Origin of the sequence: Micromonospora vulcania, assembly GCF_042658605.1 — a bacterium.
Classification (GTDB): Bacteria; Actinomycetota; Actinomycetes; order Mycobacteriales; family Micromonosporaceae; genus Micromonospora; species Micromonospora vulcania.
This window is the reverse complement of sequence record NZ_JBHSQS010000010.1, coordinates 228918-281267: the sequence shown is the minus strand read 5'-3', so window position 1 is coordinate 281267 and position 52350 is coordinate 228918. Positions and strand designations below refer to the sequence as shown.

Annotated in this window: 47 protein-coding genes, 1 pseudogene and 2 riboswitches (1 of these 50 cut by a window edge); of the genes and pseudogenes, 24 read left to right on the top strand and 24 right to left on the bottom strand. The window is 72.4% G+C overall.

All coding sequences use genetic code 11. From position 1 onward, the window contains the following. Positions 1-81: 81 nt before the first annotated feature. Positions 82-915, bottom strand: coding sequence for an NUDIX hydrolase (locus tag ACFQGL_RS19170; protein ID WP_377513541.1), 834 nt, complete (start codon positions 913-915; stop codon positions 82-84). 271 nt (positions 916-1186) lie between these two features. Here ACFQGL_RS19170 and ACFQGL_RS19165 point away from each other — a divergent pair, with 271 nt between their 5' ends. Beyond that, a complete protein-coding gene (locus tag ACFQGL_RS19165; protein WP_377513540.1) occupies positions 1187-2155 on the top strand; it encodes a Gfo/Idh/MocA family protein in 969 nt (322 codons plus the stop codon). A gap of 70 nt (positions 2156-2225) precedes the next feature. Here the strand turns inward: ACFQGL_RS19165 and ACFQGL_RS19160 are convergent, their stop codons facing one another. From ACFQGL_RS19160 to ACFQGL_RS19150, 3 genes are all read right to left on the bottom strand, one after another. Next, positions 2226-3233 (bottom strand): inorganic phosphate transporter, encoded by a 1008-nt coding sequence (locus tag ACFQGL_RS19160; RefSeq protein WP_377513552.1) that lies wholly within the window; start codon positions 3231-3233, stop codon positions 2226-2228. 10 nt (positions 3234-3243) lie between these two features. Continuing rightward, positions 3244-3870 (bottom strand): DUF47 domain-containing protein, encoded by a 627-nt coding sequence (locus ACFQGL_RS19155; RefSeq protein WP_377513539.1) that lies wholly within the window; start codon positions 3868-3870, stop codon positions 3244-3246. Positions 3871-3998: 128 nt separating this feature from the next. Continuing rightward, positions 3999-4940: a PPK2 family polyphosphate kinase gene (locus tag ACFQGL_RS19150; protein ID WP_377513538.1), complete on the bottom strand. Its 942-nt coding sequence runs from the start codon at positions 4938-4940 to the stop codon at positions 3999-4001. 148 nt (positions 4941-5088) lie between these two features. Between ACFQGL_RS19150 and sigJ the strand changes: the two genes are divergently transcribed. Continuing rightward, positions 5089-6048 (top strand): RNA polymerase sigma factor SigJ, encoded by a 960-nt coding sequence (gene sigJ, locus ACFQGL_RS19145; RefSeq protein WP_377513537.1) that lies wholly within the window; start codon positions 5089-5091, stop codon positions 6046-6048. Between the two features lie 28 nt (positions 6049-6076). Here the strand turns inward: sigJ and ACFQGL_RS19140 are convergent, their stop codons facing one another. Then, positions 6077-6583, bottom strand: coding sequence for a DUF402 domain-containing protein (locus ACFQGL_RS19140; protein ID WP_377513536.1), 507 nt, complete (start codon positions 6581-6583; stop codon positions 6077-6079). Between the two features lie 104 nt (positions 6584-6687). Between ACFQGL_RS19140 and ACFQGL_RS19135 the strand changes: the two genes are divergently transcribed. Continuing rightward, a complete protein-coding gene (locus ACFQGL_RS19135; RefSeq protein ID WP_377513535.1) occupies positions 6688-8892 on the top strand; it encodes an ATP-dependent DNA helicase in 2205 nt (734 codons plus the stop codon). A 5-nt stretch (positions 8893-8897) separates the two neighbouring features. Here ACFQGL_RS19135 and ACFQGL_RS19130 read toward each other — a convergent pair whose 3' ends face one another. Beyond that, on the bottom strand, positions 8898-10250 hold the full coding sequence (locus tag ACFQGL_RS19130) for an AI-2E family transporter (RefSeq protein ID WP_377513534.1): 1353 nt from the start codon (positions 10248-10250) through the stop codon (positions 8898-8900). A gap of 105 nt (positions 10251-10355) precedes the next feature. Here ACFQGL_RS19130 and ACFQGL_RS19125 point away from each other — a divergent pair, with 105 nt between their 5' ends. Beyond that, positions 10356-10694 carry a GroES family chaperonin gene (locus tag ACFQGL_RS19125; protein ID WP_377513533.1) on the top strand — a complete coding sequence of 113 codons (339 nt, stop codon included), beginning with the start codon at positions 10356-10358 and terminating at the stop codon, positions 10692-10694. A 134-nt stretch (positions 10695-10828) separates the two neighbouring features. After that, entirely contained in the window at positions 10829-10996 is a 168-nt protein-coding gene (locus ACFQGL_RS19120; protein ID WP_377513532.1) for a hypothetical protein, read from the top strand. A gap of 47 nt (positions 10997-11043) precedes the next feature. Here the strand turns inward: ACFQGL_RS19120 and ACFQGL_RS19115 are convergent, their stop codons facing one another. Continuing rightward, on the bottom strand, positions 11044-12525 hold the full coding sequence (locus ACFQGL_RS19115; protein ID WP_377513531.1) for a PrsW family intramembrane metalloprotease: 1482 nt from the start codon (positions 12523-12525) through the stop codon (positions 11044-11046). A 23-nt stretch (positions 12526-12548) separates the two neighbouring features. After that, a riboswitch (SAM riboswitch) is annotated at positions 12549-12669 on the top strand. A 45-nt stretch (positions 12670-12714) separates the two neighbouring features. On the opposite strand from ACFQGL_RS19115, the gene ACFQGL_RS19110 reads away from it, so the two are divergent. Next, positions 12715-13989, top strand: a complete 1275-nt coding sequence (locus ACFQGL_RS19110) for an aminotransferase class V-fold PLP-dependent enzyme (protein ID WP_377513530.1) — start codon at positions 12715-12717, stop codon at positions 13987-13989. Between the two features lie 180 nt (positions 13990-14169). Here ACFQGL_RS19110 and ACFQGL_RS19105 read toward each other — a convergent pair whose 3' ends face one another. Next, positions 14170-15402, bottom strand: a complete 1233-nt coding sequence (locus ACFQGL_RS19105) for an FUSC family protein (RefSeq protein WP_377513529.1) — start codon at positions 15400-15402, stop codon at positions 14170-14172. Between the two features lie 109 nt (positions 15403-15511). Here ACFQGL_RS19105 and ACFQGL_RS19100 point away from each other — a divergent pair, with 109 nt between their 5' ends. Further along, positions 15512-16156, top strand: coding sequence for an HD domain-containing protein (locus tag ACFQGL_RS19100; protein ID WP_377513528.1), 645 nt, complete (start codon positions 15512-15514; stop codon positions 16154-16156). Here ACFQGL_RS19100 and ACFQGL_RS19095 read toward each other — a convergent pair. Continuing rightward, positions 16140-16412, bottom strand: a complete 273-nt coding sequence (locus tag ACFQGL_RS19095; RefSeq protein ID WP_377513527.1) for a DUF4031 domain-containing protein — start codon at positions 16410-16412, stop codon at positions 16140-16142. The genes ACFQGL_RS19100 and ACFQGL_RS19095 overlap by 17 nt on opposite strands. Positions 16413-16480: 68 nt before the next feature. On the opposite strand from ACFQGL_RS19095, the gene ACFQGL_RS19090 reads away from it, so the two are divergent. Beyond that, positions 16481-17881: an FAD-binding oxidoreductase gene (locus ACFQGL_RS19090; protein ID WP_377513526.1), complete on the top strand. Its 1401-nt coding sequence runs from the start codon at positions 16481-16483 to the stop codon at positions 17879-17881. Between the two features lie 36 nt (positions 17882-17917). On the opposite strand, the gene ACFQGL_RS19085 is transcribed toward ACFQGL_RS19090, so the two are convergent. Continuing rightward, positions 17918-18454: a hypothetical protein gene (locus ACFQGL_RS19085; protein ID WP_377513525.1), complete on the bottom strand. Its 537-nt coding sequence runs from the start codon at positions 18452-18454 to the stop codon at positions 17918-17920. A gap of 85 nt (positions 18455-18539) precedes the next feature. Further along, the gene (locus ACFQGL_RS19080) at positions 18540-20354 is read right to left on the bottom strand and encodes a glycerol-3-phosphate dehydrogenase/oxidase (RefSeq protein ID WP_377513551.1); all 1815 of its coding nucleotides are present in this window, start codon (positions 20352-20354) and stop codon (positions 18540-18542) included. Positions 20355-20434: 80 nt separating this feature from the next. Between ACFQGL_RS19080 and ACFQGL_RS19075 the strand changes: the two genes are divergently transcribed. The 3 genes from ACFQGL_RS19075 to ACFQGL_RS19065 all read left to right on the top strand — a co-directional run bounded on the left by ACFQGL_RS19075 (position 20435) and on the right by ACFQGL_RS19065 (position 24289). Beyond that, positions 20435-22951 (top strand): S8 family serine peptidase, encoded by a 2517-nt coding sequence (locus tag ACFQGL_RS19075; RefSeq protein ID WP_377513524.1) that lies wholly within the window; start codon positions 20435-20437, stop codon positions 22949-22951. An 80-nt stretch (positions 22952-23031) separates the two neighbouring features. After that, the gene (locus ACFQGL_RS19070) at positions 23032-23967 is read left to right on the top strand and encodes a GNAT family N-acetyltransferase (RefSeq protein WP_377513523.1); all 936 of its coding nucleotides are present in this window, start codon (positions 23032-23034) and stop codon (positions 23965-23967) included. Between the two features lie 76 nt (positions 23968-24043). Next, positions 24044-24289, top strand: a complete 246-nt coding sequence (locus tag ACFQGL_RS19065) for a hypothetical protein (RefSeq protein ID WP_377513522.1) — start codon at positions 24044-24046, stop codon at positions 24287-24289. Between the two features lie 58 nt (positions 24290-24347). Here ACFQGL_RS19065 and groL read toward each other — a convergent pair whose 3' ends face one another. From groL to ACFQGL_RS19050, 3 genes are all read right to left on the bottom strand, one after another. After that, the gene (groL, locus tag ACFQGL_RS19060) at positions 24348-25970 is read right to left on the bottom strand and encodes a chaperonin GroEL (RefSeq protein ID WP_377513521.1); all 1623 of its coding nucleotides are present in this window, start codon (positions 25968-25970) and stop codon (positions 24348-24350) included. Between the two features lie 272 nt (positions 25971-26242). Further along, on the bottom strand, positions 26243-27520 hold the full coding sequence (locus ACFQGL_RS19055) for a hypothetical protein (RefSeq protein ID WP_377513520.1): 1278 nt from the start codon (positions 27518-27520) through the stop codon (positions 26243-26245). 103 nt (positions 27521-27623) lie between these two features. Then, entirely contained in the window at positions 27624-27827 is a 204-nt protein-coding gene (locus ACFQGL_RS19050; RefSeq protein ID WP_007073263.1) for a cold-shock protein, read from the bottom strand. A 320-nt stretch (positions 27828-28147) separates the two neighbouring features. Here ACFQGL_RS19050 and ACFQGL_RS19045 point away from each other — a divergent pair, with 320 nt between their 5' ends. Next, positions 28148-28678 carry a GNAT family N-acetyltransferase gene (locus ACFQGL_RS19045; RefSeq protein ID WP_377513519.1) on the top strand — a complete coding sequence of 177 codons (531 nt, stop codon included), beginning with the start codon at positions 28148-28150 and terminating at the stop codon, positions 28676-28678. Between the two features lie 124 nt (positions 28679-28802). Here the strand turns inward: ACFQGL_RS19045 and paaN are convergent, their stop codons facing one another. From paaN to ACFQGL_RS19025, 4 genes are all read right to left on the bottom strand, one after another. Then, positions 28803-30476, bottom strand: a complete 1674-nt coding sequence (gene paaN, locus ACFQGL_RS19040; protein WP_377513518.1) for a phenylacetic acid degradation protein PaaN — start codon at positions 30474-30476, stop codon at positions 28803-28805. 49 nt (positions 30477-30525) lie between these two features. After that, positions 30526-31545, bottom strand: a complete 1020-nt coding sequence (locus ACFQGL_RS19035; protein WP_377513517.1) for a GNAT family N-acetyltransferase — start codon at positions 31543-31545, stop codon at positions 30526-30528. A gap of 300 nt (positions 31546-31845) precedes the next feature. Next, positions 31846-33132: a threonine synthase gene (thrC, locus tag ACFQGL_RS19030; protein WP_377513516.1), complete on the bottom strand. Its 1287-nt coding sequence runs from the start codon at positions 33130-33132 to the stop codon at positions 31846-31848. A 10-nt stretch (positions 33133-33142) separates the two neighbouring features. Continuing rightward, positions 33143-33278: riboswitch (SAM riboswitch) on the bottom strand. Positions 33279-33298: 20 nt separating this feature from the next. Then, positions 33299-34282 (bottom strand): DMT family transporter, encoded by a 984-nt coding sequence (locus ACFQGL_RS19025; RefSeq protein ID WP_377513515.1) that lies wholly within the window; start codon positions 34280-34282, stop codon positions 33299-33301. 91 nt (positions 34283-34373) lie between these two features. Here ACFQGL_RS19025 and ACFQGL_RS19020 point away from each other — a divergent pair, with 91 nt between their 5' ends. After that, positions 34374-34682, top strand: coding sequence for an ArsR/SmtB family transcription factor (locus tag ACFQGL_RS19020; RefSeq protein ID WP_377513514.1), 309 nt, complete (start codon positions 34374-34376; stop codon positions 34680-34682). A gap of 292 nt (positions 34683-34974) precedes the next feature. Here ACFQGL_RS19020 and ACFQGL_RS19015 read toward each other — a convergent pair. Both ACFQGL_RS19015 and ACFQGL_RS19010 read right to left on the bottom strand, forming a co-directional pair. Continuing rightward, positions 34975-35609: pseudogene (locus tag ACFQGL_RS19015) on the bottom strand (IS5 family transposase); the annotation flags it as partial. 205 nt (positions 35610-35814) lie between these two features. After that, positions 35815-36054, bottom strand: coding sequence for a winged helix-turn-helix domain-containing protein (locus ACFQGL_RS19010; protein WP_377513513.1), 240 nt, complete (start codon positions 36052-36054; stop codon positions 35815-35817). Positions 36055-36306: 252 nt separating this feature from the next. Here ACFQGL_RS19010 and ACFQGL_RS19005 point away from each other — a divergent pair, with 252 nt between their 5' ends. Continuing rightward, entirely contained in the window at positions 36307-36837 is a 531-nt protein-coding gene (locus ACFQGL_RS19005; RefSeq protein WP_377513512.1) for a hypothetical protein, read from the top strand. Positions 36838-36949: 112 nt separating this feature from the next. After that, positions 36950-37213 carry a hypothetical protein gene (locus tag ACFQGL_RS19000; protein WP_377513511.1) on the top strand — a complete coding sequence of 88 codons (264 nt, stop codon included), beginning with the start codon at positions 36950-36952 and terminating at the stop codon, positions 37211-37213. A gap of 134 nt (positions 37214-37347) precedes the next feature. On the opposite strand, the gene ACFQGL_RS18995 is transcribed toward ACFQGL_RS19000, so the two are convergent. Both ACFQGL_RS18995 and ACFQGL_RS18990 read right to left on the bottom strand, forming a co-directional pair. Then, entirely contained in the window at positions 37348-37941 is a 594-nt protein-coding gene (locus tag ACFQGL_RS18995) for a hypothetical protein (RefSeq protein ID WP_377513510.1), read from the bottom strand. After that, a complete protein-coding gene (locus ACFQGL_RS18990; protein WP_377513509.1) occupies positions 37938-38324 on the bottom strand; it encodes a sigma factor-like helix-turn-helix DNA-binding protein in 387 nt (128 codons plus the stop codon). The genes ACFQGL_RS18995 and ACFQGL_RS18990 overlap by 4 nt, the downstream gene beginning before the upstream one ends. A gap of 189 nt (positions 38325-38513) precedes the next feature. On the opposite strand from ACFQGL_RS18990, the gene ACFQGL_RS18985 reads away from it, so the two are divergent. Both ACFQGL_RS18985 and ACFQGL_RS18980 read left to right on the top strand, forming a co-directional pair. Continuing rightward, positions 38514-39173 carry a DUF4232 domain-containing protein gene (locus ACFQGL_RS18985; protein ID WP_377513508.1) on the top strand — a complete coding sequence of 220 codons (660 nt, stop codon included), beginning with the start codon at positions 38514-38516 and terminating at the stop codon, positions 39171-39173. A gap of 199 nt (positions 39174-39372) precedes the next feature. Continuing rightward, positions 39373-40419, top strand: coding sequence for a virulence RhuM family protein (locus tag ACFQGL_RS18980; RefSeq protein ID WP_377513507.1), 1047 nt, complete (start codon positions 39373-39375; stop codon positions 40417-40419). Between the two features lie 84 nt (positions 40420-40503). Here ACFQGL_RS18980 and ACFQGL_RS18975 read toward each other — a convergent pair whose 3' ends face one another. Together ACFQGL_RS18975 and ACFQGL_RS18970 are read right to left on the bottom strand one after the other, a co-directional pair. Further along, positions 40504-41400, bottom strand: a complete 897-nt coding sequence (locus ACFQGL_RS18975) for an ABC transporter permease (RefSeq protein ID WP_377513506.1) — start codon at positions 41398-41400, stop codon at positions 40504-40506. Beyond that, positions 41400-44198, bottom strand: a complete 2799-nt coding sequence (locus ACFQGL_RS18970; protein WP_377513505.1) for an alpha/beta fold hydrolase — start codon at positions 44196-44198, stop codon at positions 41400-41402. Before ACFQGL_RS18970 ends, ACFQGL_RS18975 begins: the two co-directional genes overlap by 1 nt. A gap of 374 nt (positions 44199-44572) precedes the next feature. On the opposite strand from ACFQGL_RS18970, the gene ACFQGL_RS18965 reads away from it, so the two are divergent. The 7 genes in view from ACFQGL_RS18965 to ACFQGL_RS18935 are tightly spaced (at most 39 nt apart) and all read left to right on the top strand, a layout consistent with a single transcriptional unit that may run on beyond the window. Beyond that, the gene (locus ACFQGL_RS18965; RefSeq protein ID WP_377513504.1) at positions 44573-45751 is read left to right on the top strand and encodes a hypothetical protein; all 1179 of its coding nucleotides are present in this window, start codon (positions 44573-44575) and stop codon (positions 45749-45751) included. Continuing rightward, a complete protein-coding gene (locus ACFQGL_RS18960) occupies positions 45738-48449 on the top strand; it encodes a sensor histidine kinase (RefSeq protein ID WP_377513503.1) in 2712 nt (903 codons plus the stop codon). Before ACFQGL_RS18965 ends, ACFQGL_RS18960 begins: the two co-directional genes overlap by 14 nt. After that, positions 48446-48919, top strand: coding sequence for a roadblock/LC7 domain-containing protein (locus tag ACFQGL_RS18955; RefSeq protein ID WP_377513502.1), 474 nt, complete (start codon positions 48446-48448; stop codon positions 48917-48919). Before ACFQGL_RS18960 ends, ACFQGL_RS18955 begins: the two co-directional genes overlap by 4 nt. Continuing rightward, complete coding sequence (locus ACFQGL_RS18950) at positions 48916-49407, top strand: DUF742 domain-containing protein (protein ID WP_377513501.1); 492 nt, start codon at positions 48916-48918, stop codon at positions 49405-49407. The genes ACFQGL_RS18955 and ACFQGL_RS18950 overlap by 4 nt, the downstream gene beginning before the upstream one ends. After that, positions 49385-50152, top strand: a complete 768-nt coding sequence (locus ACFQGL_RS18945; RefSeq protein ID WP_377513500.1) for a GTP-binding protein — start codon at positions 49385-49387, stop codon at positions 50150-50152. The genes ACFQGL_RS18950 and ACFQGL_RS18945 overlap by 23 nt, the downstream gene beginning before the upstream one ends. Before the next feature lie 39 nt (positions 50153-50191). Beyond that, positions 50192-50725: a hypothetical protein gene (locus ACFQGL_RS18940; protein ID WP_377513499.1), complete on the top strand. Its 534-nt coding sequence runs from the start codon at positions 50192-50194 to the stop codon at positions 50723-50725. A 36-nt stretch (positions 50726-50761) separates the two neighbouring features. Next, positions 50762-52350, top strand: partial view of an AAA family ATPase gene (locus ACFQGL_RS18935; protein ID WP_377513498.1) — the 5' portion only. 658 nt of this gene lie beyond the right edge of the window; only the first 1589 of its 2247 coding nucleotides appear in the window; the start codon lies at positions 50762-50764; its stop codon lies beyond the right edge, outside the window.

The following is a 52350-nucleotide window of genomic DNA, read 5'->3' as shown; positions in this document are numbered from 1 at the left end:
GGGGGGGGGGGGGCGGGGGGGGGGGGCGGGGGGGGGGGGGGGGGGGCGGGGCGGGGGGGGGCGGGGCGGGGGGGGGGGCGGTTAGGTGAGGCGGAAGCGGGGTTGGCCGTTGGGCGGGAGGTCGAGGCGGGGGGTTACCGGGGTGGCGGCATCGCGATCGGCCGCCGCCTGTGCCACGCCGGCGAGGTCGCCGGCCGCCGCCACCTGGGCCAGGGTGACCAGGGTGGGCGGCAGCATGGTCAGCTCGCCCGCCTGGGCTCGGGCCAGCGCGTCCGCCGGGCGGATCCACATGGTGTGGTCGGCCTCGCCGGAGACGTCCCGGGTCCGCTGCCCGGCCGGCAGCAGAGCCACGAAGAAGTACGTGTCGAAGCGGCGCGGCTCGAACTCCGGGGTGATCCAGCGGCTCCACGGCAGTAGTAGGTCCGACCGGAGCGTCAGTCGCCGGTCGGCGAGCAGCGCCGCGAAGCCCACCCGCCGCCCCTCCAGGTCCTGCCGGGCGGCCTCCCAGTCGTCGCCGCTGACGTCGCCCACCACGGTCGCCTGGTCCGGGCCGGCGAGCAGTACGCCGGCCTCCTCGAAGACCTCCCGGGCGGCGGCGCAGACCACCGCCTGGGCCGCGGCCGGGGCCACCCCGAGACGCCCCGCCCAGTCGCTCGGTGTCGGCCCAGCCCAATCCGGGTGTGCCTCGGAGTCGGAGCGGTCCACCCCGCCGCCGGGGAAGGCGTACATCCCGCCGAAGGTCATCGCGGCGACCCGGCGGATGACGTACACCTCGAAGTCGGTGTCGGTCGGACGCAGCAGCAGCACGGTGGCCGCGACCCGGGGCACCGCCGGGGTGCCGCCCTCGGCCTGGAACCGGCGGGCGTGCTCGACCAGGGCGGCGGGGGCGGCGAAGCCGTCGCTGTCGATCGTCATGCCGCGAGCCTAGTTCCCCAGCCGGCCGACGCGGGCTGGCCCGGGCGCCGGCCGGCGCCGCCGGACCGCCGACCCTCCACACGCCCCCTTTGCTCTGCTTCAATCCAGGCAACAAGGACGTCCGGTCACTGTTGCGTCCGTTGAAGCAGTGCAAAGGGCGGAGAAGAGGTCCCCCGCCCTGCGGCGGTCGGGAGCACACCGGGGTCCCGACGGATGCATTGGGCGGCGACCGACCAGCGGGCGGTTCACCTGGCTGGGCTAGCGTGCCGGCATGACTCGTTGGGGCATCCTGGCCACCGGCCACATCGCCAGCCGTTTCGCCGAAGACCTCCGGCTGGTGCCGGACGCCGAGCTGGTCGCGGTCGGCTCGCGCGCCGTGGAGAGCGCGCAGCGCTTCGCCGACACGTACGGCGCGAAGCGCGCTTACGGCTCCTGGGTGGAGTTGGCCGCCGATCCCGAGGTCGACGCGATCTACGTGGCGACCCCGCATTCCGCGCACCACGAGGCGGCGATGACCTGCCTGACGGCTGGGCGGCCGGTGTTGCTGGAGAAGCCGTTCACCCTCGACCTGGCGAGCAGCACCGAACTGGTGGACACCGCCCGCGCCGCAGAGGTCTTCCTCATGGAGGCCATGTGGATGCGGACGAACCCGCTGATCCTGCGGGCCGCCGAGCTGGTCGCGCAGGGCGCCATCGGCACGGTGAGCAGCGTCCGCGCCGACTTCGGAGTGGCCGGGCCGTTCCCGCCGGAACACCGGATGCGCAACGCCGCTCTGGGTGGGGGTGCCCTGCTCGACCTGGGGGTGTACCCGATCAGCCTGGCCCATCTGCTGCTCGGCACGCCGCAGCACATCCGGTCCTGGGCACAGCTCGGCCCGGAGGGGACGGACGAGAACACCGGCATTCTGTTCGGCTACGACAACGGCGCGCTGGCCACCCTGAGCTGCGGCATGGTCGGGTCGAGCGGGGTGTCCGCCTCGATCACCGGCAGCACGGGCCGGATCGACCTGCCGGAGCCGTTCTTCCGCCCGGGTGCGCTGATCCTGCACCGGGATGGCGCCGAGCCGGAGACGATCGTCGACGAGGGTATCGGTGGCGGCTATCAGTACGAGGCGATCGAGGTGCAGCGCTGCCTGGCCGCCGGGCTGACCGAGAGCCCGCTGGTGCCGCACGCCACGACGCTTGAGGTGATGGCCCTGCTGGACACGATCCGCGAGCAGATCGGGGTGCGCTACGAGTGAAGGAGGGGTCCCTTACTAACGCTGGACGTTAGTAAGGGACCCCTCCTTCAACTTCTTCAACCACGACCGATCAGCCGAAGAGCGGCCGGACCAGTAGGTAGGCGACGCAGGCGATCAGCGCGGCGGCCGGGAACGTGATGATCCAGGCGAGCACGATGTTGCCGGCGACGTTCCAACGGACGGCGGAGAGCCGCTTGGTCGCGCCCACACCCATGATCGCCGAGGTGATGGTGTGGGTGGTGGAGATCGGTGCCTTGAGCACCAGGGCGTTGAAGTAGAGCACCGCGCTGGCGACCGTCTCGGCGGCGAAGCCCTCCGGCGGGCCGAGGTCGATGATCTTGCGACCAAGGGTACGGATGATCCGCCAACCGCCGGAGTAGGTGCCGAGCGCCAGCATCGTGGCGGAGGTCCAGAACACCCAGCCCGGGATGTGCGTCTTGCTCTCCTGGAATCCGCCGGTGTAGAGCGCCAGCACCACGATGCCCATGGTCTTCGCGGCGTCCTGCATACCGTGGCCGACCGACATGGCCGCCGCCGAGAGGGTCTGCGCCCAGCGGAAGCCCCGGTTGAGCTTGCCCGGCTGCCCCTTACGGAACAGCCAGAGGATGGCCAGCATCAGCAGGTAGCCGAGGGTGAGGCCGACGATCGGCGAGAGCACCATCGGCAGGATGACCTTCTCGCCGATGTTGCCCCACTGCACGATGCCGCCGCTGGCCAGCAGGGTCGCCCCGACCAGGCCGCCGAAGAGGGCGTGCGAGGAGGACGACGGCAGGCCGAAGTACCAGGTGATCAGGTTCCAGGCGATCGCCCCGAGCACCCCGGCGAAGACCACCCCCAGGCTGCCCACCCCGGTCGGCAGCGTGACCAGGCCATCGCCGACGGTCTTGGCCACCCCGGCGCCGAAGTGCGCGCCGATGAAGTTGCCGACCGCGGCCAGCAGCAGGGCGATCCTGGGTGTCAGTGCCCGGGTCGAGACGCTGGTGGCGATCGCGTTCGCAGCGTCATGGAAGCCGTTCGTATAGTCGAACGCCATGGCGGCGACGATCACCGCCAGCACGGCGATGAGTTCGGGAGTCAGAGTCACCGGCTCAGGACTCCTTGACGGCGATCGTCTCGACTGTGTTGGCCACGTGCTCGAAGGCGTCGCAGGCGGCCTCCAGCTCGTCGGCGACCTCCTTCATCTTCAGCACCGTCAACGCGTCGTACTCGCCGGAGAAGAGGCGGACGAGCAGCTGCCGGTTGATCCGGTCGCCCTCGTTCTCCAGCCGGTTGCACTCGATCCAGTAGTCCTCGAGGTCCTTCATCGACTGCAGGCGGGGCATCGCCTCGGCGGTCAGCTTGGCCTGCTGGTCGAGCACGTTCACCATCTCGTGCAGCTCGCGGGGCAGTGCCGGCAACTCGGTCAGGCCATAGAGGTAGAGCAGGTCGCCGACCGCTTCCAGGTGGTCCATCACGTCGTCCAGCAGCGAGCCGAGCCGGTAGATGTCCTCCCGGTCGAACGGCGTGATGAAGGTAGAGTTGATCTTCTTGTACAGCTCGTGGGTGATCTGGTCGCTGTCGTGCTCGACCTCGGTCAGCCGCTCGCTGACCGACTGCACGTCGACGCCGGGCAGGGCCAGTTCGTTCAGCAGCGTGGTGCCCCGGACCAGGTTCTGCGCGGCCCTGGTGAAGAGCTCGTAGAAGGCGCCCTCGGTGGGGCGGAAGGAAAACTTCACAGCACAGACCTCGTCGCGTCGGTGGAAGGGTGGCGACGCCCGTCGGACGCCCGCTCTGGGAATGCTAGGAAACGACAGATCCACGAATTCGCCGGCCCACCCCTGGCCAGGCCGCATTCACCGATCGTTCACCTGACGTTCATCTCGGAGGCCGCATCCGCCCCCGCTCCCCCAGCTCGCAACCGCTCCCGCTCGTGCGCCAGGTCGAAATCGGCAGGCGGATACCCGAGATCGAGCGTGTCGAACGTCTCCCGCAGCAGGTGGGAGACCGCCCAGTCCCGGTACCACTTGCGGTCCGCCGGCACCACGAACCAGGGCGCTTCATCCGGGCCGCACCGGCTCAGCGCCTCGGCGTACGCGGCCTGGTAGTCGTCCCACTGAGCCCGGGAGTCGACGTCCGAGGGGTTGTACTTCCAGTGCTTACGCGGATCGGTGAGCCGCTCCAGCAGCCGCTCGCCCTGCTCCGCGTACGAAATGTGCAGCATCACCTTGATCAGGGTCACCCCGTCGCCGGCCAACTCCCGCTCGAAGGAGTTGATCTCGTCGTAGCGGGCCCGCCAGGTGGCGTCGGGCACCAGCGAGCCGACCCGGGCGATCAGGACGTCCTCGTAGTGCGACCGGTTGAACACCCCGACGTACCCGGGCGGCGGCAGCGCCCGGCGGATCCGCCACAGGAAGTCGTGCCGCAGCTCCTGCGGGGTCGGCGGGCCGAACGAACGGATGTGCAGGCCCAGCGGGTTCATCGCGCCGGCCACCCGCTTGATCGTGCCGTCCTTGCCGCCACAGTCCATCGCCTGGAGCACCAGCAGTACCCGCTGCGCCGGCCGGTCCGAGTCGGCCTTGGCCATCGCGAAGAGCATCTCCTGCTGTCGGCCCAGCTCCGCGCCGACCGACTCCACCTGCGTACGGGCCCAGGCCTTGCGCTGCTCACCGGTCACCTTGCCGGACGGGAGGCCGGGCATGGACCGAGGATCGATCGCGCCGAGATCCACCGGGGCGGTGACCCGCAGCAATTCCCGCATGGAGCCGCCGTCCGGTGCCACGATCTGCGCTTCCTGGGGTGCGCTCATCCTCGGATCATCGCCCACCCGCAGTCCATCCGCCCGCCGAGCGCCACCCCGCGTACGGGCAGCCACCTCCGGGTCCGCCGGGACGGCCGGCTCGCGGGAGGATGTGTACGGGACACGGGTACCAACCGGTCGGGATGGGTGGTGGGTCATGCGGGACCTGGCGACGGAGTTCGAGGCCGAGCGGGGTCGACTGCTCGCGGTGGCCCACCGGATGCTGGGCAGCCGCAGCGAGGCTGAGGACGCGGTGCAGGAGACCTGGCTTCGTTACGCCGGGGCGCTCGCCGACCCGGCGGCCCGCGCCGAGATTCGCGAGCTGTCCGCCTGGCTGACCACCACCTGCGCCCGGATCTGCCTGGACGTGCTCCGCTCGGCCCGGGTCCGCCGGGAGGCGTACCCCGGTCAGTGGCTGCCGGAGCCGGTGGTGAGCCCGCTGGGCACGTCGAACGACGCGTACGCCCCCGACCCGGCCGAGCGGGCGGTGCGCACCGATCAGGTCGGCACGGCGCTGCTGGTGGTGCTGGAGCGGCTCGCGCCGGAGCAGCGGGTCGCCTTCGTGCTGCACGACGTGTTCGCGGTGCCGTTCGCCCGGGTCGCCGAGGTGCTCGGCACCACCGACGTGGCCGCCCGGCAGCTCGCCTCCCGGGCCCGGCGGGCGGTCTCCGCGCCGGACCTGCCCCGGCACACCGCCGACCCGGCCGAACAGCGCCGGGTGGTCGCCGCGTTCGTGGCCGCCACCGAGTCCGGCGAGCTGGATCAACTGCTCCAGGTGCTCGCCCCGGAGGTGGTCTTCGTGGGCGACTCCGGTGGGCATTTCCCGGCGGCCCGCCGGCCGGTGCTCGGCGCGCAGGCGGTGGGCCGCTTCGCGCTCGGCCTGTTCGGTCGGGCCGGCCGCTACACCAGCCGGGTGCTGGCCCGGCCGGTGCTGGTGGACGGCGTGCTCGGCCTTCAGATGGAGACCGTGTATTCCGATGGCCGGCCGCTGCGCCTGGTCACCGCGTTCGCCGTGGACCAGGGACGGATCACCGCGATCTTCAACCAGCTCAACCCGGAGAAGCTCACCACCCTGCCGCCGCTGGACGACGACGACCACTGGCCGCCGAGCTGGTGAGCCGACCGGCCCGAGCGCCCGCGCGGGCTCAGACCACCAGGGCCAACCATTTGCGGTACGAGGTGGCGAACGGCTCGGTGCCGTCACCGAGCGCGCCGAACAGGCGCTGGGCCGCCGCCTCGGCCTCGGCCACCACGTCGTCCGGGTAGCCGTACCGGACGCGGTGCTCGGCGAACTCGTCCTCGTCGAGCAGCTCGACCAGGCCGGTGGTGCGGCGCCGGACCACGTCCAGGTCCAGGTCGATCAGGTGGACCAGCTCGTCGGACTCCCAGCGGGCCGGGGTGGCGATGTCGCAGTAGACCTCGCTGGTCCGGGGCGGTGGGTTGAACATGCCCGTCCACCAGGCGTGGTGCGGCACCAGCAGGACGAACGGGATCTTCTCCACGGACGGACGGCCGTGGTAGACCGACTCGGTGCCGGCCGGCACGCCGAGCCAGATGCCGAGGTCGTCCTCGGCGAGCCGGCGGGCCGGGTAGTCGCGGTGGGCGCTGCCGTCGTACTTGCGGTAGATCACGCGGACCATGTCGCTCGGCATGATTCGCACCCTAACCGATACCGCCCACCCCGCGTAGCACGGCCATAAGCGGACGGCGACGACCGGAGTCGGCCGACCGGTGCGGTACCGCGCCACGCGGGCGGATGGGCGCAGTCGGTGTCGGCCGCGACAGGTACCGTCGCACGGTGACTCCGCCCCGCACCGCCACCGGTTCCGCCACCCCGTCGGCCCGTGGTGGAAGCCGGCGGCGGGGCGCCAAGCACAGCGGCACCGACCTGCTGGCGGCTGCGGTCGGCGCGGTGCCCGGTGGCGCGGCCCGCCCGGGCCAGCAGCAGATGACCACGGCGATCGAGGACTGCGTGACCAGCGGCGAGCACCTGCTCGTCCAGGCCGGCACCGGCACCGGCAAGTCGCTCGCATACCTGGCGCCGGCGCTCACCGTGGACGGCCCGGTGGTGGTCTCCACCGCCACCCTGGCGTTGCAGTCCCAACTGGTCGACCACGACCTGCCCCGGCTTGCCGACGCGGTCGAGCCGCTGCTCGGCCGCCGGCCCACCTTCGCGGTGCTCAAGGGCCGCCACCACTACCTCTGCCTGGCCCGACTGGACAACTCCAATGAGGAGGAGCCGGAGGACACCCTCTTCGACGCTCCGGCCGCGCGCCCCGGCGGCGGCACGAAGTGGCTCGGCGAGGCGGGCCGGATGGGCAAGCAGATCCAGCGGCTACGCGACTGGGCCGACAAGACCGCCACCGGCGACCGGGACGAGCTGGACCCAGGCGTCGACGACCAGGCCTGGCGGCTCGTCTCGATGCCGGCCCGGGAGTGCGTCGGTGCGACCCGGTGCCCGTTCGGCGCGGAGTGCTTCGCCGAGGCGTCCCGGGCGCGGGCTCGTGAGGCCGACATCGTGGTGACCAACCACAGCCTGCTCGCGGTCGACATGCTGGCCGACCGGCACATCGTGCCGCCGCACAAGCTGCTCATCGTCGACGAGGCGCACGAGTTGGCCGACCGGGTCTCCTCGGCGGCCCAGGCGGAGCTGGTGCCGGAGCTGATCGACCGGTCCACCCGGCGGGCCCGCCCGCTGCTGCGGCCGGAGACCGCCGAGGCCCTCACCGCGGCCGGCGACGCCCTCGCGGTCGGGCTGGCCGAGGCACCGGCCGGCCGGCTCACCGCCGGTCTGCCGACGCCGCTTCGCGAGGCGTGCACGCTGCTCGACTCGGCCACCCGCGCCGCGCTCGACGCGATCGGTGAGGTCAAGTCCGACGATCCCGACCCGGTCCGCAAGCAGCAGGCCAAGGCCGTGCTGGACGAGCTCTCCACCACCGCGCAGCGGCTGCTGGAGGAGGCCGACCACGACGTGGCCTGGGTGGAGAAGAACGACAGCGGCAGCCGGCGGGCACTGGTGGTCGCGCCGCTGTCGGTCGCCGGCACGCTCGCCACCCATCTGTACGACGAGCGCACCGTGGTCGCCACCTCGGCCACCCTCGCGCTCGGCGGCCGGTTCGACACGGTGGCCCGCGCCCTCGGGCTGGACGCGCCGCCGCCCACTCCGCCGTCCCCGGCCGCCGCCGCGCAGGCCGCCCGCACCGGCCCGGGTCGCCCGGCCGCCGAGGCTCCCGGCCGCCGGCTGGCCGGCGACGCGTCGGCGGGTGTCGCCGTGCCCGCGACCGAGGGTCCGGGTTGGCGCTCGTTGGACGTGGGTTCGCCGTTCGACTACGCACGCCAGGGCATCCTGTACGTCGCGTCGCACCTGCCCCGGCCCAGCGTCTCCGGGCTGCCCGAGGCGGCGGGTGAGGAGCTGCTCGGGCTGGTCGAGGCGCTCGGTGGTCGTACCCTCGGGCTCTTCTCCTCCCGACGGGCCGCGCAGCAGGCGGCGGAGCTGCTGCGCGCGCGGACCGACCTGCCGGTGCTGCTGCAGGGCGAGGAGGCACTGCCACTGCTGGTCCGCCGGTTCCGTGAGGAGCGCTCCAGCTGCCTCTTCGGGGTGATGTCGCTCTGGCAGGGCGTGGACGTGCCCGGTGACGCCTGCCAGCTCGTGGTCATCGACCGGTTGCCCTTTCCGCGGCCGGACGAGCCGCTGGCGGCGGCCCGCGCCGCGGCCGTGGACGCGGGCGGCGGCTCCGGCTTCGCGGCGGTCAGCGTGCCGATCGCGGCGGTCCGACTGGCCCAGGGCGTGGGTCGGCTGATCCGGGCGACCGGCGACCGGGGCGTGGTCGCGGTGCTCGACTCCCGGCTGGAGACCGCCCGCGGCTACGGGCCGTTCCTGCGTCGCTCGCTGCCGCCGTTCTGGTACACCACCCGCCCCGAGGTGGCCCGCGGCGCCCTGCAGCGCCTGGCCACCGCCTGACGCCGTCAGGGGGCGTGTGAGGCGACGACCACGGCGTCGGGTGGGGTGTCCGGGACGGTTCGGGCGACCAGTCGGCGGATTGCCGTGTTCAACACGGCGATCAGTGGCACGGAGACCAGCGCGCCGGTGATCCCGGCGAGCACCACCCCGGCGGCGATCCCGATGATCACCGCGAGCGGGTGGAGGGCCACCGCGCGTCCCATGATCAGCGGCTGGAGGATGTGACCCTCCACCTGCTGCACGCCGATCACCGCGCCCAGGATGACCAGTGCGGTGACCGGGCCGCTGTCGACCAGCGCCACCAGCACCGCCACGCCTCCGGAGAGCGCCGCACCGACGATCGGGATGAACGCCCCGAGGAAGACCAGCGCGGCCAGCGGGAAGGCGAACGGGACGTCGAAGATGACCAGGAAGATGCCGATGCCGACCGCGTCGATGAAGGCGACCAGCACGGTGGCCCGGACGTACGCGACCAGCGTCTGCCACGAGGCACGGCCGGCGTCGTCGACCTTCCAGCGAGCCGCCACCGGCAGCAGCCGGACCAGGAAGCGCCAGATCCGGCTGCCGTCCCGGAGGAAGAAGAACGTGGCGAAGAGCACCAGCAGCGTGCCGGTCAGCACCTCGGCCAGCGTGGCCGCGGTGCTCAGGGCGCCGCTGGTGAACTTCGAGGTGTTGCCGTTGATCCAGCTCTGCGCCTCGTCGATGTAGCCGTCGAGTTGGGTGTCGGAGAGGTGCAGCGGGCCAGTCTTGAGCCAGTTCTGGATCTGCCGGACGCCCTCCGAGGACTTCTCGCTCAGCTCCGGCACCCCCCGGATGAACTCGTTGACCACCAGGGTGAGCGTGCCGATCACCGCCGCCAGCCCGCCGACCAGTACGACCGCTGTCGCGAGTGACCGGGGCAGCCGGGCCCGCAGCAGCCAGCCCACCGCCGGCGCGAGCAGCGCCGAGAGCAGCAGTGCGATGGCCAGCGGAATGATCACGATCTTGACGGTGCTGACGATCCGGAGCAGCGCCCAGGCCACCAACCCAATCACGATCAGCCGCCAGCACCAGGCGGCGGCGATCCGCAGCCCGTGCGGCACATGGGCGTCGTCCCGGCTGGCGGTCGTGCTGTGCGCCTGCACCGGAGGCTCCGCGCCGACGACCTCGGCCGTCGGAGGCGCGACCGGCCCCGGCGCGTCCGGCGAGGCAACCCGGGCGGATTCCGGGACGTCGATCAAGTCGCTCCGGTCGGTGCTCACCGGCTCCCGTCGCGACTCGTAGGCGCGGCGGAGCCGCCCGCGTACCCGCTCGAAGCGACTCAAGCGCACCTCCTGGCAGAGAAACCGGTCCGCCCACGGCGACAGGTCGGACAGCATACGTCCGTTCCCGACACCGTAGGGCAGTTCCGCTACACAATGCCCCGGCCGTCCCGGGCGTAACCACCAGCGATCGGCCGTCGCCGACACGGTAGCGTCTGCCAGGTGACCGCCGACCAGGATCTCGACGCCGGCCTGCCGATCCGCCTGCTGCACGACCGGGTGCTGGTACGGATGGAGGGCAGCGAGGGCGAGCGCCGCTCCACCGCCGGCATCGTCATCCCCGCGACCGCCGCGGTCGGCAAGCGCCTCGCCTGGGCCACCGCCGTCGGGGTGGGGCCGAACGTCCGGGCCATCGTCTCCGGTGACCGGGTGCTCTTCGACCCGGACGACCGCTCCGAGGTCGAGTTGCACGGCCGTGGCTACGTGCTGCTGCGCGAGCGCGACGTACACGCCGTGGCCGCCGAGCGGGTCGACAACGACTCCACCGGCCTCTACCTCTGACGTACCTCCCCCGCCGGTTCCGGTGGCGCGACCCCCCAGCGCGGGGCCGGCCGTACGCCGAGCGGCGGCGGCCCGCCGTTTGCCTGGCCGCACGGCGGGAAGCCAGCCGGCGACCGTGGCCCTGGGGAGGGACGATGCCGATTTTCGTCAAGAAGCTGCTGACCTGGGGCAGCGTCGCGTTCCTGATCTACTTCATGGCCTTTCGGCCAGACGGTGCCGCGCAGTTGTTCAAGGGGATCGGGGCAGCGCTGATGGCGATGGCCCAGGGCCTCGGCGACTTCCTCACCACCCTGATGACCTGACCGAACGGCCTTCGGCAGACCTGACCCGCACGGCCGCCGGGCCGCCGTCAGTGCTGACCGGGCGACCAGGGCACGGCCGGTCGCGGGCCGTACCAGCCGGGTGGGGCGTAGCCCGGCGGCGGTGGTGGCGGGGCCAGCACCACGGGGATCGGCACCACCGGCTCGTCCGGAGCGGCCACCGCGCGCTGCGACCCGTCCGGGAACCGCAGGTGGTAGCGGCTGCCGTCCCAGACCCCGACCGGCGCCTGCGGGTCCCGACCGACGAAGAACGACCGGTACGCGGTGATCGCCTCCAGCAGCTCCCGCTCCTCCCGGGCAGTCCGTTCCAGGTCGGAGGGCTTGCGATCCAGGCCCCGCAGCGTCCCGTCCCGCAACAGGGCCAGCCGGGTGGCGGCGAACTGGTAGCCGCGCATCGCCCGCACACCGGCGTCCCCGGCCACCCGGCGGGCCCAACTGCGGGCCGCGTGCCGACGGCCGAGGCTGCTCAACGCAGCCACCTCGGGCGGGCTGAGCCAGCCGGCGCGTACGTAGTCCGGCAGCGTCCGCTCGGTGAGCCGCCCCTCCCACGCGCGCAGCCACACCGCCAGGCCCACCATGCCGAAGAAGATCGGGACCATCAGGCCGAGGAAGCCGTACAACATGATCACCGCCTCGCCGGTGGCCTGGGTCAGCGTCGGCAGCAGGTTCCAGGTGCCGTGCAGCATCATCGCCAGCAACAGGCCGGCGATCGGGGCGAACACCCGGACCCGTCGATCGGCCGCCCGCGCCGCGACACCCAGCCCCACACCGGTCATCGAGGTGAAGAGCGGATGGGCGAACCCGAACAGCAGGATCCGGACGATGAAGATGGCGATGACCTGCTGGGTCCCGGTCGCCGGCCCGTACCGGTCGGCACCGCTCGCGTAGCCGTACCCGCCCAGGTAGAGGATGTTCTCCACCATGGCGAAGCCGACCGCCGAGAGCCCGCAGTAGACTAGGCCGTCGGTGATCCCCGACCACTCCCGGCGGCGGAACACCAGCAGCAGGATCGGGCCGAGAGCCTTGGTCAGCTCCTCGATGAACGGCGCCACCAGCACCCCGGTCAGCGCGGCCGGCAACCCCCAGTCGTCGAACCGGGCGGCGGCGAACTCGTTCACGGTGAGCGAGGCGGCTGTGGAGACGAACGCTCCCCAGGCGAAGCAGAAGATCAGGTACTTGAGCGGCTCCGGCTCGTACCGGTCCAGCCACAGGAAGCAGGCGACCAGCACCGGCACCGGCAGGATCGCGGCGACGACCCCGATCAGCAGCGCCCGTACGCCGAGCGACTGGCCGAGCGTGAAGACCATGAACACGGCGCACGCGGCGATGAAGAGCACCACCCCGGCCAGCACCAGGAACCGCCGCCAGCCCAGCCGGCGCAACGGCATCCGGGGCGCCTCGCCGGCGGACGGCTCGATGGGCACGGGCGGCGACGGAGGCAGGGGTGCACCGGGCGGGGTGTCGGCCATGCGGTCAGCGTAGCCATCCGCCGCCGACTGGTCCGGCCGCATCGGCAGCCGCTATGCTGCCCGGAGGTCACGAGCGCCAGCGTCAAGCCCCGGCTTGCTGGCCGGCAACCCTCGTCGAGTTCGCGGTGGGGTGCCCCGGGTGATGACCGGGCCCAGCCCGATCGGCGTGCTGGGCAAGCGCGGACCCCGTCCCGACGTGCACCCGGGGTCCCTGACCCCGGAGGTTCCGGCGTGTCCGTCACTCTCGTACCCTCGCTGCCCACCCGCTCCGTCGCCGCGCCCGCGCCCGCCGCGCCGGCACCGCTCGACGTGCTCGGCGTACCGGGCGAGATCAACCTGGACTACGCGGCCACCGCGCCGTGCGCGCGGGCCGCCGCCGACGCGGTGACCGAACTGCTGCCCTGGTACGCCAGCGTGCACCGCGGCGCGGGAGCGCTGTCCCGGCGCAGCACGCTGGCCTACGAGCAGGCCCGCCAGACGATCGGCGACTTCTTCGGCGCCCGCGCCGAAGACCACGTGATCTTCACCCGCAACACCACCGACGCACTCAACCTGCTGGCCCGGGCGCTACCCGCCGGCACGACGGTGGTCACCTTCGCCGGGGAGCACCACGCCAACCTGCTGCCCTGGCCGCGCGGCTCGGTCCGGCTGCCGGTGCCCACCGACCCCGACGGGGCGGTACGCGCGCTCGCCGCCGCCCTCACCGAGCTGCGCCGGGACAGCAACCCGGCGCTGCCGGTGCTGGTCGCGGTGACCGGAGCGAGCAACGTGACCGGCGAGCGCTGGCCGGTCGCCGAGCTGGCCCGGGTGGCGCACCGGCACGGCGCCCGGATCGTCCTCGACGCCGCACAGCTCGCCCCGCATGCCCCGGTCGACCTGCTCGCGCTCGACGTGGACTACCTGGCGGTCTCCGGCCACAAGCTGTACGCGCCGTTCGGCGCGGGCGTGCTGATCGGCCGGGCGGACTGGCTGGACGCCGCCCCGCCGTACCTGGCCGGTGGCGGCGCGACCCGGCACGTCGGCCCGGCCACCCACGACGTGACCTGGGTGACCGGCCCGGCCCGGCACGAGGGTGGCACCCCGAACCTGCTCGGCGCGGTGGCGCTGGCCGCGGTGTGTACGGCGCTGACCGACGCGGACCGGGCCGCGCTGGCCGCCCGCGAGCAGGCGCTGCTGGCCCGGCTGCGGACCGGTATCGCCGCCCTGCCGCACGTGGTGGAGCTGCGCACCTTCGGCGCGGACGCGCCCCGGGTCGGCATCGTCTCGTTCGTGGTCGCCGGAAAGGACTCCGCTGAGGTGGCCGCCCGGCTGGCCGCCGAGCACCGGATCGGCGTACGGGACGGGCTGTTCTGTGCCCACCCGCTGGCCCGGCGGCTGCTCGCCGAGGCGGCGGGACGTACCGGCCTGCGGGACCTGCCGCCCACCGCGCTGCGCGCCAGCATCGGCCTGGGCAGCACCACCGCCCAGGTGGACCGGCTGCTAGCCGCCCTCGCCGCGCTGAGCTGAGCCCGGCCCGCCAAGCGTTAGCGCCGGCCTGCCACGCGTTACCGCCGGCCTGCCACGCGTTACCGCCGGCCTGCCACGCGTTAGCGCCGGCCTGCCACGCGTTAGCGCCGGCCTGCCACGCGTTAGGAAGGGCCCCTTCCTATACCTGAGACGTTAGGAGGGGGCCCTTCCTTGCACTTGTCAGCCGACCGGTGGTGCGGCGGGGGGTTTGGGGGGCTCGCCCGGCTCGGGTCCTCCGGCGGCCGGCCGCTCCTGCTCACCGAAGGCGTCACGGATGCACCGGTTCGCCTCCTCCTGCTCGATGCCCGAGGCCACCAGCAGGTCACTTGCCGTGGTCCGGACCTGGGCGATCACCACGCTGCCCGAGAAGCCGACCCCGGCACCGTACGCCCGGCCGGCCTCGCTGACCGCGCGCAGCGACCGTTCCCGGGCCTTCTGCGGGTCCTCGCCGACGGAGAACTCGTGCTTGAGCAGCCGGACCGACTCGGCGAGGTGCCTGATCGCGTCCGGCATCGGATCGGGGACCGGCTCGTCGTCCTCGATCAGCGTGACGGACCGACGGATCAGCGTGCCGGTGTTGCGCATCGCCCGGTCGATCGGGTCCGCCGCCGCCGCGTAGTGGACCAGTTCGCTGCGTCGGTGCCAGCGGGCCGGAGAGAGGGTAGCGGTCTCCTTCGCCCCCTCGATCGCCTCGGCGAACGTGGCCAGTTCCTCCTTGTTGTTGCGCAGCCGCTCCAGCGCCCGCTGGACGCTGGCGCGGTCCCGGTTGCGCAACCCGTCGGCGGTGGCGTCGAGCTGGGCGGCGAGCAGGTCCAGCGCCGGCCGGGCAGCACGGTTGATCACCCGTAGCGGGTTCAGCGGCAGTAGCACCGCCGTCACCAGCAGCGCGACCCCACCGCCGAGGAACGCGTCCACGAAGCGCGGGATCTCCAGGTTCTGGGTTGACGGGCTCAGCGTGACGATCAGGACCGCCGTGGCCGCCGCCTGGATGACGATGGCCACGCTGGCCCCGGCGAAGATGGTCAGCAGGATCGCCACCGTGACCACCACCCCGAGCTGCCACGCACCGGTGCCGACCAGATAGATCAGGAAGTCGCCGATGCCCACCCCGATCCCGACCCCGGCGATCAGCTCCACGGTCCGGCGGAACCGCTGGCCGACGGACGCGGCCAGGGTGCCGACCGCCGAGATCGGCGCGAAGACCGGCTGCGGGTTGCCGAGCACCTTGTGCGAGATCAGGTACGCCAGGCCGGCGGCCAACCCGGCCTGTACGGCCAGACCGCCGGCCATCCGTACCCGGTGCAGCCGATCGTGCAGGGTGGCCCGGCCGCGATGGCGCAGTTGCTCGGTGGCCTCGGCGATCCGCGCGCCGTCGATGTCCACCAGTCCCTCACGCAGCGCGGTACGTCGCATCAGCGGGGGGCGTTTGTCCCGGGCCACGGCCATGGGCGCGACTACCCGAGGCGCGCCCGCTGAATCCTCCCGTTCCGTGCGCTCCGGTCGGATACGGCAGACTCGGGCGGTGATCGATCTGTTGGACCGCTGGCGGGCAGCCGCCCGAGGTGCCGGAGCGCGGCCCGACGCGGGTGTGACCCGGGCCGGCGAGGAGTTGCTCGCCCGGTGGCGGGAGCCGCACCGGCGCTACCACACGGTGACCCACCTGACCGCCGTACTTGACGTGGTGGACCGGCACGCCGGGCCGGCCGATCGGGCCGACCTGGTCCGGCTGGCGGCCTGGTGCCACGACGCGATCTACGACCCGCGCGCGACGGGCGACGCCAACGAACGGGACAGCGCCACGCTGGCCACGGACCTGCTCACCGGGCTCGGGGTGCCGTCGCCCGCGGTGGCCGAGGTACGCCGACTGGTGCTGCTCACCGCCGGGCACGTGGTGGCGCTGGGCGACCGGGACGGCGCCCTGCTCTGCGACGCGGACCTCGCCGTGCTGGCGGCACCGCCGGCCGCGTACGACCGCTACGCGGCGGCGATCCGCCAGGAGTACGCGCACGTGCCGGAGCCAGCCTTCCGACTCGGACGGGCCGGGGTGCTCAACGGGCTGTTGGCGCTGCCCGCGCTCTTTCGCCTGCCGGCGCTGGCGCAGCGGTGGGAGCAGCCGGCCCGGGCCAACCTGCGCCGCGAGCTGACCACGCTCACCGCTGCCGACTGACCAGGTGCTTCGGGCGGCGCAGTCCAGCGTCGCGGAGCAGCCGGACCAGTTCCCGGCTCGGCACCTCCCGGGCACCGAGCCACACCGCCGCCGCGAACCGCTCGGCCGGGATGTCGTAGTGGTCCCGGTCGAAGCCGCGCCGGGGTGCGCCCAGCGCCTCCGCGAAGGCGTGCAGCTCGGCGTACGAGACGTCGCTGATCAGGTGCGACCAGAGGCGGCCACGCCACGGCCAGGCAGGCCGGTCCAGGTAGAGCATGGTGCCCAAGCTAGCCCGCGTAGTCGATCATGTTGATGATCGGCGGTCGGCGACCTAGCCTCAGCTGCATGGCCGCCACCCCACTCCTCGACGACCTGCGCGCGGCGCTGGGCGAGAACGCCGTGCTCACCGACCCGGACCTGCTGCGTACGCATCAACGGGACGAGGCCGACCTCTGCGCCGCCGGCACCCCGCTGGTGGTGACCCGCCCACGGGACACCGAGCAGGTGGTCGCGGTGGTCCGGGCGGCGGCACGGCACGGCGTACCCGTGGTGCCGCAGGGCGCGCGGACCGGGCTGGCCGGCGCGGCGAACGCGGTGGACGGCGCGGTGGTGTTGAGCACCGTCGCGATGGACGAGATTCGGGAGATCGACCCGGTGAGCCGGATCGCGGTGGTCCAGCCGGGTGTGGTCAACGCGACGCTGGCCGCCGCGGTGGCCAAGCAGGGGCTCTGGTACCCGCCGGACCCCGGCTCCTGGGAGTCGTCCACGATCGGCGGCAACGTGGCCACCAACGCCGGCGGCATGTGCTGCGTCAAGTACGGCGTGACCACCGAGTACGTGCTCGGCCTGGAGGTGGTGCTCGCCTCCGGCGAGGTGCTGCGCACCGGCCGGCGTACCGCCAAGGGGGTGGCCGGGTACGACCTCACCCGGCTCTTCGTCGGTTCGGAGGGCACCCTCGGGGTGATCACCGAGGTGACCGTCGCGCTGCGGCCCGCCCCGGCGGACTCGCTGACCCTGGTGGCCGTCTTCCCGTCCACCACGGCGGCCGGCACGGCGGTGGCCGAGATCGCCGCCCGGGGGCTCACTCCCAGCCTGCTGGAGCTGCTGGATCAGACCCACCTGCGCGCGATCGAGGCGTACCAGCCGATGGGGCTGCGTACCGACGCGCAGGCCCTGCTGCTGGCCGCCGCCGACACCGGGGCCCGGGCCGCCGACGACCTGGCCGACCTGGCCGAGGTGTGCGAGGCGGCCGGCGCCGACGAGGTCTACGCGGCCACCGATGCGGTCGAGGCGGCGGCACTCCTACAGGCCCGGCGGCTGGCTCATCCGGCGATGGAGAAGTTCGCGGCGGACGCGTACCCGGGTGGCAACGGTGGGCTGGTGATCGACGATGTGGCCGTACCGCGCGGCTCGCTCGCCGCGCTGCTGGACGGGGTAGCCCGGATCGCGGCGGACTGCGACGTGCCGATCGGTGTCGTGGGGCACGCCGGCGACGGCAACATGCACCCGAACATCGTGATCGACCGGGCCGATCCGGCGAGCTTGGAACGGGGCCGGCGGGCGTTCGACCTGATTATGCAGCTCGGCCTCGACCTGGGCGGCACCTGCACCGGCGAGCACGGGGTGGGACTACTCAAGCGGGACTGGCTGGCCCAGGAGATCGGGCCGATCGGCGTCCGGGTGCACCAGGCGATCAAGTCGGCGCTGGATCCGGCGGGCCTGCTCAACCCCGGCAAGGTGCTCTGACCTCGTCGGGGGCCCGAGCCGACGCTGCTGGCGGGGTCAGCCCTTGATCTCGGCCGGGGTCGCCTGGGTGAGCAGCAGCAGGATCTCCCCGGCGATCGGCGGGCGTTCCTCGCCCGGACAGTCCTGCGAGGTGATCAGGCCGGACGAGGTGAGCAGGCTGGAGGTCAGCGCGTCGATGCAGGTCGTCCGGTACAGCCGGACCTGGTCGGTCTCCTTGGCCAGCGCCGGGTCGGCGAGCAGCACCTGGAGGCGTTCGGTCTGCTCCGGCGCCAGCGTGCCCCGGGAGGTGACCCCGTCCCCGGCGCAGTCGACGCACTGCCACGCGCCGTCGCGCTGGACGCTCAGAGAGCGCAGCGGGGCATCGGCACCGAGCCGCTGGAGCAGGCTCACCTGCCCGGCGGCGATCGTCGTCGGGATCTCGGGCACCGAGCCTCCGGCGGCGGCGCCGGCCGAGGGTTGCCCCGCCGGTGTGTCACCGGAGCTCCGGTCGAGCAGCGAGCACCCGGTCAGGGCGCTGGCGAGCGCCGCGGCGAGAAGGGGGGTGAGCAGACGTCGGCGCGCGCGGGAAAGCACGCGCGGAAACCTACTACACCGTAGGTAGTGACCGAAACCACCATCCGGGCCGGTATCGATGGTTACTCTTCGGTAACGTTTTGGGTCATCGGGACGGAGTGGACAGCTCGGCCTGATCGTCGCCACCCCGGTCGGCCGCGTAGCCCCGTACGTCCGGAGCACCCAGCCGGGCCGCGTCCGCCGCGGCGTCGTCCGGCATCAGCTGAGACTGCCGTTCCGCCTCCACCCGTGCGCGGTAGTGCTCGACCTCGCGAGCCCGGGTCGCCGCGTCCCAACCGAGCACCGCGCCCATCAGCTCGGCGGTGTGCTCCGCCGACTCCAGCCCCCGATGGCTGGTCTCGAAGGAGATCCGGGTCCGGCGGGTCAGCACGTCCTCCAGGTGCAACGCGCCCTCGGCCCGCGCCGCGTAGGTGACCTCGGCAGCCAGGTACTCCGGGGCACCGGCCAGCGGGGAGGCCAGCAGCGGCTCGGCCTCGATCAGCGCCAGCAGGTCCAGGGTGAGCGTGCCGTACCGCTCCAGCAGGTGCTCCACCACGCCGACCGGCACGCCGTGGCGACGGGCCAGGTCGGCCCGGTCCCGCCACATGGCCGGGTACCCGTCGGCGCCGAGCAGCGGCAGGTCGGCGGTACGCGACGAGCGCGCGCCACCCAACCGGCGCGCGGCCCGGTCGACCACGTCGGAGGCCATCACCCGGTACGTCGTGTACTTACCGCCGGCGACCAGCAGCAGCCCGAGCATCGGCTCGAAGACCGCGTGCTCGCGGGAGAGCTTCGAGGTGGAATCCGCCTCGCCGGCCAGCAACGGCCGCAGCCCGGCGTAGACGCCCTCGATGTCGGCGGTGGTCAGCGGCCGGTCCAGGACGGAGTTGACCTGCTCCAACAGGTAGTCGATGTCGCGGGCCGAGGCGGCCGGATGGGACCGGTCCAGCCGCCAGTCGGTGTCCGTGGTGCCGATGATCCAGTGCCCGCCCCACGGGATGACGAAGAGCACCGAACTCGCCGTACGCAGGATGAGCCCGGTCTCTCCGGTGATCGCCGAGCGGGGCACCACCAGGTGCACCCCCTTGGAGGCGCGCACCCGGATGCCGGGCCGCAGGCCCACGTCGTTGAGCATCTGCGACATGTCGTCGCTCCACACGCCGGTGGCGGCGATGACGGTGCGGGCGCGTACCTCGAACTCCGCGTCCGGGGAGCCGGCCGGCACCTCCAGGTCACGAACCCGGACGCCGGTCACCTCCCGCGCCTCCCGGATCAGGCCGACCGCGCGGGTGCTGCTCACCACCGTGGCACCGAGGCTGGCCGCGGTGCGGGCCAGGGTGACCACCAGCCGGGCGTCGTCCACCTGACCGTCGTAGTAGCGGATCGCCCCGGCCAACGCGTCCGCCCGGAGGCTCGGGAAGATCCGCCGAGCTCCCTCGCGGGTCAGGTGCCGGTGCAGCGGCATGCCCCGGCCGCCACCGAAGACCCCGGCGAAGGCGTCGTAGGTGGCCACGCCGGCCCCGTAGTACGAGCGGCGGAAGGCCCGGCCGGCCAGACCCCGCAGGCCCCGACCCGCCGGCAGCGGCACCAGGAACGGCACCGGGCGGACCAGGTGCGGCGCGAGCCGGGTGGCCAGCAGGCCGCGCTCGGTGAGCGCCTCGTGGACCAGGTGGAACTCCAACTGCTCCAGATAGCGCAGGCCACCGTGGATCAGCTTGCTGGACCGGCTGGAGGTGCCCGACGCGAGGTCGCGCGCCTCGACCAGGGCCACCTTCAGGCCCCGGGACGCCGCGTCCAGGGCGGCACCGGCACCGGTCACCCCACCCCCGATGACCAGCACGTCGAAGCGTTCGGCGCGGAGTCGGCGCAGGTCGGCGACGCGGCGGACCGGCGAGAGCTGCCCGGCTACGGAGCGGGAGATGTTGGGGTCGCGCACCCGTCCACCGTAACCGCCGTCGCCAGCGTGTCGACATGCGCCGCCCGCCCCGTACTGTGCGAGTCATGCAGGTCGGCTCTCCGTCACCCGCTGGTCAACCGCCGCACCACCAGCCGTCACCCCCGGGCCGGGCAAACCCCTGGCCGGTGGTCGCCGCGGTGCTGGTCGGCGGCTGGACGGTGGCCGTCACCGTGGCCACCCAGGCCGGTGGCTGGCTCACCGACCAGGTGCTGCTGAGCTTCGGACGGGACCGGGTCGGCTGGCTCTGGCCGGTGCTGGGCCTGGCCACCGTCGTACTGGTGGGCACGCCCGCTCTGCTGCTGGCACTGCTGCCCCGGTCGGCGGCGGTCCGGGCCACCGGGCGGGCCTGGCTGGGCGCGACGCTCGCGCTCGGGGTGCTCACACTGTTGCGGATCGTGCCGCCGGTACACCACGAGGCGTACCTCGCCGTCCTGGCCAGCACGACGGCACTCACCGCGCTCGTTCTGCGCCGGTGGGCACGCCGGTCCGCGTCCACCGGCCCGTTCCGGGCCGCCGACGGTCCGGAGCCGGCCGGAGGCGTACGCGAGGTGCGCCGCCCGGGCCCGGTGCCGCTGCTCGCGATCGCCGCCGGCTTGGCGTTGCTGCTGCCCTGGGCCTGGCTGGGCGCGCTCGGCGGGCCGCTGGAGACCGCGCTCGCCCTGCTGGCGGCGGCCGCGCTCGGGGTGCTGGCCGCCACGCTGCTGGACCAGACCTTCTGGTCGACGTTCGCGGTCGGTCATCCGCCTCGACCGGCCCGACTGGTGCTGGTCGGTGGCCTGGTCGCCGGGGTGGCGCTGCTACTGCTCGCCGCCGGAACCGGCCAGTCCGGCGCGCAACTGCCCGCACTGCTGACCCTGCCACCGGTGGGTTTCGCGCTGGCCGCCCTGCGGGCCGCGACCTGGCGGCCCGCCCCCGCCGGGGCGCCGGACCCGGCGGACGCCGTACGTGCCGGCCGGTCCGCGATCGGCTGGCTGGTGGGCCTGACCGCGCTCGGCCCGCTCGCCTTCACCGACCCGGAAGAGATCACCCTGCTGCTGGTCGGCACCCGCGACGTGCCGTTCTGGGTGGCGACCGCCGCCGTCGCCGGGCTCGCCGTCGCGGTCCTGGTCGCCATCGGGTACGCGGTGCTGCTGGCCCGGCCGACGGCCCGTACCCCGAGTCGTCGCGTTGCCGCGCTGGCCGCGGTGGTGCTGCTGGCGACGGTGGGCGTGGTCGACGTCGGGCCCGGTCAACCCGGCCTGTACGGCGAACGCCTGCTGGTGGTGTTGCGGGAGCAGGCCGACCTGACCGGGCTGCCGGCCGGCGCTCCGGGCCGGGCCGGGCGGGACGCCCGGGCGGCGGAGGTCTACCGGCGGCTGGTGACCACCGCCGACCGAAGCCAGGCCGACCTGCGCGGGACGCTGACCCGGCTGCGGCTCGACCCGGTGCCGTACTACCTGGTGAACGCGATCGAGGTGGACGGCGGACCGGCGGTACGGGCCTGGCTCTCGCGTCGACCGGAGGTGGCCCGGGTGCTGGTCAGCCAGCGCCTCCGCCCGCTGCCGGCACCCGCCGGACAGACCCGGGGCACCGCGCCCACGCCCACCGGCCCGGAGTGGAACATCCGCCAACTCGGCGCGGACCGGGTCTGGTCGCAGCTCGGGGTGACCGGTACGGGCATCGTGGTGGGCAGCTCGGACTCCGGCGTGGACGGCACCCACCCGGCGCTGCGGGCCGGGTTCCGCGGCGGGGACGACTCCTGGTACGACCCGTGGGACGGCACCCGGGCCCCTACCGACCAGGGCGGGCACGGCACACACACGGTGGGCAGCGCGGTGGGTCGGGGCGGCATCGGGGTCGCACCGGACGCCCAGTGGGTGGGCTGCGTCAACCTGGACCGCAACCTGGGCAGCCCGGCGCACTACCTGGACTGCCTCCAGTTCATGCTGGCGCCCTTCCCGGCCGGCGGGAACGCGTTCACCGACGGCCGGCCGGAGCGCGCACCGCAGGTGCTGACCAACTCGTGGGGCTGCCCGGCGATCGAGGGCTGCGACCCGGGTGCGCTGCGGCCGGCCACCGCGGCGCTGGACGCCGCCGGGATCTTCGTGGTCGCCGCCGCCGGCAACACCGGCCCGTGGTGCGCGTCGATCGACGACCCGCCGGCGCCGTACCCGGACGTGCTGACCGTGGGCGCGGTGGACGCGCAGCGCCGGGTGGCCGAGTTCTCCTCCCGAGGGCCGGTTGCTGGTGGGCCGAACAAGCCGGACGTGCTGGCACCGGGCGTGAACGTGGTGTCGGCCATGCCGGGCGGCGGATACTCCGCACTCGACGGCACCTCGATGGCGACCCCGCAGGTGGCCGGGGTGGTCGCGCTGATGTGGTCGGCGAACCCGGCGCTGGTCGGTGACCTGGCCCGGACCCGGCAGATCCTGCGGGACACCGCGACTCCGGCCGAGCCGACCTACCGCACCCGCAACCCGTCGGACGCCTGCGGCGGTCCGGCGAACGTCACCGGAGCCGGCCAGGTCGACGCCTACGCCGCCGTGCAAGCCGCCCAGCGGCAAGGAAGGGCACCTTATTAACGCCTGCGGTTGTACAGGGGGCCCTTCCTAACACGATGGGGGATCCTGGACCGACACCCGGTCATCTAGGGTCGGCGACCATGGATGCCGAGATCACCATCACCGAGCTGACCCTCGACCAGGCACCCGCCGTGGTGCGGCTCTGCGAACGAGCACTCGACCTGCCGGAGGACGCCGCCGAGGCGGGAGCCGTGGTGGACACGCTCTGGCCCCGGGCCGCCTCCGACCGGCCGGTGGTCGCGCTGGGCGCGTACCGGGGGACGGACCTGGTGGGGGTGCTGCTCTGCTCGGTGCCGTCGTCCGACCCCGGCCTCGGGCACGTGGACCTGGTCGCGGTGCTGCCGGATCAGCGCCGCCGGGGCGTCGGCCGGGTGCTGGTGGAGCGGGCCGAGCGGGTGCTCGCCGAGCGCGGCGCGACCGAGGTGCTGCTGGCCGGGAACCCGCCCTACTACGCCTGGCCGGGCATCGACGTGCGCTACACGCCAGCGGTGTGCGCCGCACTGGCGCTCGGCTACCAGCAGGACCGGACCGCCTGGAACATGACGGCCGACCTGTCGTACGACGGGTCGAAGGCACTGCGGTCCACCGAGGCGACGGAACGGCGGCTCGCCGAGCAGGGCATCGCCGTACGCCGGGCCGAGCCGGCGGACCTGCCGGCGCTGGTCGCGTTCGCCCGATCCACCTTCGGTGGCACATGGGACGGCGAGCTGTCCGAATCGGTGGGCCGCGACGGCGCCGGTTGCCACCTGGCGGAGCGGGACGGTGAGGTGCTCGGCTTCGCCGCGTACGGGTCGTCCCGGCCGAGCTGGTTCGGGCCGATGGGCACCGCGCCGGCCGCCGAGGGGTCGGGCATCGGCGGGGTGCTGCTGCGTCGCTGCCTGCAGGATCAGCGGGCGGCGGGGTTGGACCGGGCACAGATCGGCTGGGTCGGGCCGGTGCCGTTCTATTCGGGCAGCGCGGGTGCCCGGATCGAGCGGGTCTTCTTTCTGTACCGACGGACCGTGTCGACACTATAACCGGCAAATGGGACATTGATCCATTCGCCCCCGAGGGCCATCGATGCCCCCTACCGTTTTGGTAGAGGAGGCAGCCATGACCACGGATGACGACCAGACCGAGGACGGCCCGCCCGTCACCTGGAAACCGGTCGGCGAACTCCCCGGCCAACTGCCGTTCGACCGGCTCGACTACGGCGACGCCGAACAGTTGGCCGAAATGACCGCCGACGGCGAGGCGGTGGTCGAGGAGTCGCAGGAGATGGTGGACGCGCCGATCCAACTCCCGCCGCCGTACGGCCGGGCGCACAAGCGGCGTAACCAGCGCCCGCTACCTACCTGACGAAAAACGGGGCGGACCGCGAAAGCGGCCCGCCCCGTTCCGTATCGGAAATCTGGACTCAGAAGTCCATGTCCCCGCCACCCGGACCAGCCGGGGCGGCCGGGGTCTTCTCCGGCTTGTCCGCCACGACGGCCTCGGTGGTGAGGAAGAGCGCCGCGATGGAAGCGGCGTTCTGCAGCGCCGACCGGGTCACCTTGGCCGGGTCGATGATGCCCGCGGCCAGCAGGTCGACGTACTCGCCGTTGGCGGCGTTGAGGCCGTGACCCGCTTCGAGGTTACGGACCTTCTCCACCACGACGCCGCCCTCGAGGCCGGCGTTGACGGCGATCTGCCGCAGCGGGGCGTCCAGCGCCACCTTGACGATGTTGGCACCGGTCGCCTCGTCGCCGACCAGGTCCAGCTTGTCGAAGGCGGTCTTGCCGGCCTGCACCAGCGCGACGCCACCACCCGGGACGATGCCCTCCTCGACGGCAGCCTTCGCGTTGCGAACGGCGTCCTCGATGCGGTGCTTGCGCTCCTTCAGCTCGACCTCGGTGGCCGCGCCGACCTTGATCACCGCAACGCCGCCGGCCAGCTTGGCCAGCCGCTCCTGCAGCTTCTCCCGGTCGTAGTCGGAGTCGCTCTTGTCGATCTCGGCCCGGATCTGGTTGACCCGACCCTGGATCTGCTCGGCGTCGCCGGCACCGTCGACGATGGTGGTCTCGTCCTTGGTCACCACGACCTTGCGGGCGTGGCCCAGCATGTCGACGCCGACGGCGTCGAGCTTGAGGCCGACCTCCTCGCTGATGACCTGGCCACCGGTGAGGATGGCGATGTCGGTCAGCATGGCCTTGCGGCGGTCACCGAAGCCCGGCGCCTTGACGGCGACCGACTTGAAGGTGCCCCGAACCTTGTTGACCACCAGGGTGGCCAGGGCCTCGCCCTCCAGGTCCTCGGCGATGATCAGCAGCGGCTTGCCCGACTGCATGACCTTCTCCAGGATCGGGAGCAGGTCCTTCACCGACGAGATCTTGCTGTTGACGATCAGGATGTACGGGTCGTCGAAGACGGCCTCCATACGCTCCGGGTCGGTCATGAAGTAGGCCGAGATGTAGCCCTTGTCGAAGCGCATACCCTCGGTGAGCTCCAGCTCCAGCCCGAAGGTGTTGCTCTCCTCGACGGTGATGACGCCTTCCTTGCCGACCTTGTCCATCGCCTCGGCGATGATCTCGCCGACGGTGCTGTCGCCAGCGGAGATGGAGGCGGTGGAGGCGATCTGCTCCTTGGTCTCGATGTCCTTGGCGAGCTTGGACAGCTCCTCCGAGACACTCGCGACCGCAGCCTCGATGCCCCGCTTCAGGGCCATCGGGTTGGCGCCAGCGGCCACGTTGCGCAGGCCCTCGCGAACCAGGGCCTGGGCCAGGACGGTCGCCGTCGTCGTGCCGTCACCGGCAACGTCGTCGGTCTTCTTGGCGACCTCCTTGACCAGCTCAGCGCCGATCTTCTCGTACGGGTCCTCGAGCTCGATCTCCTTGGCGATGCTCACACCATCGTTGGTGATGGTGGGGGCACCCCACTTCTTCTCGAGCACGACGTTGCGGCCCTTGGGGCCGAGGGTCACCTTAACGGCGTCGGCGAGCTGGTTCATGCCCCGCTCGAGGCCGCGGCGCGCCTCTTCGTCGAACGCGATCATCTTGGCCATACGGCGTTGTCCTCCTGGACACTCACGGGCCACCCGAGTGTGTGTCCCGGATGGGCCGCCTGGTGTACGCACCTTGGGACGTCGCCACCTGGCGACGACGACGTCCTTCGGCCGGGCCGGATAGCCCGCGACGACCGGCCATGTGTCACCCCGGCGTCTCCACGCCGGTGCGACCCTGGCCCCACCGTCCCGACCATTGGCACTCACGGTATGCGAGTGCCAATGACTTGTTTAGCACTCTCCCCTGCCGAGTGCAAGCACGATGGAGCCGCTCAGCCGAGTTCGGCGGCCAGCCCGGCGCTGTTCACCGGTGCCTCATGAGCCCGCTGCTCGGCGTACGTCACCAGCAGACCGATCAACTGGGCGAGGTGAGCCGGCAGGGCCAGCACCGCGGTGATCGCGATCACCACCACCACACCGGCCGCGGCTCCCGGCGACGCGAGCGGGTCCTCACCGAACGGAGCGGCGCCCACCGACTCCAGCACCGACGGGACCAGGGTGCCGATGATCACGGCCGCGGCCACCAGCGCCACCCGGCCGAGCAGCAGACCCAGCCGGTCGTGGAACATCCGGAACGACCGGCCGATCGGGTTCTGCCGTTCGAAGAGGTAGACCGGCCCGGCCATGCTCAGCGCGAAGGCCAGATAGATGCCCGGCAGGATGCAGAAGCAGGCGCCCACACCGATGATCACGCTGATCAGCAGGGTCCAGCCCCACAGCCCGAGCGCCCGCCGCACGCCGTAGCGCAGCGCCGTGCCGAGGTCGACCTGCTCGCCGGTCGCCTGCCGGGTGATCACCCAACTGCCGGCGGCCCAACCCACCGCCTGCACGAGTCCGAGCAGCAGGCTGCCACCGAACGCCACGGCGAAGACGGTCGCCAGCCCGGCGACGAAGTTGTCCGGCAGCCCGGCCGTCGCCGGATCAGGCCCGGCCTGGGCCGCCCACTCGGCCGACGGATCCACGCCCAGGGAGATCACCGAGAGCACCGCCGCCGGCAGCACCTGGGTGAGCAGCGCGATGGGCACCAGCAGGCGCCAGCCCCGACGTAGTGCGCCACCGCAGCGGGCGAACCAGCCACCAATCCCGGCGCCGGGCGGAGTGACCAGGGCGTCGTTCGGGTCGAACCCGTGGCCGGGTGGATACCAGCCGACCTGCGCCCCCGGGTACCACGGCTGGCCACCGTAGGGACCGGCCCCGGGCGGGTAGCCGCCGGTGGGCGGGTACGCCCAGCCCTGCGGCGGTGAACCAGCCGTACCCCAGCCGCCCTGGGCAGGGTCCCAAGCCGGCGGCGGACCGCCCTGGCCGCCCTGGCCCCAGCCCGGCGGCGGGCCATAGCCGGGCGCGCCGGAACCCGGCGGCGGGCCCCAGCCGGGCGCGCCAGAGCCGGGCGGCGGGCCATAACCGGGCGCGCCAGAGCCGGGCGGCGGGCCATAACCGGGCTCGCCAGAGCCGGGCGGCGGGCCATAGCTGGCACCGGCCTGGTTCGGGTCGGAGGGGCCTGGTTCCCCCGGCCCGGGAGACGGCGGGGGCGGGGGTGGCTGGTCGGTCATGAACCCTCCTCAGCATCGGCTGGAACGGCTCACGATCTTCCCGGGTGTGTGCCCTCAGCGCAGCCCCGACGCGCGGGCGACCGGAGCAGGCGAGGGGGACGCCTCAGGCGACGACGCGGACCCGCTCCGCCTGCGGGCCCTTCTGGCCCTGAGCGATCTCGAACTCCACCCGCTGACCGTCGTCCAGCGCCTTGTAGCCGTCCATCTCGATCGCGGAGAAGTGGACGAACACGTCCTGGCCGCCGTCGACGGCGATGAAGCCGTAGCCCTTTTCGGCGTTGAACCACTTCACGGTGCCCTGTGCCACGGTGCACTTCCTCACTCTGCGCGGCGTTCCCTGCCGGACGCACGGCACGGGCCGGCGCCCTCGGACCACCGGTCCAGCGATCGATGACAGCCGCTGAAATGGGTGACCGAAATCGCACGCTACACGAGGAGTGACGGTCGCGCACGACCACAAATCGGGCATATTCCGATGCACCCCGAGACCATTTCCGACAGCAGTGGTCGGCACGGTTTTCGATCTCATGAATTTACGTGCGTGATTGCCGGTGGGGCGTTGGAAGCGACCCGCCGCGATCGAGTACGGCCGGAGACGTCGCGTACCTCTGTGGTAGGCATGCGGGCATGAGCACCGATCCGGGCGGCACCGCCCTACGGCAGGCGGAGATCCGTCGGATCCGGCCGGAGGACGCGGCCCGGATGCGGGCGCTGCGGCTGGAGATGCTGGCCGACGCGCCGCTGGCCTTCCTGGAGACGATCGCCGACGCCGCGGCCCGGCCACACGCCGAGTACGCCGCCCGGGTGGCGTACACCTCGCGGGGTGCGGACACCGCGCAGTTCGTGGCGGATACCGGCGGACGGTTCGCCGGGCACGCCGGTGGCACGGTCATGCCGCGCGAGCCGGGGGTGACCGTGATCTACGCCGTGTACGTCACGCCCGCCTGGCGCGGCAGCGGGCTGCTCGGCGAGTTGATCGACGGGGTGGCCGCCTGGTCGCGGGCCTGCGGCCGGCCGGAGTTGCTGCTGGAGGTGGTGGTGGGCAACGACCGCGCCTACCGGGCGTACCAGCGGCTGGGCTTCACCGACACCGGGGTACGCGTCCCGCACCCGACCATCCCCGCGCTGACCGAACTCCACATGCGCCGCCAAGCCTGACCTGCTGCGACACCGTACGCAGAAGGGTTTCCGGGGCAGCCCGCCCCGCGCAGGGATCAAGCCTGACCGCCCGGAGCGGGGCGGGCTGCCCCGGAAACCCAACCGCAACCAAAGATCAAAGACCTCAGACGGGACGCCGCGACTGCACGATCCGGAACCGGTTCGAGACGTAAGCCCCGTCGGTCAGCGCGGAGTTGGCCGCCGCGTTGGCACCGCTGCCGTGGAAGTCGGAGAACGCCGCCGACTGGTTCACGAAGACGCCGCCGGTCAGGTTGCAGGACAGGTGCACCCCGACCTCGACCGCCACCGCCTCGGTCTCGTCCAGCACCGCCTCGTCGGTGGAGTACACCCCGGCGGTCAGCGCGCCCTTCTCCCCCACCGTCCGGCGCAGCAGTTCCAGGCTGTGCGCGGTGGAGTCGGTGGCGATGGCGAACGAGATCGGCCCGAACCACTCGCGGCCGTACGTCTCGGCGTCGTCCGCGGCCAGCTTCACGATGGTCGGGGTACGCACCACCGCGTCGGCGTACGCCGGGTGGGTCACGGTCCGCGACTCCAGCACCGGCTCACCGACCTTGGTCACCTCGGCCAGCCGCTCTAGCACCCCGTCGTTGACGATGGCGCCGGTCAGCTCCACGCCCCGGGCCGGGTCGGCGGTCAGCTTGCCGACCGCCGCGGCGATCCCGCCGGCCACCTCGTCGAAGCTCTTGTGCCCCTGGTCGGTCTCGATGCCGCCGGCCGGGATGAGGATGTTCTGCGAGGTGGTGCACATCTGGCCGCTGTAGAGGGTCAGCGTGAAGCCGAGGTTGCGGCACATGCCGGCGAAGTCGTCGGTGGAGTCGATGACCACCGTGTTCAGCCCGGCCTTCTCCGTGTAGACCGCGGCCTGCCGGGCGTGCGTCTCCAGCCAGTCGCCGTACTCGGTGGAGCCGGTGAAGTCGACGATCTTCACGGACCGGTGCAGGGCCAGGTCGCTGGCGAGCTTCTCGCCGGGCGCCTCGGCGGCCAGCATGATCAGGTTCGGGTCGAAGCCGGCCTCGGCGAGCACCTCCCGGGCGTACTTCACCGTGATCGCCAGCGGCAGCACCGCGCGGGGGTGCGGCTTGACGATCACCGGGTTGCCGGTGACCAGCGAGGCGAACAGCCCGGGGTACGAGTTCCAGGTCGGGAAGGTGTTGCACCCGATCACCAGCGCCACCCCGCGCGGCACCACGTGGAACGTCTTGATCATCCGAAGCGGGTCACCCTTGCCGGCGGACTTCTCCCAGCCGGCCGTCCCCGGGTGCCGGGTCATCTCGGCGTACGCGTACGCCAGCGCCTCCAACGCCCGGTCCAGCGCGTGCGCGCCGCCGGCCTGGAAGGCCATCACGAACGCCTGCCCGCTGGTGAACTGCACCGCGTTGGCCAGCTCGAAGATGTTCTTGTGCAGCCGGTCGAGAATCTCCAGGCAGACCCCCACCCGGGCCTGCGGGCCAGCGTCCCGCCACGCGGGCAGCGCGACGGTGCCGGCGGCGACCAGCTCGTCCGCGCCGGCGTGCGGGTAACGCACCGCCAGGTCCACCCCGAAAGGGCTGGTCTCGGTGGCCACCCGGTCGCCGATGCCCGGCTGGTCGAGCGGGAAGTCGCCACCCAGGTACGCCTCGAAGGCGGCCTTGCCGTCGGCGGCGGCGCTCTCGCCGTACACCCGGGGGCTGGGTGACTCGGGATAGGCGGACCAGTAGCCCCGCTCCGTGATCGCGGTCAGCGCACGGTTGAGGGTGTCGGCGTGCCTGTCGTACAGGGGATGCGGGGTCTCCGTCATGCCGCCATCATGCCTGAGCCTGGTCGGCGAGCAGTAGCGCCAATACCCGTCAGAGGATGAGCTGCCAGTTGTCCCAGGAGTCCACCGGACGGAAGCCGAGCCGTTCGTTGATCGCCACCATGTGACTGTTGCTGGCCGCGTTCCAGGTGTCGATCACGCGTACCGCCGGCTCGTGAGTGAGCAGGTGGTGCAGGTTCTCCGCCTTGGCGATCAGGCCGAGCCGGTGCCCACGGTGGGCCGGGTCGACCAGGGTGATCTGCTGGAAGGCGTGCCAGTCGGCAGAGGCGCCGACATCCAGCAGGGTCCAGGCGACCAGCCGTCCGGACTCCTCGTGCCGCATCCCGAGGTGGTAGAGCCGACGGCCCCGGGCGGCCAGTGCCCGTTCGTTGCCACGGATGCGCTCGGCGTCCACCTGCTCCGGTTCCCACTGCACGTCTCCCATGGGCGCGTCCATGTGCAGGCGGCCGTCCAGGTAGGCGATGTCCGCCACGTACTCCTGCGGGGTGGCGTCCCGCCAGCAGACCGACTGGTAGCCCTCGGCCCGCGGGCGGGCCTCGGCCAGCGCCGCCCTCAGCGCGATCCGGTCGATCTCGGCGATGTGGAGCCGACGGCGTACCTCGGCCAGCGCGGGCTGCGCGCCCATCGCGGCGGCGAACGCGCCACCCACCGCCGGGCGGGCCGGCCCGTCGGGCAGCGCGGCGACGGCCATCCCGAGCACCCGCTTTCGACCCCGCTCGCGCAGCAGGCGCACCCCGTACTCGTGCAGCGCCCGACCGACGCCCCGCCGCCGCAGCTCGGGATGCACCACCAGTTCGGCGGTGGCGTTGTCGGTGTTGTCGAGCTGCGGCAGGTCCAGTTGGAGATAGCCGGCCGGCACACCGTCCAGCCGGGCCAACGCCCAGAGCTCGTCGCTGCCCGGCATCGGCGTGTGGAACTGCGCGTCGAAGCGTCGCCGACAGAACGGCGGGAAGTCCGGCAGATCGACGTCGTTGGCCGCCGCTCCGATCCGGTACGCCTCGTCGACCGCAACGCGGTCGGCCCCGTCGAACGACGCGATGGTGATGCTCATGCCCTGAGCGTGCACCCCGAAAAAGCGATCGGGCCAGCGATTTAATCGCTGGCCCGATCGGACGTGGTCGGGAGGGACACTCGCACAACGCCTCCGGCGTTGGGTCGCAAGAACTTCAAAAGTCTTCGGCGATTGCCCTCCCGCACGGAGCATCTTGCGCCGTCCGGTTCCTGCCGTCAAGTCCAGAGCGGCGGGTTTTCCACACTCACAGCGAAAACCCAGTTACCCGGCGGATCGCACCCCTCCCCCATCCACCCGATCCCCCATCCTCCACCCAGCCCTTGGCAAGGCCCCCGGCGGTCAGCCGAGGAGGCCGGCGTCGCGGGCGGCGCGCAGGGAGGGCTTGATCTGGTGGGTCGGGCCGACCTGGCCGGCCACCGCGTCGATGGTCTTCAGGCCCTCGCCGGTGTTGAACACGACGGTCTCGGCCGTCGGGTCCAGCCGGCCGGACTCGACCAGCTTGCGCAGCACCGCCACGGTCACTCCGCCGGCGGTCTCGGCGAACACGCCGGTGGTACGGGCCAGCAGCCGGATGCCGGCGCGGATCTCGTCGTCGTCGGCGTACTCCATCCAGCCGTCCGTGCGGCGGACCGCCTCCAGGGCGTAGAGGCCGGCGGCCGGGTCGCCGATGTTGAGCGACTTGGCGATGCCGGTGGGCTTGACCGGGGTGATGGTGTCGGTGTCGGCGTGCAGGGCGGTGGCGATCGGGTTGCAGCCGGCGGACTGGGCGCCGAAGACCTTCCAACCTCCGGCCGGCGCCTCTACCAGGCCGATCTCGACCAGCTCGGAGAACGCCTTGTCAATCTTGGTGAGCAGCTCGCCACTGGCCATCGGGATGACCACCTGGGCCGGGATCCGCCAGCCGAGCTGCTCGGCGACCTCGTAGCCGAGGGTCTTGGAGCCCTCCGCGTAGTACGGCCGGACGTTGACGTTGACGAACGCGGTGTCCTCGAACTCGTCGGTCTCCACCAGCTCACCGCAGAGCCGGTTCACGTCGTCGTACGAGCCGTCGATGGCGACCAGCTCGCCGCCGTAGACCGCCGTCGTGATCACCTTGCCCTGCTCCAGGTCGCTGGGAATGAAGACCACCGAGGGCACCCCGGCGCGGGCGGCGTGTGCGGCCACCGAGTTGGCCAGGTTGCCGGTCGAGGCGCACGCGAACCGCCGGAAACCGAGCGCCCGGGCGGCGGTGAGAGCCACCGAGACGACCCGGTCCTTGAACGAGTGGGTCGGGTTGGCGCTGTCGTCCTTGACCCAGAGCGGTGCGGTGATGCCCAGCTCGGCGGCGAGGTGCGGGGCCGCCACCAGCGGGGTGAGCCCCGGGTCGAGGGTCACCCGGGTGGCCGGGTCCTGGCCGGCGGGGAGCAGCGCGGCGTACCGCCAGATGTTCTTCGGGCCGGCCTCGATCTGCTCGCGGGTGACGGTGGCCAGGGCGGCGGTGTCGTAGTCGACCTCGAGCGGGCCGAAACACTCGTAGCAGGCGTGCTGGGCGGCGAGCGGGTAGCGAGCCGAACAGGCGCGGCAGACCAGGGCGCGGGCGGGGCTGGCGGTGGTGTCGATACCGGGGGCGGCGAGCGTCGACGTCATGTCGAGAGTCCTCTCATCTTTCCCCGCATCGCACGGTGCGGCGGGGACGGAATTGGCACCTGCCCCGCAGGTCGCTCAGCGGTGAGCGCGCGGGGTGGTTGCCGGGGCGTCGTCGGGCCGTATCCCTCAGCCCCTCTGGATGAGGTATTCAGTTGTGCCGTCGAGTCTAGGCAACGTCGCGCGCCGCGGCCACCGCGACCGGGTCGACCACGGCGATCGGGTCCACCACGGCGGTCGACGGGGGCAGCGCCGGAGCCCGGCTCGTCCGCCCCCGGGTCACCAGGTTCGCGGCGATCAGGGCGGCGATGGTGAGGGCGGCCCCGGCCAGCTCGATCAGCTCCGGCCGGTAGCCACGGGCGATCTGCACGACGAAGGTGGTCACCGGGACCAGGTTCATGAACAGGGCCGCGTTGGCGGCACCGAGCCGCTGCACCCCGGTGTTCCAGGCCAGCACCGCGATCACGGCGCCCAGGATCACGGCGTACGCCAATTGCGGGGCGACCGCCACGAGGTCGGCGGCGCCCGGCGCGTGCTGCCACCCGGCGGCGTCGGCGCCGATGCTCGCGGCCAGCAGGGCGGCCGTGCCGGCGAGCGCGGTCAGTGTCGTGTAGCGCAGCGGTGACCAGGCGCCGAACCGGCTGGCGCCGTGGGTGTAGATCGCCCAGCCGAGCACCGCGCCGATCATCATCAGCCCACCGAGACCGAACTGCCCGAGCCCGTCGAGGCTCCCGCGGGTGATCACCAGGCCGACGCCGAGGAGCGCCACCAGGGAGAGGGCCAGCAAGAGCGGCTTCGGGCGTACGCCGTCACGGGCCCAACGGACCAGTTGGGTGATCACCGGCGTGGTGGCCACGAAGAGGGAGACCTGTTGCGGGGCGGCATGTTCGAGCGCCAGGTTGGTGAGCAGATTGAAGCCGGCGAAGCCGACCACACCGAGCACCGCCACCTCGACCGCCCGGCCGCCGGTCCGCAGCGCAGCGGTGCCCTCGCGGAGCAGCAGCAGGGCGACCAGGATGACGGCGGCCAGCAGATAGCGGGCGGTGGTCAGGTTGAGCGGGTCGACCCAGTTCAGCGCGCTGGCCAGGACCGGGAACATCACCCCCCAACTGAGCACGGCGAGCAGCGGAAATGCGGCGGCGCGAGATCGCATCGTCAGCTCCAATGTTCGAGTATCTTCGAACCAACGACACTGACCCTAGGGTTATGTTCGATGATTGTCGAACAAGGGTTACACTGCTCACATGGAGCTGCACGAACCCGACCTACCCGACGTTCCGGTCACGGCTGTGCTGGCCGCCCTGGCCGACGACGTGCGGCTACAGATCGTGCGGGCACTCGCCGAGGGCGGCGAGTTCGCCTGCGGCAACTTCGAGTTCGGCGTCTCCAAGGCGACCCGCAGCCACCACCTCAAGGTGCTGCGCGAGGCCGGCCTGACCCGCACCCGGGCCGCCGGCACCACCCGCTACGTCCGGCTCCGCCGGGACGAGTTGGACAAGCTCTACCCGGGCCTGCTGAACGCGGTCCTCACCGCCCGCATCCCTGCCGTGTAGACCGGGCGGGCTGACCGCGGTCTTCCGGAGACGCCCTGGCCAGGACGTCGGACCGGCGTGTCGCGCACGGGAACGACCTTCCTGGCGAGCGATATGACTCACAGGTATAAATATGCCTCTGCGTCATAACGCTCGTCGTGGCGTCCGCCGCCCCCGGCTCTCGCGCTGCGCGGGTGACGCCTTCCCTCGCGCGGGCTCGGGCTGAATCGTTTACGACATCACCGAGGTCCGGAGACGATCACGACTCGTTACGCCGCCCCGTGCCGGGAAGGCGTTGTTCTTGATCAGGCAAAGTCCGAGACCATGTGATCTGCATCGATATACCCGTACGCCGACACTTGGCTCGTAACTCACGGCGGTACTTGTCGAAGTCGTAGCCGCGGTCGGCGTAGATCCGCTGGGGTCGTTGCCGGGGTCGGCCTCGGATGCCTTTGATCGGTGGGATCTTGTCGATCAGGGGCAGGAGTTGAGTGACGTCGTGGCGGTTGCCGCCGGTCAGGCTGACGGCGAGGGGGATGCCGCCCGCATCGGTGATGACGTGGTGTTTCGAGCCTGGCTTGCGGCGGTCGACCGGGCTCGGCCCGGTTTTGGGCCGCCTTTGAGCGCCCGGATGTGGGAGCCGTCGATCACCGCCCGGGACATGTCGAGTTGGTCGGCGGCTCTGAGCTTGCCGAGTAGGACTTCGTGCAGTTGTTGCCACACGCCGGCGTCGTTCCAGTCCCGTAACCGGCGCCAGCAGGTCATCCCCGACCCGAACCCGAGCTCTTGGGGTAGGTACTCCCACGGGATCGCGGTGTAGAGCACGAACAGGATCCCGCACAGCACCTTGCGGTCATCGAGGGGCTTACGGCCCGGGAACCGGTACCGGCGAGGCGGTCGAGGTGGCAGCAGCGGTTCGATCTCGGCCCACAGGTCGTCCGAGACGATCCACGGCGGTTGCTCACCCCTCCTCACGTTCAGACAGAACGACCCTCACGTCCCGGGGTTACGCCCAACATCATTTCGTTAGGAGTTCTAAGGCGCTTCTGCAACAGGTCAACGGCCAACTGACCGGTGCGCGCGGGGCGGTAGAAGAAGCCTGCACCATGCTGCGGCGATCCAAGGACAACCTGCGGACCTACGTCCGGATGATCTAGCTGTTGCCGCCGACCTGACGATCCCGAACGAAGACTCCTCGGCCTGGCGCACCAACAACGACACCCCGGTCACGGAGCAGAGCCACCGCTCGCGCTGCGGTGGAGAACGACACCGAGTAGAGATCGCCAATCTGGGCGTAAGACGGCAGCTTGGCACCAGGCTGGTACTCGCCGGACTCGATGCGGGCGGTGATGTCCGCAGCGATGTCGGCATAGCTCAGTGGGATCGCGGGCATAGCTGGTCCTCCCGGGTTGGCAGCCACATCCGATCACGCCAGAGGCGTCCTCCTCAAGAACATGGTTGACCTATGTCACTAGGTGAAATAGCATTTCTGCGAGCCGCCCGGGTTGGCACCAGGGTCGGTTCACACACCGGGTGTACGCCCGGATTTGCCGAGGCAGCGCTCAAGGTGGCTCAGACACCCCCGTCTGTGCTGGTTGCGGCGCTGCCTCGGCACCCCGACCCACTCCCTCGACGAGGAGGTCCAATGACGAATTCCACGGTGCCTGCGGCGAGCGCGCTCTGGGCGGTCGAGCAGGTGACCGCCGAGCTGCGCGAGACGTACCTGGCGGTCGCTGCCGCCCGCGTACTCCTGGAACGCACCAGCGTGGGCTGCGCCCACCCGGCGGTCCGGCAGGCTCGGCGCAGTGGCGAGGACGCGCTCGACCTGGCCGGCGACGCGGAACGACAGCTCAGTGACGGGGTTCAGATGCTTCGCGCCGAGGCTGGGCACGAGACGTCCGCGACGATCGCCGACCTGGTCGAGACCCTCGACACGGTCCGCGAGCAGTTGACCGCGACGGCCACGCGGATCGGGCAGTACCCGGCCCAGGTCACCGCAGCCGCGCAGCAACTCCGCGACACGGCGGACAACGGCCCGGTCGCCGAAACGGCGAGCAGTCAGTGGTTTCGGGCGGCCGAGCAGCTCGACCTGATGGCGCAGAGCCTGACGTCGGCGGCGAGCGCGCTCGGGTCGTACACCGCGGGGTTGTCCGGAGCCGAAGCCCCAACCACTTGAAACCACCAGCAGGCCCGGGGCGGGTGCCGGGCTCCGGTCGGCCGCTACCCGGGAGGCCGCCGGCCGACCCCGCCCGCCTCGGCGCCGCCTCAGCCATCCCCGAAGGAGGAAAATGACGGAGTACGAAACGCAGCCCCGCTGGATCGTGCACCTGCCGACCACCCTGACCAGCTTGGACGGCGCACGAGTACTGGCCGAGGCGCTCCGCGACTCGCTCGGCCACGTGGCCGTCATCGACTTCGGCGAGACGACGCTCAGCGAGGAGGACCAGCAGTTCCTGCGTACTCGTGTCTGGTGCGACCACCGGCTACCCGGCGGCTCCCGCTGCGGCCAGCGGGTCGACCACCCCCCGCCCTGCTCCCCGGGCCGCATTTAGGCCCAGTCCAGGGCGATCATGGAGTTGTGGCGCCTCTTTTGAGTTGTAGCAGCCGATTTATCACCCACCAAAACTCCATGATCGACGGGGCGAGGGGGCGACGGAGCGGGACAGGAGCCACGGTTGGCGGACGATCAGTTCTTGTTGCAGACCAGCCGATCCTTCCAGGCGAGACCGAATTTGATCGGACCGTTGGTCGCGGGGTCGTGGTATCCGATGCTCACCACCGCGCCCTTCGGGATCGCCGACGGCTTGATCACCAGGGCCGCGCTCGCGCTGGGGAGGAAGACCTTGTCCAGGCCGGGCGGGGACGGCAGGGAGTAGCAGTGCGACTCGACCCTGACCTCCGCCGGTACGCCGGCTTCGGCGAGCGCCCTGCGGACCTCGCCCGGGTCGGCGAGCTGCTTGTCGGACAGCGTGAGGGTCACCGTGCCGTTGGGGTTGCTGACGACGGTGAAGCCGACCAGCTGCGTCGGGGGCAGACTCGCCGGCACCGGGGCGGCGCTGGTCGGCCGCTGCGCGGTCGGCGAGGTGGCGGGCTTCGGACTCATCAGCGCCGGTACGCCGACAGCCAGACCGGCGGCGAGCGCCACCGCGGCCACGGTCGCCGTGGCCATCCGCCGACGGCGGCGCGAAGTGCCCTCAGCGATGATCTCCTCGGCCGGCTTCGCCAGGTCCAGGCCGGAGAGGCCGTCCGACACCGCGCGAAGTACGTCCTGCTCTCTCACTGCGTGACCTCCTGGGATTCGGCGGATACGAGTTGGCCGCGCAGCGCCGCGACGGCCCGGGACAGGTGAGCGGTGACAGTTCCCGCCGCAATGCCGAGCACCTGAGCGGTGGTCTGGGTGTCCAGGTCCAGGAACGCCCGCAGCGCGATCACCTCGCGTTGGCGGGCGGGGAGCCGCCGGAGCGCTGCCATCAGCGTGGCGTCCACGCCTGCGCTGTCCGGGCCGACCACCACGTCGTGTCCGTCGAGGGCGACCTCGCGGCGACGCCGCCGCCACGCCGACACCCGCAGGTTCAGAGCGGTACGCACCACCCAGGCATGCGGGGCGGGGTGTCGACTGACCTTCCGCCAGGACATCCAGGCCCTGGTGAACGCCTCGGCCACCAGGTCTTCGGCACCCTGACGATCGCCCGGCCGGCCACCACAGCCTTTACGCAGGCCGCGCGGTGGACCCGGTAGAACTCTGCGAACTGTGCTTGCTCATGTCCCACGTCCCGTACACGCCTGAGCCCGCCGGGCCACTTACCCACGGCCCAGATTCGCATGGAGAAAACCAGGTGTGAAGATCGTCGGATGGTTTCTCGGCGATCTGGGACGGTCGGCTCGGCACTCGCGGTCGTGGTGGTGCTCGCCACGGGATGCGAGGCGGCGCGGGACGACGACGGCCCGCCGGACGGGGTCAGCCCGGTGCCGTCCACGTCGGTCAGCCAGCCGGCCGCGTGCCCGGAGTCGGGCGTACGGATCACGTCGACCGGGTCGGACGCCGCCATGGGCCTACGCGCCCTGGGCCTGGAGCTGGTCAACTGCGGCGAACGCCCGTACCAGCTCAACGGTTACCCGGCGCTGCGCGTGCTGGACGAGCAGCGCGAGCCGATCATGCTGCGGGTGGTGAACGGGGCGAAGGAGATCACCTCGGGCTTCGACCAGCCGCCTCGGCCAGTCACGCTGCAGACGGGTGAGCGGGCGACCGCCGCGGTGCTCTGGCGCAACCTGGTCACCGAAGCGACCGCGCCGGCCAGCAACGGGGAGTTCCTGCTGGTCGCCCCCGTCGCCGGGCAACCGGCCACCGAGGTCGACCCGGACGGCCCGATCGACCTGGGCACCACCGGCCGGATCGGCGTCAGTGCCTGGCAGAAGGCCGACCCGGCCGCGCCGGTGCCGACGCAGCCCGCCCCGCCTCCGGTGCCGAGCGCGCCACCGTCGACGACCAGCCCGCCCGACGGTCGGCTATGAGGTCACGCCCTTGCGGGTGAAGCGCCAGAACGCGCCAGCCCCCAGAACATTGGCCGTCCATCTCGCCCAACACGCGACGCGAGGACAGCTCAGTGCTGGAACCGGGGCAGCCGGCCAGAAACAATGCCGTACGGCGGGCGGCGGTGAGCCGGTCGGGTTGCCGAGAAATGTCCCGGCAGCAACAGCATGAGGGAGCGCGGTGACTGATCCTGCTGCCGAACTGATCCTCTACCGCGCCGACGACGGCGGTTCGGTAGTCCAACTGCGGGCAACCAAGGGGACGATCTGGCTGACACAGGCACAGATGGCGGAGTTGTACGGCACCTCCGTGCAGAACATCGGGCAGATCGTGTTCCGGGTGCTGGCCGACGAAGAGGTGACCGAGGCAACTATCAACTCTGAGTTGATGGTTCGCACCGAGGGCACGCGACAGGTGCGACGCGAAGTCAAGGTCTACAACCTGGACATGGTCTTGGCCGTCGGCTATCGGGTAACCACTCCCCGCGCGGTGCAGTTTCGTCAGTGGGCAACGACCGTACTGGCGGAGTACCTGGTCAAGGGCTTCGCCATGCAGGATGAGCGACTGAAGGATGTCGCGGCTGCGGACTACTTCGATGAGCTACTCGAACGCATCCGCGACATCCGCGCATCGGAGAAGCGCTTCTACCAGAAGGTCCGCGACATCTTCGCCACCACCAGCGCCGACTACTCCGGCACCAGCGACACCGCCAAGACGTTCTTCGCCACCATTCAGAACAAGCTGCTCTACGCGGTCACGGGCCAAACCGCTGGCGAGCTGATGGTGAAGCGGGCCGACGCGGGATCGCCGACCATGGGTTTGACCAGTTGGCGCGGCCCGCAGGTACGCAAGGCGGACGTCACCATCTCCAAGAACTACCTGACCGCAGACGAGATCAGCGAGCTGAACCGCCTGACGACGATGTTCCTCGACTTCGCCGAAGATCGGGCACGCCGCCGTCAGCAGATCCTCATGGCGGAGTGGGTCCAGCGTGCCGACGCGTTCCTGACCTTCAACGAACGGCAGGTGTTGGGCGGCCCCGGTGGGGTCTCGGCCACTGCCGCCGAGGCGCGGGTCGGGCAGGTGTACGCCGACTACGACCAGCGGCGACGTGTGAAGCAGGCGCAGGAGGCGCGTCATCAGGAGGAGCAGGACCTGACTGACCTCCTGGAGATCGAGCGCCGCGACCGCCGACTCGGCGAAGGATCGCCAGACGGTGCCACGTAGGCCCTGGCAGCCATCGTGCGACGGTAGCGCCACCGACATTGTCCCGGCCGAAGCGCGATGGGGCGGCACCGAGGTGCCCGTCCTTCAGCTGGTGACGTCCTTGCGGGTGAAGCGCCAGAAGGCCAGTCCCCAGAACAGCGTGGCGTAGCTGATCGCCGAGATGCAGCCGCGTACCACGTCGTCGGTCTGCACCGGAGTGGAGAGCAGCCCCAGCCAGGCGGTGCTGAAATGGGTCGGCAGGAAGTCGCGCAGCGCGCCGAGGGCGGTGATCTGGTCCAGGATGCTGGACAGGATCCACAGCAACACCGCGCCGCCGACCGCGCCCAGCGCGGCGTCCGTGGTCACCGACAACAGGAACGCCAGCCCGGCCACCACCAGGAGTACGACCGCCAGGTAGCCGAGCACGGCCAGCAGTCGGAGCAGCCCCTCGGTCGGCTCCAGCTCGGCGGCGACCGTGCTGCGCAGCGGCGACCAGCCGTACCGCAGGGTGCCGGCGGCCAGTGCGGTGCCGGCGAGCAACACCAGGGCCAGCCCCGAGTACGCGAGCGCGACCACCAGTTTCACGGTGAGCAGCCGGGCCCGGGGCACCGGGATCGCCAACAGGTAGCGCAGGCTGCCCCAGCTCGCCTCGCTGGCCACCGTGTCGCCGCAGAACAGCGCGACGACCACGACCAGCAGGAACGACGCCGACACGAAGATGGCGAACAGCGTGAAGTTGAGCCCGCCGGAGGTGGCCAGGTCGACCAGGCTGGCGAACTCGTTGTTGCCGTTGTCGTCGTCGCCACCGGAGTTGAACTGGAAGGCGATCAGGATGATCAGCGGCAGCAGCACCATGAACCCGAGCGCCAGCTGGGTCCGCCGCCGGGACGCCTGCCGCCGGAACTCCGCGCCGAACGGCATGGTCGCTGACGGTCGGTAGCCCCGGGCCGCGCCGGCCGGGTCGGTGACGCCCATCGGCGTCTCGACAGAAGAGCCAGCCATCAGCGGTCACCGCTTCCCCGAGAGTTGTCGCCCACCAGGGCGAGGAACGCGTCCTCCAGACGCCGCCGGGGCACCACCCGGTCCACCCCGATGCCGGCGCGTACCAGCTCGGCCACCACCTCGCTGCGGGCCGTGCCGTTGGTGTCGACCACCAACTGCCCGTCGCTCTCCGGCAGCACCCGGACGCCGTGCAGCCGGTCCAGCACCGCCCGCGCGGCCACCGGGTCGGTGACGTCGAAGAGCACGCTCGGCGACTCGCCCACGATCTCCTCCACCGGCCCGGACGCCACGATCCGGCCCTTGTTGACCACCACCGCGTGCGTGCAGGTCTGCTCCACCTCGGCCAGCAGGTGGCTGGAGACCAGCACCGCCCGTCCGTCCGTGGCGTACCGCTGGAGCACCCGGCGCATCTCGGCGATCTGCGGCGGGTCGAGCCCGTCGGTCGGTTCGTCCAGCACCAGCAGCTCCGGCAGGCCGAGCATGGCCTGGGCGATGGCCAGCCGCTGGCGCATCCCGTGGCTGTAGTTCTTGATCTTCCGGTGCACCGAGTCGCCGAGCCCGGCGATCTCCAGGGCCTCGTCGAAGTGGGCGTCGGCGGCTGGTCGGCCGGTGGCCCGCCAGTACGCCCGGAGGTTCTCCAGGCCGGACAGGTGCGGCAGGAAACCGGGCCCCTCCACCAGCGCCCCGATCCGGGAGAGCACCGGCGAGCCGGGTACCAGCCGGCGGCCGAAGACGTAGATCTCCCCCGCGGTCGGCTGGGTCAGGCCCATCAGCACCCGCAGGGTGGTGGTCTTGCCGGCGCCGTTCGGCCCGAGCAGACCCACCACCTGACCGGGGTGCACCTCGAAGTCCACGTTGGACACCGCGACGAAGCCGTCCGCGTACTCCTTGCGCAGTCGGCGCACGGCCAGCGGCGTGCCCGCGTACTCCGGATGCACGGAACGATCCTGCCGGCGGTGCCGGCGGCGGACCACGGCCACGACCACGACGAGGCCGATCGCGATGGCGGCGAGCAGGCCGGCGAGCACCCAGCGCCAGACGGTCGCCGCGGTGGGGATCGGCTCGCCGGTGACCGTGGGCAGGCTGACCGCGCCGTCCGCCGCCACCGTGTAGACGGTGGGCTGGGCCGGCGTGGTGTACGCCTGGTCGGAGCTGGCCACGACCAGGCGCAGCCGGTGGCCGGCCTCGACCCGGCGGACGATCCCGGGCAGCGTCACGGTGACCGGGCGGGCATCCTGCACCCGCTGCGGCAGGCCGGTGAGCCGGACCGGGGCGACCAGCCCGTTCGGCAGCGTCGCCGCGCCGTCCGGGTCGACGTCGTAGAGCTTCGCGAAGAGCACAGCCTCGCCGGTCGGTGACGCGGCGCGCAGGGTGACGGTGGGGGCACCCGCGACGTCCACCGCCTCGGTCAACGGCGCTGACTCGAACCGGGCGTGCTGACCGGGCACGTCGCCGGCCACGCCGTCCAGCAGGGAGGCGAACCCGCCGGCGAACGGCACCGAGGAGATGGCGGCGGGGCTGCCGTTCGGCGGGTTCGCGATCGGCTGAGCCGGCCCGGCGACCGTGACCTCCCGGCGGGCACTGCCGGTCAGGCCCGGGTAGTCGGCCCTGCGGAAGCCGGTGGCGACCAGACCCCGGTCGAGCGCGTCGAAGCCGGCGATCCGCGACCAGGTGAAGTCGTCGCCGGGCGCGTCGCCCTGACCCTTGACGTAGTGGTCGAGCCACTGGACGGTCAGGAACTTCACCCGGTCCTCGTCCGAGCGGGGGCCGGTGCCGCCGTCGTGGCCGCCGGTGAACCAGGCGACCCGTACCGGGGTGCCGGTGGCGGCGATGCCGCGCGCGTTGGCGTCCGCCTCGCCGAGCGGGAAGAGGGTGTCCGCCTCGCCCTGCACCAGCAGGGTGGGCGCCTTGATCCGGTCCAGTACGCCGGCCGGACTGGACCGGCGCAGCAGGTCCACGGCGGCCTGGTCGGCACGGCCGGCGGTGGCGATCCGCAGGTACGCGGCGCACACGTCGGCGGCGAACCGGCCGCAGGACGGGTCGGCGGTGCCGGCGGACACGATGCCGGCGGAGGCGGTGCCGGTCGGGGCGCCGACACCGGGACCGGTGCCCGTGTTGCCGCCCCCACCGAAGAAGAGACCCGCCCAGCCCTTCTTGAACACGCCCTCGGTCGGCGCTGCGCCGGTGCTCTCGGGCAGGAACGCCCGGGGCAGGTCGTTCCACGTGATCATCGGGACGATCGCGTCCACCCGGGGGTCCTGGGCGGCCAGTAGCAGCGCCAATGCCCCGCCGTACGAGCCGCCGACCACGCCGACCTTGGGATCACCCGAGGCGTCGGTGCGCACCTCCGGCCGGGCGGCCAGCCAGTCGAGCAGCCGCGACGCGTCGCGCACCTCGTAGTCCGGGCTGTCCAGGTGGATCTCGCCACCGCTGCGGCCGAAGCCCCGGGCGGTCCAGGTGAGCACCGCGTACCCACGCGCGGCGAACTCCTTCGCGTCCGACCGCACCGACTCCTTGGTGCCGCCGAACCCGTGCGCCAACAGCACCGCCGGCACCCTGCGACCGGACGACGCGTCGGACGGCAGGTAGAAGGTGGTGTCCAGGCTCACCGGCTGGTCGCCGGCCGGGCCGGAGCGGACGGTGAGCATCGCGGTCTCGGTGCGGACGCCCGACCCCTGCGGCCAGACCGCCCAGGTCACGGCGGCTGCCAGCAGCACAACGCCGGCCGTCGCGGCGATCACGCGGCGGCGGGTGGGCAGGGCACGCCGGAACCACGCGGCCGGCGAGGGCGATCTCATGCGGCACACGGTACGGCCCACAGTCTGAGCATTGGCTGAGATCCGCCGTACGTTCGTCCGGTTGCTCCGTTCGGCGACCGGGTGGGGTGCGACCGCGTAGCGTCCGGCGCGGCCCAGTGAGTTGACTTCGGATCCCGTAAATTCCGATCTTCGGCGGATATCCCCCTCGATCCCTCCATGTCAGACCCACCGGCGGAACTCAGCGTGCAGAAAAGCCGGACGATCGGTGACATCGCTCGAACTGACGCAAACCTGACTCACCGACAGCCGAACGACCTGCGGAGGTTCGGTTAGTTTTCCGGTCCGGTGCACGGGACCCGTCGGCGAACCCGCCACCGTGCCGACCCCCCGCCCGACGCCGGAGGAGACACACCATGACAGTCCCCGCGCCGCGGGTCCGTCGACGGACGTCCGTGCTGGGCCGGCTGCTGCCGCTGCTGCTCGTCGTCGCGCTGCTGGCACCGGTCTGCCTGCTCTTCGCGCAGACCTGGCGGCAGAGCGGCGACGACCGGGACCTGGCCGCCCGGGAACGGCTGGGCGTGCAGTACCTCCGCGCCCTCGCGCCGGTCACCGACGCGCTGGTGGACGCCCAGTCCGCCGCGGTGAGCGGCCGCCCCGCCTCCGGGGAGGCGCTGACCCGCGCGGTCGAGGAGGCCGCCGCGGTGGACTCCCGGATCGGCAGCGACCTACGCAGCCAGGAGCGCTGGGCCGGGCTACGGGCCAAGCTGGAGGCGCTGCGCGACCGCCGTCCCACCGACCCGGAATCCGCCTACACGGCGTACGGCGAGGTCACCGACCTGCTGCTGGCCCTGCACCGCAAGGTCCGGGAGAGCTCCGGGCTGGTACGCGACGCGGGCGCGGACTCCTTCTTCCTGCAGGACAGCGCCGGCGAGGAACTGCCCGAGGCGGTGGTGTCCGCCGGCCGGCTCGCCGACCTGGTCACGCTCGCCGCAGGGCGGCCGGCTGCCGAGCGGACCCGCAGCCTGATCGAGCTGAGCAGCCTCCGGGTGGCCGCCCTGGCGCCCGCCACCGACGTGGTGGACAACCTGCGCTCCGCCGTGGACAGCTCGGAGAGCACCGACCTGGGCGCGAACGTGCTGACCCCGCTGGACACCTACCAGCGCTCGGTGGAGGCGCTGGCCGCGTACTCGGCCCCGGCCCCCGCGACCGGCACGGTGGACCCGGGTCAGCTGGCCGCCGCCCGACTCAACACGCAGGCCGCCGCCCGGCAGCTCCAGCCGGTCATCCTCAGCGAGCTGGACGCCCTGCTGGCCGAGCGGATCGACGGGATCGACCGGGACCGCTGGGTGACCACCGGGGCGGGGGCGGCCGCCGTGCTGCTGCTGGGCTGGCTCGCCGCGCTGCTGATCGCCGCCAGCCGTCGGGCCCACCGCCGGGCCGCCATGCCCGCACCACCCACGGAAAACTCCGACACCCGACCGCCGGGCGACCCCTGGCAACCAACGAGCTACGACCCGCGGCCGCTGCAACCCATCGGCGCGGCGCCGGAAGCGGAATCCGCCCAGTGGGGGTCCTTCGATGCTGCTCGGTAGGCTCCGGATCCGCGGCAAGCTGGCACTGCTCGTGGTGATCCCCCTGCTCAGCATGGTCGGCCTCGCCGTGCCCGCGGTGCTCGAACGGGTGGCCGCGGCGCAGCGCGCCGACGACATCGCCGAACGGGTACGGGTCGCCAGCCGGGTCGGCAGCCTGGTTCAGGACCTCCAGCAGGAGCGCATCCTCTCGGTCGGCTTCCTGCTCGGCCGGGTGGACCGTGGCGAGCTGGTCCGCAAGACCACCGACGTCGACGACCGGGTGGCCGATCTGCGGGCCGAGGGCAGCGACGCGCTGACCGATCGGGTGGATCACGCCCTGGACGGGGTGTCCAGCCTCATCGACATGCGAACCGCCGTACTGTCCCGGGCCGTGAGCCCGGTGCAGGTGATCGACGCGTTCGGCCCGGTCAACAAGGGGATCATCGAGTCGCTGCGGCTGGCGTTCAGCGTGAACACCGACACCCTGCCGGGCCGTCAGGTGCTGGCCCTGGACGGGCTGCTGCGCGCCGACGAGGGGCTGGGCGCCTGCGCCACCCTGATCGTGCTGGTCAAGGCGACCGACAGCCCGCAGGCCAGCGCCCGGTACGTGGCCTGCATCGCCGCCCTCCAGGTGGACAACCAGCGGTTCCGCAGCCTGATCACACCCGAACAGTTGAAGGTCGCGCAGCTCAACGACGTGGCCGTGGCCGCCCGTACCAGTTCCGACTTCCTGATCACCAGCAGCCGGGATCCGGCGGGCGCGATCCGGGACGTGCCGATGGAGGCGCTCTTCCCCTCCGTCCGCTCGATGATCCGGCTCGGCCAGTTCGTGGAGAAGAAGCTGGTCGCCGACGTACTCGCCGAGGTGACCGCCGAGCAGCGGCGGGCACTCACCGCCGCGTACCTGGTGGGTAGCGGGGCAACCGTCATCCTGGCGCTGGTGGTGCTGCTCAGCGCGGCGGTCGCCCAGACGGTGTCCCGGCCGTTGACCCGACTCACCCGCTCCGCGGACCGGGTCGCCCGGGTCGCCGAAGCGGAACTGGTCCGGGTCGCCGACGACGAGGCGGAGACCGCCCAGCCGGTCCGGCTGGACCCGGTGGACATCCGGGCCAGCGACGAGATCGGCGACCTGGCCCGCGCCTTCGACCGGGTGCAGAGCACGGCGGCCCAGCTGGTCGAGCGGCAGGTCGCCGGCCGGCGCAACGTGGCGCAGATGTTCGGGCACGTCGGACGCCGTACCCAGAATCTGGTGGGCCGGCAGATCGCGCTGATCGACCGACTGGAGCAGCAGGAGGCCGACCCTGGCCGGTTGGAGCACCTGTACCGGCTCGACCACATCTCCAGCCGACTGCGCCGCAACGCCGGCAGCCTGGTGGTGCTGTCCGGTTCGGCCGGGGCCGACGCGCACACCGCGCCGGTGCCGCTGTCCGACGTGGTCCGCCTGGCGCTCGGCGAGATCGAGGACTACACCCGGGTGGACGTGCAGGTGCCGACGGGTATCTCGGCCGCACCGGCGGTGGTCGGTGACCTCGTGTTGGCGCTGGCCGAGCTGATGGAGAACGCCACCGTCTTCTCGCCGCCGCACACCCGGGTGCTGGTGACCGGTGAGGTCGTCGGGCTCGGCGCCCGGATCACCGTGACGGACCACGGCATCGGCATGACCGAGCAACGGTTGACCGAGGAGAACGCCCGGTTCACCCGGCGGGAACGCCTCGACCTGGCGCCGACCGAGGTGCTCGGCCTCTTCGTGGTGGGCCGGTTGGCCCGCCGGCACGGCTGGGCGGCGAGTCTGGCCGCCACCACCGGCGGCGGCGTGACCGCCCAGCTGGAGATCCCACCGGCGTCGCTGGTGGTACGCCGCGCGGACCGGGCGGGTGCCGCCGTGGCCCGGGCCGCCGTACCGGACCGGCGTCCGCCGGCCGTCCTCGAACCCGCCCGGGGTACGCGATCCCTCGCCGCCACGGCCACCCCCGCCGGCTTCGCCTCGGACCTGCTCAGCCGGGCCACCCGTAGCCTGGAGTCCGCCGAGTCCTGGGACGCGTTCGGCACCGGGACTGCCGGCCCGGAGATCAGCACTCCGGCCGCCGCCACTCCGCCGTTCGCCGCGCCCGATCTCCCGGCCACCGAATCCGGCCTCCCGCGCCGACCTGGTCGCGGGGCACCCGGCGCCGGACCGGGCATCGCCGGTGCCGGCATCGCCACCCCCGGCCCACCGGTCCGGCAACGGGTACCGGGCGCCAGCCTGCACGTCACCGCCACACCGGTCGGGCCGGTGGACGCCACCAGCGCCGACCCGGCCGCCGCCCGCGCGCTGGTCGAGGCGTTCCAGGCCGGCGTACGCCGGGCGGAACTGGACTCGCCGACGGCACCCGGCCGCCCGGTCGGGCACTGGTCGATGCGGACCGTCGTCGACCCGCCGTCCAGCGCCGAGCCGATGCTCGACCCGAGCCTGACGGTCGACCTGCCCGCCACGCCGGGCGGGCTCGGCCCCGCGGTGGCCAACGCCAACAGCGCCGGGGGCACGCAGGGCCGACCCCGGCTGAGTCGCCGGGTCCCCGGGGCGAATCTCACCGTCGCCCCGCCCGGCCAGCCCGCCAGCCCGCACCTCGGCGACCCGGCCGAGGTCCGCGACCTCATCACCGAATACGAGGCGGGCGTCGCCCGCGCCCTCCGCGAAGTCAGCCCCGACCGCCGGAACGAAGAAGGATCATCACGGTGACCAGCCCCTTCCTGCACGACAACGTCGACCAGAGCCCGTCCGGCCCCACCGGCGACCTCAGCCCGGAGGCCCGCACGTTCAACTGGCTCCTGGACTCCTTCACCTCCAGCACCGCCGGGGTACTGGAGGCGATCGCGGTCTCCTCGGACGGGCTGCTGATGGCCATGTCGGCGATCAAGGACCGGTCCAACGCGGAGCGGTTGGCCGCCGTGGTCTCCGGCATGACCAGCCTCGCCGGCGGCGCGGCCAGCTGGTACGCGCTCGGCGGCCTGAACCGGGTGATCGTCGACATGGCCGACGGCTACCTACTGATCAGTGCCATCAGCAGCGGTTCCGTGCTCGGGGTGGTCGCCGACCGGTCGGCCAACCTGGGCACCGTCGCGTACGAGATGACGCTCTTCGCCGGACGCGCCGGTGGCGCCCTCACTCCACGGCTGATCGTCGAGCTGAAGAACGCCGTCCAGCAATGACCCCCGACGTCGCCGGCGAGGATCCGGACCCGGAACCCGGGGCTCGGATCCGCCCGTACCTGCGTACGCCGTCCACGACTGGCGGCGGCGTACCGGCGACACCGGTGCCGCCCGAGTCGGAGCCGGACGGCGGCGGGCCGTCCGGCCCCCGGCCGTTCGTGCTCACCTCGGGCCGGGTGACCGGCACGGATCCGGCGATCGGGTTGGAGACGCAGGTGACCGCCCGTCCGGACGGCAGCCGATGGACCGGTGCGCCGGCCGCGCTGCTGGCGCCCGAGCTCCAGGCGATCATCGCGCTCTGCACCGAGCCGATCTCGGTGGCCGAGCTCTCGGCCCGGACCCGGCTGCACTTCGGCGTGACCCGGGTCCTGGTCTGCGACCTGCGTGCCGCCGGGCACCTGGACGTGCACGTCACCGACGCCGACGCCGCCGCCTATGACCCCAACCTCATCCTGCGAGTGATTGATGGACTCCGTGCGATCTCCTGAATGGCCGGTCGCCCCGCTCGGGGGGCTCGCCGGCAACAGCGCCGCGGCCCGCTACGGCACGTCGCCGGGCACCGGTCCCACGCCCGGGCGTGCCGGGCAGCCGGTCGCGCCGCCACCGCCACCGCCGCCGTACCGGCCGCCGGTCGGCGCAGGGTCGACGCCGCCGGCGGAACGGTCGCCGGCCGCACCACCGATCCCCGTCAAGATCCTGATTGCCGGCGGGTTCGGCGTCGGCAAGACCACCACGGTCGGGGCGATCTCGGAGATCGCGCCGCTGACCACCGAGGCCGAGATGACCAGCGCCGGCATCGGCGTGGACGACCCGGGGGCCAGGTCGACGAAGACCACCACCACGGTCGCGATGGACTTCGGTTGCGTGACCATCGACCGGAGTCTGAAGCTCTACCTGTTCGGCACTCCGGGGCAGGCCCGGTTCGGCTTCATGTGGGAGGACCTGGCCCGGGGTGCGCTCGGCGCGCTCGTGGTGGTCGACAGCTCCCGGCTGGACGACTGCTTTCCGGCGATCGACTTCTTCGAGCGGGCCGGGCTGCCGTTCGTGGTCGGGGTCAACGCCTTCGACGGGCGGCTGGCCCTGGAACTCGGCGAGATCCGGTGGGCGCTGGCCATCGGTGACCATGTGCCCCTGGTGCAGTTCGACGCCCGGGATCGGCTCTCGGTGCGGGACGCCCTCCTGGTCGTCCTGGACCGGGCGTTGGACCGGGCCACCCGGGACAGGAGGGCCTGAGCCGACCGGCTCCGGCCAGTGGCGGGAAGGGGTGATCCGATGAGGGGCGACCTGGACGAGACGCTGGCCCGGCTGGCGCGGCGCGAGGAGGCGCGACGCCGGCGGACCACCGACCGCGACGACACCGCACCATTACCGGCTCCGGCCGATCAGACAGCCCGCCCCGGTACCGGCCGCACCGACACCCGCAACGTCGGGCCGGCCCGGCACGACCCCCGGCACGCGGGACGGGAAACACCCGGCGAGATGGCCGGGTGGGGGCCGGTCGAGGCGGTGGCCGAGGCGGTCCGCGAGGTCGTCAGCGCCCATCCTGAGCTGGCGGTGACGGTCCGCGCCGAGTATGACGGGCGGACGTACCCGCTGCGGATCTTCTGGGACGGCACCGACGTCAGGATCGGTCCGGAGCCGCCACCGGCACCGGTGGCGCCCCCGCCGTCGTGGCCGCTGTCCGGCCGGACGGTGCCGGCCTGGGTACCCGGACCGGGCGGGTTGACCCCGGATCCGGCGGCCCGCCTCGCCGAGCTGATCCGGCGGGACCCGTCACTGTTGAACGAGTTGGATCCGCGGCGCTGACCGGCGGCGCTGGCGGCTGACGGCTACGGTCGGGCGGTGGCGCAACCCGATCTGACCCTGACCGCGAGCTTGCGGCCGGCCGCGCTGGACGCCCGACGGGGCATCGTGCGGCTGCACCCGGAGGCGCTGACCGCGCTCGGGCTGCGCCCCGGCGACCCGGTCCGGCTCGCCGGTCGGCGCGAGACGGCCGGGATCGTGGCGGCGGCCGGGCCGGACGCGAGCAGCGCCCTGCTGTACGCCGACGACCTCACGCTGGGCAACCTCGGCCTCCGCGATGGCGGTCAGGTACGGGTGACCCCGGCGGCGCTGGTTCCGGCGGGTCGGGTCGCCCTGGCCGGGCCGGTGGCGGTGGTCGCGGCGGTCAGTCCGGAGATGCTCCGGCTCGCCCTGTTGGGCAAGGTGGTGACCGCCGGGGATGACGTGTCGCTGTTGCCGCAGGATGTGCTGCCGGACGCCTCGGTGCGCAGCCTGGTCGAGGCGGCCCGCCGTAGTCTCGCCAACACGGTCGGGTTCGCCTGGACCAGCACCCTGCTCAGCGTGGTCACGGTCGAGCCGGCCGCCGGTGCGCTGGTCACCATGGACACGCTGGTCGGTTGGGAGCACGGTCCGGCGACCCACGGTGCCGCCCCCGGCCCGGCCGCGGCTCGACCGGGCCGCTCCGACACGACCACCGAGCCGGCCGAGGCCACTCCCGCCAGTCCCGATGCTTCTACCGCTTCCGACGCTCCCGACGTGGACGAGCTGCCCGGACTACGGGCCCAGGCCGAGGAGCTGACCGAACTGCTCGACCTCGGCTTTCACCACCGGGAGGTGCTGGGCCGGCTCGGCACCACCATCTCGCTCGGGGTACTGCTCGGCGGGCCGGCCGGCTCCGGGAAGTCGGCGCTGGTCCGGGCCGTCGCAGCCCGGGTTGGTGCCCGCGTCCACCCGCTCTGGGCACCCGAGGTGGCCGCGCTCGCCAACCAGGCCGCCGCCGAGCGGCTGCGCGCGGTGTCGACGGCGGTACGCGCCGATGGGCCGGCGGTGCTGCTGGTCACCGACGTGGAGGCGCTCGCCCCGGCGGACGAGCCCGGCCCGGTGGCGACGGTGTTCCGCCAGGTGCTCGCCGAAACCGTCCGCGCCGGCGCCGCCGTGGTCTGCACCACCGGCCGACCGGAAGCGGTGGACCCGGCACTGCGCGCGCCGGACCTGCTGTCGCTGCGGATCAGCATCCCGCTGCCCGACCCGGCACTGCGCCGCGAACAGCTCACCGTGCTGACCCGGCAGGTGCCGCTGGCCGACGACGTCCGACTGGACGAGGTCGCCGGGCGTACGCCCGGGTTCGTCGCGGCGGACCTGGCGGCGCTGGTGCGCGAGGCCGGGGTACGCGCGGCCCTGCGGCAGAAGTCGGCCGAGACACCGACCGTGTCGATGGCCGACTTCACCGCCGCCCTGGAGGTGGTCCGGCCGACCACGATGGCCGCGTCCACCCTGGAGCTGGCCTCGGTGACCATGGATGACGTGGGTGACCTGGTCGAGGTCAAACAGACGTTGACCGAGTCGGTGTTGTGGCCGCTGACCTACCCGGACACCTTCGCCCGGCTCGGTGTGCAGCCGCCGCGCGGCGTGCTGCTCTATGGGCCGCC

Excerpts from the sequence above, each read along its gene's own strand:
- ACFQGL_RS19170 (WP_377513541.1), bottom strand. The coding sequence starts at position 915 with ATGACGATCGACAGCGACGGCTTCGCCGCCCCCGCCGCCCTGGTCGAG.
- ACFQGL_RS19165 (WP_377513540.1), top strand. The coding sequence starts at position 1,187 with ATGACTCGTTGGGGCATCCTGGCCACCGGCCACATCGCCAGCCGTTTC.
- ACFQGL_RS19150 (WP_377513538.1), bottom strand. The coding sequence starts at position 4,940 with ATGAGCGCACCCCAGGAAGCGCAGATCGTGGCACCGGACGGCGGCTCC.
- sigJ (WP_377513537.1), top strand. The coding sequence starts at position 5,089 with ATGCGGGACCTGGCGACGGAGTTCGAGGCCGAGCGGGGTCGACTGCTC.
- ACFQGL_RS19140 (WP_377513536.1), bottom strand. The coding sequence starts at position 6,583 with ATGCCGAGCGACATGGTCCGCGTGATCTACCGCAAGTACGACGGCAGC.
- ACFQGL_RS19135 (WP_377513535.1), top strand. The coding sequence starts at position 6,688 with ATGGGCGCAGTCGGTGTCGGCCGCGACAGGTACCGTCGCACGGTGACT.
- ACFQGL_RS19130 (WP_377513534.1), bottom strand. The coding sequence starts at position 10,250 with ATGCTGTCCGACCTGTCGCCGTGGGCGGACCGGTTTCTCTGCCAGGAG.
- ACFQGL_RS19120 (WP_377513532.1), top strand. The coding sequence starts at position 10,829 with ATGCCGATTTTCGTCAAGAAGCTGCTGACCTGGGGCAGCGTCGCGTTC.
- ACFQGL_RS19115 (WP_377513531.1), bottom strand. The coding sequence starts at position 12,525 with ATGCGGCCGGACCAGTCGGCGGCGGATGGCTACGCTGACCGCATGGCC.
- ACFQGL_RS19105 (WP_377513529.1), bottom strand. The coding sequence starts at position 15,402 with ATGCGACGTACCGCGCTGCGTGAGGGACTGGTGGACATCGACGGCGCG.
- ACFQGL_RS19095 (WP_377513527.1), bottom strand. The coding sequence starts at position 16,412 with ATGCTCTACCTGGACCGGCCTGCCTGGCCGTGGCGTGGCCGCCTCTGG.
- ACFQGL_RS19090 (WP_377513526.1), top strand. The coding sequence starts at position 16,481 with ATGGCCGCCACCCCACTCCTCGACGACCTGCGCGCGGCGCTGGGCGAG.
- ACFQGL_RS19075 (WP_377513524.1), top strand. The coding sequence starts at position 20,435 with ATGCAGGTCGGCTCTCCGTCACCCGCTGGTCAACCGCCGCACCACCAG.
- ACFQGL_RS19070 (WP_377513523.1), top strand. The coding sequence starts at position 23,032 with ATGGATGCCGAGATCACCATCACCGAGCTGACCCTCGACCAGGCACCC.
- ACFQGL_RS19065 (WP_377513522.1), top strand. The coding sequence starts at position 24,044 with ATGACCACGGATGACGACCAGACCGAGGACGGCCCGCCCGTCACCTGG.
- groL (WP_377513521.1), bottom strand. The coding sequence starts at position 25,970 with ATGGCCAAGATGATCGCGTTCGACGAAGAGGCGCGCCGCGGCCTCGAG.
- ACFQGL_RS19055 (WP_377513520.1), bottom strand. The coding sequence starts at position 27,520 with ATGACCGACCAGCCACCCCCGCCCCCGCCGTCTCCCGGGCCGGGGGAA.
- ACFQGL_RS19045 (WP_377513519.1), top strand. The coding sequence starts at position 28,148 with ATGAGCACCGATCCGGGCGGCACCGCCCTACGGCAGGCGGAGATCCGT.
- paaN (WP_377513518.1), bottom strand. The coding sequence starts at position 30,476 with ATGACGGAGACCCCGCATCCCCTGTACGACAGGCACGCCGACACCCTC.
- ACFQGL_RS19035 (WP_377513517.1), bottom strand. The coding sequence starts at position 31,545 with ATGAGCATCACCATCGCGTCGTTCGACGGGGCCGACCGCGTTGCGGTC.
- thrC (WP_377513516.1), bottom strand. The coding sequence starts at position 33,132 with ATGACGTCGACGCTCGCCGCCCCCGGTATCGACACCACCGCCAGCCCC.
- ACFQGL_RS19025 (WP_377513515.1), bottom strand. The coding sequence starts at position 34,282 with ATGCGATCTCGCGCCGCCGCATTTCCGCTGCTCGCCGTGCTCAGTTGG.
- ACFQGL_RS19020 (WP_377513514.1), top strand. The coding sequence starts at position 34,374 with ATGGAGCTGCACGAACCCGACCTACCCGACGTTCCGGTCACGGCTGTG.
- ACFQGL_RS19010 (WP_377513513.1), bottom strand. The coding sequence starts at position 36,054 with ATGCCCGCGATCCCACTGAGCTATGCCGACATCGCTGCGGACATCACC.
- ACFQGL_RS19005 (WP_377513512.1), top strand. The coding sequence starts at position 36,307 with ATGACGAATTCCACGGTGCCTGCGGCGAGCGCGCTCTGGGCGGTCGAG.
- ACFQGL_RS19000 (WP_377513511.1), top strand. The coding sequence starts at position 36,950 with ATGACGGAGTACGAAACGCAGCCCCGCTGGATCGTGCACCTGCCGACC.
- ACFQGL_RS18985 (WP_377513508.1), top strand. The coding sequence starts at position 38,514 with ATGGTTTCTCGGCGATCTGGGACGGTCGGCTCGGCACTCGCGGTCGTG.
- ACFQGL_RS18975 (WP_377513506.1), bottom strand. The coding sequence starts at position 41,400 with ATGGCTGGCTCTTCTGTCGAGACGCCGATGGGCGTCACCGACCCGGCC.
- ACFQGL_RS18970 (WP_377513505.1), bottom strand. The coding sequence starts at position 44,198 with ATGAGATCGCCCTCGCCGGCCGCGTGGTTCCGGCGTGCCCTGCCCACC.
- ACFQGL_RS18965 (WP_377513504.1), top strand. The coding sequence starts at position 44,573 with ATGACAGTCCCCGCGCCGCGGGTCCGTCGACGGACGTCCGTGCTGGGC.
- ACFQGL_RS18960 (WP_377513503.1), top strand. The coding sequence starts at position 45,738 with ATGCTGCTCGGTAGGCTCCGGATCCGCGGCAAGCTGGCACTGCTCGTG.
- ACFQGL_RS18950 (WP_377513501.1), top strand. The coding sequence starts at position 48,916 with ATGACCCCCGACGTCGCCGGCGAGGATCCGGACCCGGAACCCGGGGCT.
- ACFQGL_RS18945 (WP_377513500.1), top strand. The coding sequence starts at position 49,385 with ATGGACTCCGTGCGATCTCCTGAATGGCCGGTCGCCCCGCTCGGGGGG.
- ACFQGL_RS18940 (WP_377513499.1), top strand. The coding sequence starts at position 50,192 with ATGAGGGGCGACCTGGACGAGACGCTGGCCCGGCTGGCGCGGCGCGAG.